48 protein-coding genes (2 of these 48 only partly in view) are annotated in these 57671 nt (G+C 43.2%); 21 read left to right on the top strand and 27 right to left on the bottom strand.

Translation table 11 applies throughout. The features are described 5' to 3' along the window. Positions 1-1870, bottom strand: the 5' portion of a protein-coding gene (locus ACTXGF_RS16805; RefSeq protein ID WP_443534436.1) for a TonB-dependent receptor domain-containing protein. The gene continues 212 nt to the left of window position 1, outside the view; the window shows 1870 of its 2082 coding nt (coding positions 1-1870); the start codon lies at positions 1868-1870; its stop codon lies beyond the left edge, outside the window. A gap of 502 nt (positions 1871-2372) precedes the next feature. Between ACTXGF_RS16805 and ACTXGF_RS16800 the strand changes: the two genes are divergently transcribed. From ACTXGF_RS16800 to ACTXGF_RS16780, 5 genes are all read left to right on the top strand, one after another. After that, the gene (locus ACTXGF_RS16800; protein ID WP_443534438.1) at positions 2373-2648 is read left to right on the top strand and encodes a Trp family transcriptional regulator; all 276 of its coding nucleotides are present in this window, start codon (positions 2373-2375) and stop codon (positions 2646-2648) included. A 100-nt stretch (positions 2649-2748) separates the two neighbouring features. Further along, entirely contained in the window at positions 2749-4167 is a 1419-nt protein-coding gene (locus ACTXGF_RS16795) for an anthranilate synthase component I family protein (protein ID WP_443534440.1), read from the top strand. A gap of 72 nt (positions 4168-4239) precedes the next feature. Then, positions 4240-4887, top strand: coding sequence for an anthranilate synthase component II (locus tag ACTXGF_RS16790; protein WP_394124925.1), 648 nt, complete (start codon positions 4240-4242; stop codon positions 4885-4887). A 6-nt stretch (positions 4888-4893) separates the two neighbouring features. After that, positions 4894-5640 (top strand): lysozyme inhibitor LprI family protein, encoded by a 747-nt coding sequence (locus ACTXGF_RS16785; RefSeq protein ID WP_443534442.1) that lies wholly within the window; start codon positions 4894-4896, stop codon positions 5638-5640. Between the two features lie 299 nt (positions 5641-5939). Beyond that, positions 5940-6893, top strand: a complete 954-nt coding sequence (locus ACTXGF_RS16780) for an EamA family transporter (RefSeq protein WP_443534444.1) — start codon at positions 5940-5942, stop codon at positions 6891-6893. 381 nt (positions 6894-7274) lie between these two features. Here the strand turns inward: ACTXGF_RS16780 and ACTXGF_RS16775 are convergent, their stop codons facing one another. From ACTXGF_RS16775 to ACTXGF_RS16760, 4 genes are all read right to left on the bottom strand, one after another. Further along, entirely contained in the window at positions 7275-8018 is a 744-nt protein-coding gene (locus tag ACTXGF_RS16775; protein ID WP_443534446.1) for an amino acid ABC transporter ATP-binding protein, read from the bottom strand. 59 nt (positions 8019-8077) lie between these two features. Further along, complete coding sequence (locus tag ACTXGF_RS16770) at positions 8078-8821, bottom strand: amino acid ABC transporter permease (protein WP_057762590.1); 744 nt, start codon at positions 8819-8821, stop codon at positions 8078-8080. A gap of 14 nt (positions 8822-8835) precedes the next feature. Then, on the bottom strand, positions 8836-9672 hold the full coding sequence (locus tag ACTXGF_RS16765) for an amino acid ABC transporter substrate-binding protein (RefSeq protein WP_057761253.1): 837 nt from the start codon (positions 9670-9672) through the stop codon (positions 8836-8838). A gap of 429 nt (positions 9673-10101) precedes the next feature. Then, positions 10102-10857, bottom strand: coding sequence for a UTRA domain-containing protein (locus tag ACTXGF_RS16760; RefSeq protein ID WP_443534449.1), 756 nt, complete (start codon positions 10855-10857; stop codon positions 10102-10104). Between the two features lie 343 nt (positions 10858-11200). On the opposite strand from ACTXGF_RS16760, the gene hutU reads away from it, so the two are divergent. The 5 genes from hutU (at position 11201) to hutI (ending at position 18764) form a co-directional block, all read left to right on the top strand. Beyond that, positions 11201-12910 (top strand): urocanate hydratase, encoded by a 1710-nt coding sequence (gene hutU / locus ACTXGF_RS16755; RefSeq protein WP_443534450.1) that lies wholly within the window; start codon positions 11201-11203, stop codon positions 12908-12910. A gap of 70 nt (positions 12911-12980) precedes the next feature. Further along, entirely contained in the window at positions 12981-14345 is a 1365-nt protein-coding gene (locus tag ACTXGF_RS16750; protein ID WP_443534452.1) for a YjiH family protein, read from the top strand. Positions 14346-14743: 398 nt separating this feature from the next. After that, a complete protein-coding gene (hutH, locus tag ACTXGF_RS16745; protein WP_443534454.1) occupies positions 14744-16306 on the top strand; it encodes a histidine ammonia-lyase in 1563 nt (520 codons plus the stop codon). 23 nt (positions 16307-16329) lie between these two features. Then, positions 16330-17388: a formimidoylglutamase gene (gene hutG, locus ACTXGF_RS16740; RefSeq protein ID WP_443534456.1), complete on the top strand. Its 1059-nt coding sequence runs from the start codon at positions 16330-16332 to the stop codon at positions 17386-17388. A gap of 62 nt (positions 17389-17450) precedes the next feature. Then, entirely contained in the window at positions 17451-18764 is a 1314-nt protein-coding gene (hutI, locus tag ACTXGF_RS16735) for an imidazolonepropionase (RefSeq protein ID WP_443534458.1), read from the top strand. 287 nt (positions 18765-19051) lie between these two features. Here hutI and gdhA read toward each other — a convergent pair whose 3' ends face one another. Continuing rightward, on the bottom strand, positions 19052-20398 hold the full coding sequence (gdhA, locus tag ACTXGF_RS16730; protein WP_443534459.1) for an NADP-specific glutamate dehydrogenase: 1347 nt from the start codon (positions 20396-20398) through the stop codon (positions 19052-19054). Positions 20399-21020: 622 nt separating this feature from the next. Here gdhA and ACTXGF_RS16725 point away from each other — a divergent pair. From ACTXGF_RS16725 to ACTXGF_RS16700, 6 genes are all read left to right on the top strand, one after another. Then, positions 21021-21383: a roadblock/LC7 domain-containing protein gene (locus ACTXGF_RS16725; protein WP_010201036.1), complete on the top strand. Its 363-nt coding sequence runs from the start codon at positions 21021-21023 to the stop codon at positions 21381-21383. Between the two features lie 176 nt (positions 21384-21559). Continuing rightward, positions 21560-22054: a PAS domain-containing protein gene (locus tag ACTXGF_RS16720; protein WP_101205202.1), complete on the top strand. Its 495-nt coding sequence runs from the start codon at positions 21560-21562 to the stop codon at positions 22052-22054. Between the two features lie 3 nt (positions 22055-22057). Next, positions 22058-22807: a PhnD/SsuA/transferrin family substrate-binding protein gene (locus ACTXGF_RS16715; RefSeq protein WP_443534461.1), complete on the top strand. Its 750-nt coding sequence runs from the start codon at positions 22058-22060 to the stop codon at positions 22805-22807. 124 nt (positions 22808-22931) lie between these two features. After that, positions 22932-23555, top strand: coding sequence for a hypothetical protein (locus ACTXGF_RS16710; RefSeq protein WP_443534463.1), 624 nt, complete (start codon positions 22932-22934; stop codon positions 23553-23555). Between the two features lie 140 nt (positions 23556-23695). Beyond that, on the top strand, positions 23696-24310 hold the full coding sequence (locus tag ACTXGF_RS16705) for a hypothetical protein (RefSeq protein ID WP_102090409.1): 615 nt from the start codon (positions 23696-23698) through the stop codon (positions 24308-24310). Positions 24311-24711: 401 nt separating this feature from the next. After that, on the top strand, positions 24712-25377 hold the full coding sequence (locus tag ACTXGF_RS16700; RefSeq protein WP_443534465.1) for a class I SAM-dependent methyltransferase: 666 nt from the start codon (positions 24712-24714) through the stop codon (positions 25375-25377). On the opposite strand, the gene ACTXGF_RS16695 is transcribed toward ACTXGF_RS16700, so the two are convergent. From ACTXGF_RS16695 to nfsB, 8 genes are all read right to left on the bottom strand, one after another. Beyond that, positions 25374-26471 carry a hypothetical protein gene (locus ACTXGF_RS16695; RefSeq protein WP_443534467.1) on the bottom strand — a complete coding sequence of 366 codons (1098 nt, stop codon included), beginning with the start codon at positions 26469-26471 and terminating at the stop codon, positions 25374-25376. The two genes, ACTXGF_RS16700 and ACTXGF_RS16695, sit on opposite strands and share 4 nt — an antisense overlap. A gap of 97 nt (positions 26472-26568) precedes the next feature. Continuing rightward, positions 26569-27102 carry a GNAT family N-acetyltransferase gene (locus ACTXGF_RS16690; protein WP_443534468.1) on the bottom strand — a complete coding sequence of 178 codons (534 nt, stop codon included), beginning with the start codon at positions 27100-27102 and terminating at the stop codon, positions 26569-26571. A 71-nt stretch (positions 27103-27173) separates the two neighbouring features. Then, complete coding sequence (locus tag ACTXGF_RS16685; protein WP_443534470.1) at positions 27174-27914, bottom strand: nucleotidyltransferase family protein; 741 nt, start codon at positions 27912-27914, stop codon at positions 27174-27176. After that, complete coding sequence (locus ACTXGF_RS16680) at positions 27911-29224, bottom strand: XdhC family protein (protein WP_443534471.1); 1314 nt, start codon at positions 29222-29224, stop codon at positions 27911-27913. The genes ACTXGF_RS16685 and ACTXGF_RS16680 overlap by 4 nt, the downstream gene beginning before the upstream one ends. Positions 29225-29335: 111 nt before the next feature. Next, positions 29336-31774, bottom strand: a complete 2439-nt coding sequence (locus ACTXGF_RS16675; protein WP_443534473.1) for a molybdopterin cofactor-binding domain-containing protein — start codon at positions 31772-31774, stop codon at positions 29336-29338. Between the two features lie 2 nt (positions 31775-31776). Further along, on the bottom strand, positions 31777-32769 hold the full coding sequence (locus ACTXGF_RS16670; protein WP_443534475.1) for an FAD binding domain-containing protein: 993 nt from the start codon (positions 32767-32769) through the stop codon (positions 31777-31779). After that, positions 32766-33437, bottom strand: a complete 672-nt coding sequence (locus ACTXGF_RS16665; protein ID WP_443534477.1) for a 2Fe-2S iron-sulfur cluster-binding protein — start codon at positions 33435-33437, stop codon at positions 32766-32768. Before ACTXGF_RS16665 ends, ACTXGF_RS16670 begins: the two co-directional genes overlap by 4 nt. Positions 33438-33771: 334 nt before the next feature. After that, on the bottom strand, positions 33772-34428 hold the full coding sequence (gene nfsB, locus ACTXGF_RS16660; protein ID WP_443534479.1) for an oxygen-insensitive NAD(P)H nitroreductase: 657 nt from the start codon (positions 34426-34428) through the stop codon (positions 33772-33774). Between the two features lie 370 nt (positions 34429-34798). Here nfsB and ACTXGF_RS16655 point away from each other — a divergent pair, with 370 nt between their 5' ends. Both ACTXGF_RS16655 and ACTXGF_RS16650 read left to right on the top strand, forming a co-directional pair. Continuing rightward, positions 34799-35452 (top strand): DsbA family oxidoreductase, encoded by a 654-nt coding sequence (locus ACTXGF_RS16655; protein ID WP_443534481.1) that lies wholly within the window; start codon positions 34799-34801, stop codon positions 35450-35452. Between the two features lie 44 nt (positions 35453-35496). After that, the gene (locus ACTXGF_RS16650; RefSeq protein ID WP_443534483.1) at positions 35497-36192 is read left to right on the top strand and encodes a haloacid dehalogenase type II; all 696 of its coding nucleotides are present in this window, start codon (positions 35497-35499) and stop codon (positions 36190-36192) included. 123 nt (positions 36193-36315) lie between these two features. Here the strand turns inward: ACTXGF_RS16650 and ACTXGF_RS16645 are convergent, their stop codons facing one another. Next, positions 36316-37446 (bottom strand): S-(hydroxymethyl)glutathione dehydrogenase/class III alcohol dehydrogenase, encoded by a 1131-nt coding sequence (locus tag ACTXGF_RS16645; RefSeq protein ID WP_057761290.1) that lies wholly within the window; start codon positions 37444-37446, stop codon positions 36316-36318. Between the two features lie 292 nt (positions 37447-37738). Between ACTXGF_RS16645 and ACTXGF_RS16640 the strand changes: the two genes are divergently transcribed. Both ACTXGF_RS16640 and ACTXGF_RS16635 read left to right on the top strand, forming a co-directional pair. Beyond that, complete coding sequence (locus ACTXGF_RS16640; protein ID WP_443534486.1) at positions 37739-38650, top strand: LysR family transcriptional regulator; 912 nt, start codon at positions 37739-37741, stop codon at positions 38648-38650. A 111-nt stretch (positions 38651-38761) separates the two neighbouring features. Next, complete coding sequence (locus tag ACTXGF_RS16635) at positions 38762-39280, top strand: DUF302 domain-containing protein (protein WP_443534488.1); 519 nt, start codon at positions 38762-38764, stop codon at positions 39278-39280. A gap of 91 nt (positions 39281-39371) precedes the next feature. Here the strand turns inward: ACTXGF_RS16635 and ACTXGF_RS16630 are convergent, their stop codons facing one another. The 8 genes from ACTXGF_RS16630 to epmB form a co-directional block, all read right to left on the bottom strand. Continuing rightward, on the bottom strand, positions 39372-39659 hold the full coding sequence (locus ACTXGF_RS16630; RefSeq protein WP_057761296.1) for a DUF4031 domain-containing protein: 288 nt from the start codon (positions 39657-39659) through the stop codon (positions 39372-39374). A 95-nt stretch (positions 39660-39754) separates the two neighbouring features. Further along, on the bottom strand, positions 39755-42019 hold the full coding sequence (locus tag ACTXGF_RS16625; protein ID WP_443534490.1) for a transglutaminase TgpA family protein: 2265 nt from the start codon (positions 42017-42019) through the stop codon (positions 39755-39757). Further along, positions 42016-43032 (bottom strand): hypothetical protein, encoded by a 1017-nt coding sequence (locus tag ACTXGF_RS16620; RefSeq protein ID WP_443534492.1) that lies wholly within the window; start codon positions 43030-43032, stop codon positions 42016-42018. Before ACTXGF_RS16620 ends, ACTXGF_RS16625 begins: the two co-directional genes overlap by 4 nt. 253 nt (positions 43033-43285) lie before the next feature. Beyond that, on the bottom strand, positions 43286-44311 hold the full coding sequence (locus ACTXGF_RS16615; protein WP_443534494.1) for an AAA family ATPase: 1026 nt from the start codon (positions 44309-44311) through the stop codon (positions 43286-43288). Positions 44312-44353: 42 nt separating this feature from the next. Beyond that, complete coding sequence (locus ACTXGF_RS16610; RefSeq protein ID WP_443569797.1) at positions 44354-44776, bottom strand: c-type cytochrome; 423 nt, start codon at positions 44774-44776, stop codon at positions 44354-44356. A gap of 100 nt (positions 44777-44876) precedes the next feature. Beyond that, on the bottom strand, positions 44877-46964 hold the full coding sequence (locus ACTXGF_RS16605) for an EAL domain-containing protein (protein ID WP_443534498.1): 2088 nt from the start codon (positions 46962-46964) through the stop codon (positions 44877-44879). Positions 46965-47286: 322 nt separating this feature from the next. Next, positions 47287-49044 (bottom strand): cyclic-di-GMP receptor FimW-related protein, encoded by a 1758-nt coding sequence (locus tag ACTXGF_RS16600; RefSeq protein WP_443534500.1) that lies wholly within the window; start codon positions 49042-49044, stop codon positions 47287-47289. Between the two features lie 368 nt (positions 49045-49412). Further along, a complete protein-coding gene (gene epmB / locus ACTXGF_RS16595) occupies positions 49413-50420 on the bottom strand; it encodes an EF-P beta-lysylation protein EpmB (RefSeq protein ID WP_443534502.1) in 1008 nt (335 codons plus the stop codon). Positions 50421-50580: 160 nt separating this feature from the next. On the opposite strand from epmB, the gene efp reads away from it, so the two are divergent. Continuing rightward, positions 50581-51153 carry an elongation factor P gene (gene efp / locus ACTXGF_RS16590; RefSeq protein WP_160022040.1) on the top strand — a complete coding sequence of 191 codons (573 nt, stop codon included), beginning with the start codon at positions 50581-50583 and terminating at the stop codon, positions 51151-51153. A gap of 158 nt (positions 51154-51311) precedes the next feature. On the opposite strand, the gene ACTXGF_RS16585 is transcribed toward efp, so the two are convergent. The 4 genes from ACTXGF_RS16585 to gspD form a co-directional block, all read right to left on the bottom strand. Further along, positions 51312-53114, bottom strand: a complete 1803-nt coding sequence (locus ACTXGF_RS16585; RefSeq protein WP_443534503.1) for a GAF domain-containing hybrid sensor histidine kinase/response regulator — start codon at positions 53112-53114, stop codon at positions 51312-51314. 30 nt (positions 53115-53144) lie between these two features. Further along, a complete protein-coding gene (locus tag ACTXGF_RS16580) occupies positions 53145-54005 on the bottom strand; it encodes a tRNA threonylcarbamoyladenosine dehydratase (protein WP_443534505.1) in 861 nt (286 codons plus the stop codon). A gap of 100 nt (positions 54006-54105) precedes the next feature. Then, positions 54106-55062, bottom strand: coding sequence for a TatD family hydrolase (locus ACTXGF_RS16575; protein ID WP_443534506.1), 957 nt, complete (start codon positions 55060-55062; stop codon positions 54106-54108). 518 nt (positions 55063-55580) lie between these two features. Beyond that, positions 55581-57671 carry the 3' portion of a type II secretion system secretin GspD gene (gene gspD, locus ACTXGF_RS16570; RefSeq protein ID WP_443534508.1) on the bottom strand. It continues 153 nt past the right edge of the window, so the window shows 2091 of its 2244 coding nt (coding positions 154-2244); its start codon lies beyond the right edge, outside the window — the gene reads right to left on this strand; its stop codon occupies positions 55581-55583.

The raw sequence follows: 57671 nt of genomic DNA, 5'->3' as shown, positions 1-57671 counted from the left end.
TATTATCTGTAATTGATGACACATAAGTACTGCGCCAACCTAGATCAACGATATCAGTTGGTGCATAATTTAAGTTTACCATGTAACGATCACCCGAGTCCGCACTACCGCCGCTGACTGATGGAATAATATCGCCTGTCTTATCACCTTCGCTACGAGCACGCGAATAACTTAGCCCCATACCAAAGTCACGAGTCGTATAATTGGCTGCTAGTTCGACCCCTTTGATTTCGTAGTCTTCATCGCTGTTAATTGTACCTTGGCAGTCTTGTAGGTTACCTTCAGAGCCACGTTCACCAGTAGTACAGTTTAGACCATATCGACCTTCTCGATTCCCTGTTCTAATAAATTGCTGATAGTTTTCAATATCAGTTACGAAATACTTACCACTCAATTGCAGAGCATCATCAGCAAGCGTTAAACCACGCAATGTCGTCGCAATACCAATTTCAGCATTAGAACCTTCTTCTGCTTTTAGATCATTATTAATATAAGTCCCTGCTCCATCATCATTAAAAACAGTTTGGCTTAAGTCTGGACCATTAAATAACTGCGTATAGCTTGCAAATAGTTGGGTGCGCGGTGCGATCTCATAACTAGCAGCTAGTGCACCTACGACATTGTCATACGTTTTTCCACCAGAGACAAACTCTGGAGACTCATAACGGTCATAACGGACGCCTGGCGTTAAGCTAAGCTTACCCATTTGCCATTGGTCTTCTAGATACACTGAAGTATTAGTTGCCTCATCACTGTTTGCCGCAGCGCCGTCACGAATCATTTCTGATTCTTTCTTATAATGTTCCACACCAGCGATTAACTTATGAACCCCTGGTACACCATTGATGATACTGCTATCGATGATACTAGTGTTTTGTACTTTACCGCCTGTAGTCTTTACTTGAGCATCAAAGTCAAAATTACCCACATTGTCAGAATCACGTAATATTTGTGTCTCTGTTTGATAGATGGTGGTATCAACATCTATCAGCTGATTTACAGGATTATAAGTATGATCGAGTGTATAAGTATCTCTGCTTATGTTTTGCGGTATTCGCTCATCGGACAGGCTAGGAAAGTCTGGGCGGAATGGAAAAATACCATCTTTTTCAGTACGACTAAAGCTTGCGCCAATGCGATGAGCATCAGCAATATTAGCACCTGCTTTCAATAGAATATTTTCGCTTTCGCTATCTTCGAAAAGCTCACGACCTTTACCATCTTCACCCGAACTAGTATCACGCTTACCATAGTAAGCAAGTAGATCAATATTATCAGTTGGGGCAGCGAATACTGTAGCTGAAGTCAATAGTTCGTCATTATTACTACCATAACCCACATTGACTTTAGCACCGATTTTTTGGTTAGGTTTAAGCAAATCTGCCGCGTCGACTGTCTCAAAAGCAACCGCACCGCCAAGAGCATCATTACCTAGCGTCACCGAGTTATTACCAACAGCGACTTCTGCTTGTTTTAGCAGATCTGGATCAATAGTGACGTCACCCATATGGTAGAACAACGCGCCTTCTTGACGTGCGCCATCAATCGTTACTTTTAGATTGGTATCATCAAGACCACGTACACGAATACGTTGGTTGACTGATGAGGTACCGCCCACGCTTACCCCTGGTACAACGTCCAGAAAATCATTCAAGTGGCTGGCTTGTGCAGCTGGGGTGTAGTCATCTATATAGACAGAGTCTTCTTGTACAGCGTCATGCACTGAGCTATTCGCTGTTACAGTGATAGTCTGTAATGTCGTGTTTGGCATATCTGCTGCCGTTGCGGCACTGGCAGCTTGCGTCCACAATACAGCGGCGACACCGATAGACAATACTGTCAATTGACTAGATAACTTTACTTCGCGCATAACACATTTACTCACTTTGTTTACTGTCAGAAATTAGAATGTTTAGAATTATTTTTAAAGGCTGTCGTCAAACAACCCTTAAAATAGTGCCTACCAGAAGATTAAATACCTTAAAAACACATAACTCATCATGCGAATAACATGATTAATGTTAATGATAATGATTAGCGTTTAAATAATGAGAGGCATAATAACGAAGTATTAACACTTTGGCAATAATTAATGTAATAAATTCTCTGTTTTAGCTCTTAATATACTGAGAGAGTGCAAAAATGCTTCTGCACTAGCCGTAGATATAGCATTCAATATAATTCTGGCTATGTATTAAGGCTATACGTAGTCAGGCGTAGGAACTGATCACGTTTATAGCAGTCTGTTATTAACTTAGTTCATCACTTGTTTTTTTTGTACTACTGTACTAGAATACTGAAACAAGATAGTTCTCAGCGAAAAATCGCTCAACAAGCGACCTATCTATTTTCTTTGGCTAAGATTATCTATTATGACTACCGATCCTTATCAGAGCTTAGTGAAACATTTGACCAACTGTACTGATAGCGCAGATATCGAAAAGCTGCTCAGTGCCCTGCTGACCGATAAAGAACAGCATGACATTGCCAATCGTATTCGCATTTTTGACTTGCTAGATCGTGGCATCACCCAACGTGATATCTCTGAGCAGCTAGGGGTTGGTATCGCCACTGTCTCTCGCGGTGCCAAGGCCAAGCAAAGCCATGATGTCAGCGCGTTACTGACCACTCATAGAGAGCACTCTTAGCCTCTAACGACCATACTATCTAGCTTTTCACTGACGAAACTTATACTTATTAATCGACACATATTAATCAACACATATTTGAACCATTCCGGACTTTGTTATGACCTCTAGTACTCGCACACAGACCAAGCCTACTCCTATCGATATCCCGAGCAAACCACAACGTATCAAACTGACGCAAGATATCGATTTTTTTGCATTATTCAAACGTATCGAAAGCGCGTTTGATACCTGCTATTTACTCGAATCATTAGGTGAAGACAGCCATATCTCGCGCCATCATGCGATTGGCTTTGACCCTGTGACGACTATCGCCGCATTAGATCGCAATACGCTTGCGATTACCGACAATAAAACCGCTGAGACAAGCCATTATCAAACCGACAACCCTTATCAACTGCTGCGTGACATAACGCCGCAGCATATCATCGCTCGTGATCAAAGCGGTGGTCTGGTCGGGTATTTGGGTTATGACTGCGTGAATTTCTTTGAACCTAGTCTCAATGCAAAAGCCAGTGAAGACTTTGAACCATTTAAGTTTGGCGTGTATTTAGATGGATTGACCCTAGATAAGATGACTGGGGAAATCTTTTATTTTTATTACCCAACTGCCCAACAAGAAAACCGCATCGAGCAAATCAAAGCCCTACTCGATGAGCCAACGCCTAGCTATGAAGCGCCTAAAGTTGAATTTTTAGGTGATGGTATGAGCCAAGAAGAGCATGCCAATGTCGTCATGCAAGTTAAAGAAGATATCATCGCTGGGCGTATTTTTCAGTGCGAAGTAGGCTTTAAATCTAAATATCGTATTGCCGGTGACAAGATGCCGATTTATGAAAAGTTGCGTGCCGTTAACCCATCGCCGCATATGTACTTTATGAAATTTGCGCAGCAGTGCATCATTGGTGCTTCTCCTGAGCTGCTATTCCGCTTGCGTCAGGGTGAAATGGAAACCTATCCGCTCGCAGGAACTGCCAAGCGCGGTGCGGACGTGATTGAAGACCGTAAGCTTGCCCGCGCCTTGCTCAACGATGACAAAGAGATTGCCGAGCACAATATGCTAGTCGATTTGCATCGCAATGATATTGGCCGTGTGGCACGATTTGGTACGGTAAAAGTACGTAGCTTGATGGATATCAAACGCTTCTCTCACGTGCAGCATATTTCTTCTGAGATCGTTGGTATCCTGCATCCTAACGAAGATATGTTTAGTGCCCTTGCTAGCAATTTCCCTGCTGGTACGCTATCAGGCGCACCTAAAGTAGAAGCCATTAAAGTGATTAATGAGCTAGAGCCGGATGGTCGCGGTGCTTACGGTGGTGCATTAGGCTCGTTCAATTTTAATGGTGATTGTATCTTTGCCATTCCAATTCGCAGCCTCTTTATCAATGGCGAGTCTGCCTACGCTCAAACTTGTGGTGGTAACGTTTACGACTCCAACCCAGCAGATGAATACTTAGAGATTCAGCGTAAACTGTCGGCGATGAAAGTCGTGTTAGATAGCTTTATGCAATCATAATTGAAGCCAAACATACCGCATAAATTGACCATATTTTACCTAGCACTATTTTTACAAAAGAGTTTATGACCCATGAATGTTTTAATTATCGATAACTACGACTCGTTTACCTTCAATCTCTACCAGTATGTGGGCGAGATTCTCCAAACCTTAGACAGTAATAAAGAAGCTAGCGTCATCGTTAAGCGCAATAACGAAATAACCTTAGCAGATGTAGAAGCGATGAATCTTGATAGAATTATCATTTCGCCTGGCCCTGGCTCCCCTGACGATCCGGCGTACTTTGGCATCTGTGCAGAGGTGATCGAGACACTGGGCAAAACTGTGCCGCTATTAGGCGTTTGCTTGGGTATGCAAGGCATTGCTCATGTATTTGGCGGTGACGTGGTACGCGCCAGTGTGCCGATGCATGGCAAAGTCTCATCAATTCGCCATGATAACTCAGGTATCTATCAAGGTTTACCACAAGAGCTTGAGATCATGCGCTATCACTCACTGGTGGTAAAAGCCGACACTATACCAAGCTGTCTGACAATTACCTCAGTAGTCGCTAATGACAGCCGTGCTGAATTGAGCTTTGCTGAGTCAGCATTGACTGGTGATGAGATTATGGGACTGGCGCACAAAGAGTACCCAATCCAAGGCGTACAGTTTCATCCTGAGTCGTTTGCCACTGAAGGCGCTAAGCGATTGCTGAGTAATTTTTTGCTGCAGGTATAAACCTATATGTCCGTCTCCATGTCTAGCTCAAGCCTAAATACATCCAACTTACTTAGACGTACTGCGTTGCTCTTGAGCCTAATGCTAGTGACCTCTATCAGTTCGGCTGTAGCACCTGTACAGGCAAACTTTACAATGGGTATGGACATCCAAGGTCAACGTCTTAACCTTTATGAGAGCTGTGCAGAAGGAAGTGTTACTTGCAACAATATGCTGCTAGTCGCTCCCGATTTAGGACGGCTATTGCAGACAACACAAGGACCTAGTAAGTCGCCCTATGCTGTCAAATACTACTCTGCGCAAACCAAGCATAGCTTATGTAAAGATGGCATGACCCCGTGTCGATTTCAGGGTTATATCTTTGAAGGCGAAGATTTTGAGGGGTTTATAGATACATCGAACCATGAGATATCTATAAGAAGTAAATGGACAGTCGATACCTATAGTGCCACCTACAAAGAAAACGCGACTTATCTGCCATTAGCATCACAAGCTGCTCTGATTGATCAGATATATAATACGTCTGATAAAGCATTGAATGAAAGCTACAGAGTAACGCGAAATGAAGTCAGACGCTTGTACGGTGAGGATATGGCGGCTGACCTTAAAAAAGAACAGACTCAGTGGATAAAACAGCGCTCACAAAATTGCGGAGCTGATACGGATCATCTACCAAGAACCCAAGTGGAAAAAGTGTGCTTTATTCAGCGAAATGCTCTCCAAGAGCAAACATTCTTTTTATGGATTGATTAACAGAGACTGTAGAAATAAAAAAGTGATGCGAACAAGAATATGATATGAGTTAATGATTCGATATTGTTTAGGTTATTTAGCAAACGCTAGCCATTTTTTAGCCGTTTAAATAACTATTGACTAAATTTAGCACATGCCCTAGTAGTCATTTATTATCTTTTAGTGATAGACTCAAAAGAACAAACAAAAGACAGCCTTTAATCAGGTTGTCTTTTCTTATTTCAGCATTGCTTGGAGAGGTTGTATCAATAGCAATCTTACAACATCTTGTGGCACTTAGATCGTAAGAAGAAAACAGTATGGCAAACATCGACAACGGAATGACGAACCATTCGCATCAATCATGGCTAGGCACCATTCAAATCATCACGGCTGCTATCTGCTGGGGTACGCTGGGTATATTCTCGACTTACCTAAACCAAATTGGATTTAGTGGTTGGCAGGTAACGATATTACGCATTGTCACGGCGGCCTTTATTATTTTAGCCATGCTACCAACACTGTGGCCCCACCTTATCAAGTTACAGCCAAAACAATGGCTTGGACTGGCGATGCAGTCGTTAATAGGTGTCCTTGGCATGTCGGTCTGCTATTTTTTTGCGGTCAGCTACGTTGGTGCCGGCCCTGCCGTTGCCTTACTCTATACCGCGCCCGTATTTAGCTTATTGTTCTCAAAACTCTTACTGAGCGAGTCTATTACTCGGAAATCAGTCTTGCTAGCATTGATGGCAGTATTTGGTGTGGGATTGACCATGTTAGGCGAGCAAGCAAAAGTTAACTGGGGTATTTTACTCGGCCTATCAGCGGGAATGTGTTATTCGTTATATGGCGTATTGGGCAAGCGCGCGATGCATTACGCTCACCCTGCCCCTCTGGTATTTTTCACTTCCATTATCATTAGTGCTGGCGTACTACTGCTCCTGCCTGAGACCTATAACACTTATGGTCAGCTACTAGATCTGCCCTTAATGACTTGGGGCTATGTTTTAGGATTGTCACTGCTGGGAACCGTCGTGCCATTTGGGCTATATATGAAGGCATTGGAAAAGCTGCCCGCCACTCGTGCATCGGTATTTACGATTTTCGAGCCATTGACTGCGATTGCGCTCGCGATGCTGTTACTGCATCAATCTTTGTCTTGGATTCAATATCTGGGCGTGGCGCTTATTTTGCTGGCGGCTTTATTAAATGCTGTGTTAAATGGTACCGCCACTCGCGTACCTCGCTGGTTAAAACAACGACAAAAAATATAGTATTACTGTCTATTCAGTTAGGGTCTGTTGAACATTCAAATATTAGGGCTGCTGATTGCTAAAATTGCACTAAATTAGGCGCAAGCCGACGATAATGTCGAGACCTTAACTAGGATTGCAACAACGTTTGGGGTGATTTTAGCATCAGCCTTTCAGGGCAGTACTATTTTCTGCCAATATATGGCGAAATTATTTAACCTAGAATGACTAGGTGTCAAAAATTTCACTGCATATTGTCTAAAAAATAGTGACTGCCAGCACCACATTTGAATGTTCAACAGACCCTAAAATACGTCCCATTTATTTCGATAAAAAAAGCCCCAACCATAGCATCATGATTGGGGCTTTTTTGTTTGATTACTTACGCAAAAACAAACGTTTTTACTGCTCAATACGTTGCAAAAATGCCTGCGTACGAGGATGCTTTGAGTCTTCAAATAGCTGCTTGGCACTGCCTTCTTCGACGACATGACCGTCTTCAATCAGTACAACATGATCAGCAACGTCACGAGCAAAGTTGATTTCGTGAGTCACTACGACCATCGTCCAACCTTCAGAGACGAGCTGTTTCATCGTCTCAAGCACATCCTGTACCAACTCTGGATCAAGCGCAGAGGTTGGCTCATCAAACAGTAAGAGCGATGGCTCAATAGCCAGCGCACGGGCAATACCAATACGCTGCTGCTGACCACCAGATAGCTGGAATGGATAGAGATCTGCTTTGTCCGACAGTCCAACTTTCTCAAGCAGTACCAATGCCTGCTCACGGGCTTGTGCTTTACTCTGCCCTTGTACCACTGTAGGCCCAAGCATCAAGTTTTCAATGGCTGTCTTATGGGGAAACAAGTTATAAGACTGAAACACCATACCTGACTTACGCTGTAAGGCTAGTAGCGTTTTTTTGCTTGGCTTAGTCGCAAAGTCGACGCTCAAGCTATCGTCATCAAAAGCAATCACACCTTGATCAGGAATCTCTAGCGCATTTAAACAACGCAAAAAGGTGGTTTTACCCGATCCTGAAGGTCCTAATATTACGACCACTTTGCCTTTGTTAATGGTCAAGTCGATGCCTTTTAACACCTGATTGCCACCAAAGGCTTTATGAATATTAGTGACTTTGATCATAAAAATTCCTGTTGTGCTAGGGCGTGTCTATTGAGCCATAATTTATTTTACTACGTAGCTTATTTTGCTACATAACGGTCTAGCCGAGTTTCAAGCTTGCCTTGGATAAAGGTCAAGAACAGACAAATACCCCAGTAGATAATCGCGGCTTCGGTATAGACCAACATAAACTCATAGTTACGAGCTGTGATAATCTGCGCTTGTTTGAACAGCTCAGTGACCAGTACCAGTGAAGCAAGTGAGGTATCTTTTACCAGACTAATAAAGGTATTGGATAACGGCGGCACCGACACTCGAAGTGCCTGCGGTAAAATCACATGACGAAAAGTCTGTAGATACGTCAAGCCAACCGTCGAGCCTGCTTCCCACTGCCCTTTTGGTATCGACAAAATCGAGGCACGCACTGTCTCCGATGCATAAGCACCGATGTTCAGTGAAAACGCAATAATCGCTGAGGGAAAAGGATCGAGCTTCACCCCGACACTTGGCAGACCATAAAAAATAATAAACAGCTGAACCAGCATCGGTGTACCGCGAATGGCGGACACATAGACACGAGCGAGCCGATAGATGATTTCATGGAACCAAGTGGCACGCGGAATGATACGAATCAATGCCACTGTCAGTGCAATGGCCATACCAATCGCAAATGAGATCAACGCCAGCGGTATCGAATAATAGATACCGCCTTTGAGCATTGGCCAAAACGACGAGATGACAATCTGCGCTCGATCAGGACTCATAAATGGCAGTACTGCCAATAAGTCCGCGAACCATGATGTAGACATTACAGAAGCTGACATGATAGAAACTGACATTATTTTTGTTGACTTATATCAGCACCAAAGAACTGTTCGCTAAGCTTAGTTAGCGTACCTTCAGCCGCCAATTCAGCCATTGCTTCATCCAGTTTTGCTACGACTTCATCATCACCTTTGATAAGCACTAGGCCTGAACCACGTAACTCACTAGCAGGTGCAGTCAGTTTAATCTCAAGATCAGAATCTGGGAATTTTTTGAGATAATCCAATACCGCCAGATTGTCATTCATCGTAAAATCAGCACGGTCCTGCTTCACTAATTGAATCGCTTGCGCCATACCGTCGACAGGAACGATCTCTGCACCATAACGCTCTGCCAACTCACCGTAGTTACTGCTAAGTGATTGCGCAGTACGTAGGCCTTTTAGACCTTCCCACGAGCTATAACGGTTGTCATCAGTAGGTGCCAATACGACCGCACCTGACCAGCTATAAGCCATTGCTTTGTCATACTTTGCTTTACGCTCAGGCGTGGTCAAACTGACTTGGTTAGCCACCATATCAAAGCGTTTTGAATCCAAACCAGCCAACATCGCATCCCATTGAGTTTCTTTAAACTCAACGTCTACGCCCAGTTTATCCGCGACTGCACGCGTTACTTCAACATCATAACCCGTTAGTTTGCCGCTCTCATCATGGTACGTGAACGGAGGATAAGTACCCTCTGTACCGACGTTGATGGTGCCGCCGTTGTTGATACGTTGTAGTAAATCAGAACCGCCTGTTGCAGCGCTGTCAGTTGCACTGGTATCGGCTTCGTTGGTAGTAGATTGACCACAAGCGGCAAGGAACATAGTGCTGGCGGCAAGGGCTAAAAGAGTACGACGTTTCATAAGACGTCCTTATAAGAGTGAATGAATAAAGTAAAAACACATAATGCTAATAAAATATATGGTACTAATAAATAGGACAAGCCGACACAGAAGAACAATATAAGCTCCTCTATGATATTCGGCTTTGGTTGCCCGATTTGAGGCTATTTGGGCTATTTTTCAATACTGTTTCTATATTATATTTTAATTTTTAACGGTTGTTCAAATATTCTGACGAGTTTAATTAGCGCCAATTGCTATCTTATTAAATAGCAGCTTATGGATATAGTATCTCACTTTGGACAAAAAAACGTACAAAATCAGTGAGCATACGTAAGGTATAGTCAGTTCAATATAATTTCGACACAAGGAAACCGAGTGCAAGTTATACATGAGTATGCTTAGCGAGGATGAGGATGTAGCAGATTGATATAGGCTTGACTATATCTGCTACAACTCGCCTGAGAACTGATAGCGATCACCCGCATGCCACATTTTTACAAAGGTAACGACTTGGCCAGCTGAATAGGTCTGCCGACGCAGCACAAGCGTTGGTGACTGCGGCGCAATTTGCAAAAATTCAGCTATTTCATCAGGGGCCGCCAATGCTCTGATAGTATAGCTGCCACTCTCTAGAGGACTTTTGGCAATTAAGTAATCACTGGTATTGACCACACTAAAGTCCTGATCGATAAACTTCGGCACTTTTTTGGCATCGACCCAGCGTTCTTCAAACTGTATGGGCTGACCATCGGCAAAGTGAATAATTTTTACTTCATACAGGACAGCTTCATCACTAGCATCTGTCTGAGCGCTTGTATTAGCAGGCACAGACTCTTCATTAATACCAAACTTACGACGCAATTCATTATCGAGCATATCAGCCGTAATAGCACGCTTACTCACGACCTGTGCCTCATAGTCGCGATTGGCCGACTTTAAATCCTCAGCGATGTTGCGTACCTCAACAAACGTATGATTGAACTGCTGCTGCGCGACAAACGTGCCCGACCCTTGTCGACGCTCTAACACCCGCTCCTCGCTCAGCTCTTTTAGCGCACGGTTGACCGTCATTCGTGACACACCAAACTCTTCAGCCAATGCCATTTCTGTCGAAATCGCGTTGCCTGCTTGCCACTTACCAGAATGAATATTGTCTAGTATGGCGTTTTTTATGCGTTGATACGCCGGAATCGTCTTTGTCATATCCGCCTTTGACCGTCAGTTTTGCTAATAGGAATAACCACATAATATCACGAGACCACTGTGCAAGCCTTAGTCAAAATGTCTGAGCGTTCAGTATTAACTAGGGCATTTTTCAACTCACTCGATAGTTATCTAAATCGGCTGAGTGAATGACAGAAACAATCAGCTCACGAAAAAAAAACCTTGCATGAAAAAAGTATCTTTGATAATTTGTATATACAACTTTACGATAGTATCGATAATCTAGCCACTTTAGCAAGCAGTTAAGTGCACTCTTAGACTGATCGTAAACCACTCACTTTAATTGCCCAATCGACTTAAAAGATTTCACAAGGATTTGACCATGACTACTGATAGCAATAGCAAAAAACCTACTCGACGCGATGAGAGCCGTAATATCGCTGCGCCTACTGGCTCTACGCTACATTGCAAAAGCTGGCTGACCGAAGCCCCTTATCGTATGCTGCAAAACAACCTGCATCCTGATGTGGCGGAAAACCCAAAAAGTCTAGTCGTCTATGGTGGTATCGGACGCGCAGCCCGTAACTGGGAAAGCTACGATCGAATCCTAGAGTCGCTAAAAGAATTAGAAGATGACGAGACATTATTGGTGCAGTCTGGCAAACCCGTCGGCGTGTTTCAAACGCATGAAAATGCCCCGCGCGTCTTAATCGCCAATTCAAACCTTGTGCCGCGCTGGGCAACGTGGGAGCACTTCAACGAGCTCGATCGCAAAGACTTAATGATGTATGGCCAAATGACCGCTGGTAGCTGGATTTATATCGGTACGCAAGGCATCGTCCAAGGTACTTATGAGACTTTTGTAGAAGCGGGTCGTCAGCACTATGATGGCAGCTGGGCGGGTCGTTGGATTTTGACCGCTGGTCTTGGCGGTATGGGCGGCGCGCAGCCATTAGCTGCTACCTTTGCAGGAGCAACTTCGTTAAACATCGAGTGTCAGCAGTCTAGTATTGATTTCCGTTTGCGTACGGGTTATGTCGATAAGCAAGCAGACGACCTTGACCATGCTTATGAGTTAATCAAACAACATACGGACGCTGGCGAAGCTGTCTCTATCGCCCTACTTGGTAATGCCGCAGACATCTTACCTGAAATGGTCAAGCGTGCTAATGCTGGTGGCATGAAGCCTGACTTAGTCACCGATCAAACCTCAGCGCATGACTTGATCAATGGCTATCTACCAAGCGGTTGGACGGTCGAAGAATGGAAAGCTGCTCAAGAAGATCCAGAGCAACATGCCGCCCTCACTAAAGCAGCCGCTCTGTCTTGTGCCGTACACGTCCAAGCGATTTTAGACTTGCAAGCAATGGACATTCCAGCGACTGATTACGGTAATAACATCCGTCAGGTCGCTTTTGATGAAGGGGTTAAAGATGCCTTTAACTTCCCAGGTTTTGTCCCTGCATATATTCGTCCGCTATTTTGCCAAGGTAAAGGCCCATTCCGCTGGGTAGCGTTATCAGGCGATCCAGAAGATATCTATAAGACTGATCAGAAAATTAAAGAGCTATTCCCTGAAAACAAACATATCCATCGCTGGTTAGATATGGCAAAGGAGCGTATTCAGTTCCAAGGCTTGCCTGCTCGTATCTGTTGGTTGGGGCTTGGTGAGCGTGACAAAGCAGGTTTGGCATTCAATGAAATGGTCAAAAACGGTGAACTAAAAGGCCCAATCGTTATTGGTCGTGATCACTTAGACACGGGTTCTGTCGCCAGTCCAAACCGTGAAACAGAGAGTATGAAAGACGGCTCAGACGCGGTATCTGATTGGGCACTATTGAACGGCATGCTGAACGTGGCAGGCGGCGCGACGTGGGTATCACTACATCATGGCGGCGGTGTTGGCATGGGCTACTCGCAGCACTCAGGTATGGTCATCGTCGCAGACGGTACGGACGCTGCAGCCAAACGCTTATCGCGAGTACTGGTCAATGACTGCGGCTCAGGCGTTATGCGCCATGCAGATGCAGGTTATGAGCTGGCGATTAAAACAGCGAAAGACTATGGTCTAAATCTGCCAATGATCAAATAGTTTGTTCCTTGTCTTTATACGCCGTAGCTGGGTATAAGGACATAATCGGCGTCTTATCAAGGAGGATAATATGATTGAGCAAAATACGACATCTAGTCTGAACGATGAAAGTATAACGACATCATCGAAAAAACTACTATCAACCCCTATTGCATTAATACAGCTGATCGTATTCAGTGCGATCGGTTTGGTGATGTTTTTTGTGCCATTTACCATTGGCGAGAAAAGCACGATTTTGTTCGATCATGGTGCGACCTATCTGGTGACTCAGCAGCATACTTTGTCCGTTACGCTATTGTTTTTACTCATGCTCTATGGCGTGAGTAAACCATTTATCGACGGCTCATGGCGCAAAAATATCACCCATATGATTATGACTACTTTTAAAATTATTGGTCTGATACTGGCAGTGATGTATGTGGCTGACGTAGCGCCTGCCTTTATGATGGAAAAGGACATGCTGCCTTTTCTGTTTGAAAAACTGGCCTTACCAGTCGGTATGATTGTACCGCTTGGGGCGTTGATATTAGCATTCTTGGTTGGTTTTGGCTTACTAGAAATGGTTGGTGTGCTCATGCAGCCGATTATGAAACCTGTTTGGAAAACCCCAGGTTCATCAGCGATTGATGCTGTTGCTTCCTTTGTCGGCAGCTACTCCATTGGCTTACTCATCACCAATCGTGTGTACTTGCAAAAGCAATATTCAGCGCGTGAAGCCATTATCATTGCGACTGGGTTTTCGACTGTATCAGCGGCGTTTATGGTTATTGTTGCCAAAACGCTTGGTCTGATAGAGTTCTGGAATATGTTCTTCTGGTCTACGCTAGTAATTACCTTTATTGTTACTGCGATTACTGCTCGTATTCCGCCTATCAGTCTCTTTGATGATCATGTCGAACGTCCCGCTTTAGATCATAAAGGTCGTACACGGCTAGCTGCAGCATTTGACTTGGGATTATCCACTTCGCGCCGTGCCACTGACCTCAAACAAATCTTGTGGTCTAACTTTCGTGATGGCCTGACGATGGCAGCCGCCATTGTGCCATCTATCATCGCGGTCGGCTTAACAGGATTACTATTAGCAAAATATACGCCCGTATTCGATGCGTTGGGCTTGCTTCTCTATCCCTTTACATGGCTTGGCGGCCTACCAGAACCGCTAGTCGCTGCCAAAGGCATGTCAGCGGGATTGGCTGAGATGTTCTTGCCAGCATTACTACTAAGTGAGGCAGATATTCTGACACGCTATGTCGCAGGGGTCATCTCCATCAGCAGCGTGCTGTTCTTCTCAGCCATGATTCCGTGTGTGCTTGCAACCGAGATTCCAGTCTCTGTTGGCAAAATGGTCATCATTTGGTTCGAGCGCGTGGTACTTAGTATTTTATTGGCTGCGGCTTTCGGACATCTGGCTATGTACTTCAACTGGATTGGCTAAAAAACTCAAACTCAATAATAGATATTTCGTTGATCAAAAACCTTTCAACAACTTCATTTTAATAAAGATACTAGGGCGTGTCCTCAATTCAAACGAGTGTCCTCTAAATGGGCTAAAAACAACTAAATTTTGCCAAAAATCGTCAAATAGTTGGTCAATATCTCGATATTATCTGCACTATTTTCCTTGTTTGACGGCAATTTATCTCATTTTTATCACCATTTTTAAAATGAGGACACGCCCTAAACAAAAATAATATAACCCATATAGTCGATTCAATTTAAAAGTAGTACAAGGCAACCGAGTGTAGATGTATATGTGATACTTCAAGCGAGGTTAACGCTGTAATACTTTTATAGTGGAATGACTATATGACTTACAATACTAGGACTACCTATATGAGCAATATCAAACAACTAACCCTACATCCTCGCCAGCTTAGCTTTGAAATGCTACGTGATATCTACGAGCAGCCTGTCATATTGACACTACCTGAGAGTGCTTATGAGGCGATAGATGCCTCGCACGAAGATGTGCGTACCATCATTGCACGAGACAAAAGCGCTTATGGTATCAATACTGGTTTTGGCCTACTTGCTAAGACACGTATCAGTGATGATCAGCTTGAGCTACTTCAGCGTAACCTGATCGTTTCTCACTCAGTGGGCACGGGTGAAGCTCTCCCTGCAGGCGTGGTACGACTGATTATGGTGATGAAAGTCGCCAGTCTGGCGCAAGGTGTCTCTGGTGTACGCCGCGAGGTGGTAGATAGTTTACTGGCCTTAATCAACAACCAAATCACACCCAATATCCCAGCCAAAGGATCAGTTGGTGCCTCTGGTGACTTAGCGCCATTATCACATATGACGCTTGCGATGATGGGTGAAGGTGATGTGTTTGTTGCTGGTAAAAAAGTGCTTGCTGCTGACGCCCTAGCACAGCATGGACTTGAGCCTATTACTCTTGCAGCCAAAGAAGGCCTTGCACTTATCAACGGTACACAAGTATCAACTGCACTGGCATTACGTGGTTATTTCTTAGCGCGTGATTTGCTTGAGACCGCTACCATCGTCGGCTCACTGTCAATTGATGCAGCAAAAGGCTCGGACTCACCATTTGATGCGCGTATTCACGAAGTACGTGGCCATCATGGTCAAATCGAAATCGCCAAAGCACACCGTCAGCTAATCAAAGGCAGTGCTATTCGTGCCTCACATGACGGTGAGCAAGACGATAGAGTTCAAGACCCTTACTGCCTACGCTGCCAACCGCAAGTCATGGGTGCCTGTCTTGATATCATCAACCAAGCAGGAAAAACGCTACTCATCGAATCCAATGCCGTAACTGACAACCCACTTATCTTTAATAACGAAGATGGGCCAGTTGCTATATCAGGTGGTAACTTCCATGCTGAGCCAGTCGCTTTTGCCGCTGATATTTTAGCCTTAGCAATCGCTGAGATTGGCTCTATGTCTGAGCGCCGTGTCGCTTTGCTAATCGATGCGACGCTATCAGGTGGCTTACCGCCATTCTTGGTTGATAATGCTGGGGTAAACTCAGGATTTATGATTGCTCATGTGACCGCGGCAGCACTGGCTTCAGAGAATAAATCTATCGCCCATCCAGGCAGTGTCGATAGTATCCCGACTTCTGCCAACCAAGAAGATCATGTATCTATGGCCACCTATTGCGCACGCCGCCTATACGAAATGGCACAAAACACTGCCACCATTATTGGTATTGAGCTATTAGCTGCTGGTCAAGGTATCGACTTTCATCTCGGACTAGACACCTCAGAGCCGTTGACAGTCGTGCATCAAAAACTACGTGAGCAAGTGACTTTCTATGATAAAGATCGCTACCTCGCCCCTGATATCGAAGCAGCCAAACAGCTAGTACTAGACGGTACGCTTGCTGAACATTGGCAGTCACTACGCAGCGATTGGTACGAGTCTAAATAAAGATCAATAAGCGGAGAGCAGCGATGAGCATAGCGAGAACAGCAGCACCGAATACCACACCCATTAGCCATACACCTGCTGATATGACCGAGTGGACAGGTCGTGCAGAGCCATTTGAGACTACGCGTGCCCGCTATTGGTATCAGCTTACTCAGCCTTATGAGGATCAAAATATTGGGCTAATTGGCTTTGCCTGTGATCAAGGCGTCAGACGTAATCAAGGCCGCGTAGGTGCTAGAGCTGCTCCACCATTGATTCGTCGAGCTTTTGCTACGCTGCCAGTCATCGCTGATTTGCAACAACGTTTTGATGGTCAATTATCAGCCTTATTGGGTGATGTTGGCGACGTTCATTGTGATGATAATGATGGCTTTGCCGAGAGCACCCTTGAGCAAGCTCAGATCAAATATGCTGATGAAGTGAGTACTATCATTAAGCAAGGTGGATTACCCATCGGGCTTGGTGGCGGTCATGCCATCGCTTATGGTAGCTTTTTGGGATTATGGCAGGCTTTAGAAAATACAAGCGAAGCAACTATCAGCACAAACACAGCGCCTACTATCGGAATTATTAATTTCGATGCTCATCTTGATATTCGTCAGTCTAATGTGGCGACCTCTGGCACACCATTTCGCCAGATTGCCGAGCATCTTGACGCACATGGTCAGCCCTTTCATTATTGCTGTATTGGCGTCAGTCGCTTTTCTAATACGGCAGCGCTCTTTGATCGTGCCGAGCAATTGGGCGTACAGGTTATCAGTGATGAAGACTGTCATTATCAGCCTTGGAATATACTTTCTGAGCGTGTCAAAAGCTTTGTAGATCAGGTCGATATAATATATCTAACCATCGACATGGACTGCTTACCTGCCAGTGTCGTTCCAGGTGTAAGCGCACCTGCCGCCTTTGGTATTGAGCTGGGTTTCGTTGAGCGTATGGTCAAAACCATCATGGCATCAGGCAAAGTAAAAATGGCAGACATTGCTGAGATTAACCCTACCTTTGATATTGACAGTCGTAGCTGCAAAGTCGCTGCTCGCTTACTGGCCACTATTGTAGAGCAGCACTTACTTAGCGCCTAGGTCTTACAAACAAAGATCTTAAGACAAAAGATCACTCGCCTCCCAATAATTAGGAGCCTATTATGAATGAATCAGAAAATTTTAAAGAGCAGACGCTCGACGAATCTACTATGACATCGTTTGATCAACTCATTATCAATGCCAACATTGCGACGTTTTCAGCGAACTATGGTTTCGATATTTACGATAATTCAGATGCTAATAATATCCCATACGGTCAGTTAGAGAACGCGGCTATTGGTATCAAAAGTGGCAAAATCGCTTGGATTGGGGCACATGACCAAATCGATACTCATCTGCCTAAATATCAAGATAGCCAAATCACAGATGTAGATGGTAAATGGATAACTCCAGGGCTTATCGACTGTCATACGCATATTGTCTATGGCGGCAACCGCAGCAATGAGTTCGAAGCGCGATTGCAGGGCGTTAGTTATCAAGATATTGCTGCACAAGGCGGCGGTATTGTCGCGACGGTCAGTGCTACCCGCGCCGCCAGTATTGAATCGCTATTTGCCCAAAGTGAAAAACGCTTAATCGCACTTATGAAAGAAGGTGTCACCAGTATCGAAATCAAGTCAGGTTATGGCTTGGACTTGGACACTGAACGCAAAATGCTCACGGTCGCTCGTCAGCTAGGAGAAAAATACGACATCCATGTAAGTACCACGTATTTGGCGGCTCATGCCTTGCTACCTGAGTATAAAAATCGTGCAGATGACTATATTGAGCAAGTCTGCGAGTGGCTACCCATTCTACACTCAGAAGGCTTAGTCGATGCGGTCGACGGTTTCTGTGAAAACATCGCCTTTAGCACAGAGCAAATCAGACGAGTGTTTGAAGTAGCTCGCTCATTAAATCTACCAGTCAAACTGCACTCTGAGCAGCTGTCTGATATAGGTGGTAGTGCCTTAGTTGCTGAATATAAAGGACTATCGAGCGATCATCTAGAGCACTTGTCAGAAGAAGACATCAAAAAAATGGCCGCTAGCAATACCGTTGCCGTGATATTGCCAGGGGCGTTTTATACGCTACGTGACACCAAGTTGCCGCCGATTGACGCACTACGCAAACATCAAGTTCCCATGGCAATTTCAACCGACTGTAATCCTGGCACCTCACCGTTAACATCGCTGTTGTTGGCGATGAATATGGGCTGTACGCTATTTTACTTAACCACTGAAGAGGTTTTGGCAGGAGTTACTGTTCACGCAGCACAAGCTTTAGGACTACCGAATAAAGGTAAAATAGAAGTGGGCTGTGATGCTGATTTGGCACTATGGGATATCGCCCGTCCTGCTGACTTGCCCTATCAGATGGGACTAAACCCTATCCAAGGCATTGTGGTTCAAGGTAAATGGCGCGACACAATATAATCAACCTACCTTTGTTTATCTCAATTAAAAAAGCCCCAATCATTCAGTGACTGGGGCTTTGCTATTTGTCCGTATGAACCAACTACTAGGGCGTGTCTTCAATTCACTCGATAGTCATCTAAATGGGCTAAAAATGGCTAAATCTTGCCAAACATCGTCAAACAGCTGGTTAATATCCCGATATTATCTGCGCTATTTTTCTTGTTTAACGGCAATTTATCTCATTTTTATCACCATTTTTGAAATGAAGACACGCCCTAGAGCATGTTTAACCCTTATAAGTAAGACTAGTTCAAAATACCAAAAGCGACCAACGCATCAGCTACACGTTTGAAACCAACCATATTGGCACCAGCCATATAGTCGATATAACCATTGTCAGTTTGACCATACTCTGCTGAAGCGTTCGCAGCACTGTCGTGGATATCTTTCATAATACCTTTTAGACGCTCATCGACTTGTTCAAAGGTTTGATACTGACGGACAGAGTTTTGCGACATTTCAAGCGCAGATACTGCTACCCCGCCCGCATTAGCAGCTTTACCAGGTGCATAATGAACACGGTGCAAACGGATACAATCAATTGCTTCCGCAGTGAGCGGCATATTAGCGCCCTCCACCACATACTTCACGCCATTTTCGACCAATAATTTGGCATCAGCTTCATTGACTTCATTTTGAGTAGCGCATGGAATCGCAATATCAGCTTCAAACTGCCACGGTTTCTGTTTGGCAAGCCACTCGCCACCATAAACATCAATATACTCTGCTAAAGGCTTGTTTTGCTGCTTTTGTTTTTTGAGCCAATCAATTTTTTCTTGATTGAGGCCATTTTCATCATGCAACGTCCCTTGTGAATCAGAGACAGTTATTGCCATACCACCTAGCGCATTCACTTTTTCGGCAGCATGCAATGACACATTACCCGCCCCTGATATCAGCACCCTTTTGCCTTGAAGCGTATCGTTCTGAGCGATGAGCATGTTTTCTAAGAAGTAGACTGCACCGTAGCCAGTCGCCTCTGTACGCATCAAGCTGCCACCAAAGCCCACGCCTTTGCCAGTGATAACCCCTGTTGATTCACGCGTCAAATTCTTATACATCGCAAACATATAGCTAACTTCTCGACCACCGACGCCGATGTCACCAGCAGGCACATCCATGTCTTTGCTCACGTAATGATGTAGCTCACGCATAAAGGCATAGCAAAAACGACGTATCTCGCTGTCTGTTTTACCTTTAGGATCGAAATCTGACCCACCTTTACCGCCGCCAATCGGTAAGCCAGTTAGGGCATTTTTAAAAATCTGCTCAAAGCCTAAGAACTTTAATACGGATTGATTGACGGTAGGATGGAATCTGAGACCGCCTTTATAAGGGCCTAGAGCATTGCAAAACTGCACACGCCAACCACGATTGACTTGTACCACGCCTTGATCATCTTCCCAATTGATACGAAAGCCAAATACCCGATCAGGCTCTACCAAACGCTCGAATACCTTTAACGTACTATATTCAGGATGCGCATCGTATAAAGGTTGAATCGTAATTGCCACCTCTTTTACTGCTTGAATGAATTCAGGCTGATGGGCATAACGTGCTTCGACTTTTTGGATGGCTTCACTGATGCTCATGTATTTCTTCCTTAGGATAAAACTGGTGATAGTAATTATTTACATCGACGCTACAACATATTGAGTAAACGAAAGGACTATAAACGTTGATGTAAAACTGAAATCGCCCCTATACAAGATTATGTATAGAGACTGATAGGATCAAAAAAGCTGACTCAATTTGTATTTTTATAATGTATTTAGAAGTGTCAACATTTATCCCCTCATGACTGTATATCATTTTTGAGACTTATAAGTCTAGTAAATATCTTCATCATAAGAATCTATAAGCGATTTTTGTTAGCTAAATTTCAGCGGCTCCGTTTGATAGCAATGGTGGACATTAATCTATAGTTACAAAGAATATTTCTATTCAAAAAAAATACCAAGGATCTTGCTAGGTCTTCAACCGCTCATCGACTAGGCATAATAAAAAACCACCGTTTTCCTCAAAAAATAAAGATAAAGGGTAATGATTTGATGACAAAAGGCACAAAAGTCCAAAAAATTTACTTTTAATTGGGCAAATGTATATCAATATTATTAGTAAGGATTTATAATACCCTTTTTTAAACAGGGTTATTTTTGACTAACTTCATTAGCTCATAAATAAAAAACCAATCACCAGTACAGAGAAAGCGATATGCGTACAGATTCATTTCAGCAGATATTGGAAGACTTAAACAGTTCATCAGCAGATGTTGAAGCATCTGCCCTAATCTCTAACGATGGTCTTATGATTGCTTCAGCTCTACCAACCGGCGTGGATGAAGATCGCGTGGGTGCTATGTCAGCAGCATTATTATCATTGGGTGATCGTGCAGGACGCGAGTTGGCACGCGGTAGTATTGATCGCATTATGATTCAAGGCGAAAAAGGCTATGTGATCATGACCTCATCAGGCGATGAAGCAGTACTCACCATCATGGCAAAACCCAATGCCAAGCTTGGCTTGATATTCCTAGATATTAAGCGCGCCTCAGAAGCGTTGGCAAAGCTCATTTGATTAGCGACTGCTTATCGAATTTATTAGCTTTTAATTACTATAAACATAGTTGGTTCAATATAATTTGAATATAAGAAAACCGAGTGAAAGTACTACAAGTAGTAGGCTAAGCAAGGCTGACACCGTATCCAATTTATAGAGGATTGACGATATAACGATCAACGAAGGAGATGACCATGGGTTCTCCAATCCCTGATGCACACAAACCCGATATGCCTGCTGAGCAAATCACGATGACTTATCATGATGGCACGTCACGGACTGTCTATGATACTGGTATAGAGCGCCCCTACCCAGACGGTAAGCTGATTGTCTCGCGTACCAATCTCGACGGTATCATCACTCACGTCAACGACGCCTTTGTCGAAATCAGTGGCTATCATGTAGATGAACTAATTGGCCAACAGCACTATATTTTGCGTCATCCTGATATGCCAAAAGCCGCCTATAAAGACTTATGGAGTACGGCTGAGTCTGGACAAAAATGGCATGGCTATGTCAAAAATTTATGCAAAGACGGAAGTCATTATTGGGTCTATGCCACTGTGGTGCCTAACGTGCGTCGCGGCGAAACCGTCGGCTACACCTCGGTACGACGCAAACCATCACGCAGCAAAATTGAAGCGGCGATGACTCAATATGCCCAAATGAAACAAGATGAGGAAGGCTAAGTCATGACGACACACAATATGTTAATCGCCCCTGATTTTTCGCCTGATCGCTTTGCAGGCTGGCACATGTTCAACACCTTGATTCAAAAACGTGCCAACTTAAACATGCATCTCAATATTCCTGCCTCTCACGCTGAGCAAGAGCAGGTCATTGATGCTGGTGACATTCAAATTATTTACGCCAACCCTTTTGATGCAGCCACTCTCATCCGAGAGCAAGGCTATCGAGCCATTGCGCGACCTATCGGTAAATCTGACGAGATGATCATTGCAGCCGCTGCCAATAGCACTATCAGCCGTTTGGAAGACATTCAAGCAGGGGCTAATGTCGCGATGGCTGACAACCGAGATGTCAAACTGATTGGTTTGCGATTGCTAGAAGCCGTCGATATAGACGCCTCTGATCTCAACTGGGATGTGACCGAGACCTATCAAGCGGCTGCCCGCAAAGTCATCAAAGGTGAAGCCCATGTCGCGTTCTTTTTGGCAGAGATTTTTCATAGCTTTTCACGCTTGACCAAGACTCAGCTATCGGTACTTATCGAAAGTGACTTGGCTGATATCAGTCATGTACTCCTTGTTAAAGAAGACTTTCCCGATGCGCAAATCTTTCTAGAAGCCATCCTCAATTTGCATAACGATGCAGATGGTAAAGAAGCATTGGCTGAGCTTGGCATGCCTCAAGGATTTGAGCCAATGAGCGAAGAAGATGCCGAGTTTATGATTGATTTGATGCAAACGTTATTGGACTAATCGCTCAATCATTGTATTGATATCAAGCGCTATTTTGCGAGATGAAGTCATCGTTTGTCGTATGACATCATTATCACTGAAGCAAGCACCGTCGTAATAATAGCGATGACAGGAGGGTATTATTATGTCTGATTCAGACCTGATCAAAGAAAATGAAAGAGTCGCGCACCGAGTATTTCGGTTTTACTCTCGTAAAGTATTTCTGGCACCCAATAACCGTCACTTTCATGAGCAGCGTATCAATGCAGCTTTGTTATTGACGGAGAAAGAGCCGCTACAGGGTGCAATGGCTGACTTTTTTTATGGGTGCTGGTTTGATATCCCATACGATGTAAACAATCTGTTTACTCGTATCAAAGATCGTTTGTATCCTCATGTCCAGCAAGGCTTTCGCGAGTGTATTGATAAAAAAAGATACATCCAGCGCAATAGTATGTTGGCCACTCGTTGGAGTGTGCTGATATCCCCTTCTCTCAATGAGCAAAAGCAACGACTACGTATCAGCAGCGACGATGCCCGAGAAATTGCTAAAGATATCACCACTGAGCTGATGCAAGCGCGTGAGGACAAAGACTGGGGTACGATCGAGCAAATCGAAAATGAGTTTTTTGCCCATTGTACTGCGCGCAATGATCGTCTCGCATTTTCGCTGGTATGGTTTCGCTTGGGTAGAAGTGATTGGCAGTTCGATGCACGTTGGGACAACTGCCAACAACATCTCGATCAAACTATAGTCAAATCCATATAAATCCGCTACATCGTCATCCTCGCTAAGCATATTAATGTATAACTTACGCTCGGTTTCCTTATATCGAAATTATTTGAACTCAACGATATGAAAGCCTAATTTGTCACCTATTAATCACTTTTATCATAATGGTAGTTACTATGTCCTCTTACTTAAATGCTGATAAAACCTATCTTACCCTGACGCCAGCTGGTATTTTTGAGGCGTTTTCACAGAACGAACCAACTGATGAGCAGTTGGCATTACAGGATTTGCTGTCTTATGATCAGACACTGCTCGCTGCTGACTGGCTTCAGCGTTATTCTGAACAATGGCTACAAGGCTTTATCGAACAAGGTTGGATTGAAAAGCTGTCGCTGTTTTTACCAGCGCCTAACTTACCATTGGACCAGTTTTTGCCTTATGTCGTGGCGAGCTTATCTGGTAAACGCCGTGCCGCGATCGGCTCTGATGAAGGGTTTTGTTTGGCACGAGTGGGCTATAGTCAAGAAGAAGCGGACATGCTCAGTGTCGCCGCCGCTGATTTTTCAGGCTTTATGCTTCGCCAAAAGCAACGTGGGTGGGCGGTAGAAAGCCAAGCCATCTCGTTTTTTCAGCAGGTCGACCTACTCATTCCTGAGACCAGCTTTGTATTTTTATGGATAGATAACGCAGGCTACGTCCTCATCATCGATGGTGAACCTCTGACCAACAGTCGTGCCTTTGTAGAGTTAGTATGGGCCCTTAAAACGTCTGGATTGAGATTTCTTAACTGATTTAATTAGCTTAGTTGATTCCACTGTATCGTCTGATTTGATGCTTAAGCTCAATCTTTTACGCGAGCATAAGCAGTGCGCTCAATTATAGCCAAGCACACTACTTATGCTTATATGAAATTTTTCGTACCATTTTTATCTGTATCACTCTTTGATATCGGCTAACTCTATGCAGCAATAACAATACTCTCAGAATTAACAATAACTTGTCAGAATTTAGGTCATACTCTTCTCATACACTTAGGTATTTTCTTGCCACAACTTAAGTTGCCACAAATCTCTAATCATTCAAACATCTATACAGCTTCCAACATTTTAATTATCTTTTTCAACGTTGTACCCTACCGAAATCGGCAACCCTTGCCAAACCTTGCATTCTTGCTTATTTTTTAGGACAGTTTATGACTTCGCTGACCACTGTGCGCGTGCGTTATCAAACGATTGAAATTGGCAATACCGACATTCATATTTGCACTTTGCGTGACAACCAACAATTTAGCGACCCTGATAACGAAGCGTTGAATCTGGGCATTTGCTCTGCTTCTTGGCCGATGTTTGGGGTGATATGGCCGTCAAGCTTGGTGCTGGCCAATCATATGCTCGATTACGATATTGCAGGCAAACGTATTTTGGAAGTTGGCTGCGGTATGGCGCTCTCTAGTCTGCTACTGAATCATAGACATGCGGACATTACAGCGACTGACTATCATCCAACGGTTGAGTATTTCCTTGATAGGAATACCACGCTGAATAATAACAAAGAGATTAATTTTGAGCGTTTAGATTGGGCAGAGGACAATAGCCATCTTGGTAAGTTTGATATGATTATCGGTAGTGACCTACTCTATGAAGACCAGCACATTGACATATTAGCCGAGTTCATTGACCGTCATGCTATGCCGACTTGCGAGGTCATCGTGGTCGATCCTGGTCGCGGTCGTAAAAACAAGCTAACCAATAAGATGACTGAGTTTGGCTTTAGTAGTAAGCATGTAAAACCTGAAAATACTACTTATCTAGATTTGCCATTTAAAGGGCATATTCTGACGTTTTCGCGAGGCAATTAATCTGGCTGTTTGTCTTTATCGTTTCCAAACTTTGAAATAAGTGCCATGATAACTTCTTGAGAGTTGATGGGATAAGATTCATTACTGATAGATTGAAAGTCTTTAGGAGCAAATATTCTTTGAGCAATTTCTGATTTTATTTTATGTTGCTCTTCATCGGGCAATGATGCTATATATGGATTAATAGCCTTCAAGTCTAATGATGTTTGAAGATGAGTGTATTGTTGCTGACGATGCTTAGTAGATTCACGTGCTAAGTAAGCAGCTGGAACAGATAATAAGAACACTAATGCCAATCGTAAAAGCGAATTAGATAGATCAAAGCTTTGTTGCATCGACTCTATGAAAGAATAGCCTGCTACAACAACGATGAGCACCATACAAAAAAGCGATCCTCCTCTCAACCAATCAGCAGCTATTTTTTCTTGATCTGCACTATCAGCATACTCAGTAACAATTACTCTGCTTGCGGCATTACCTAGAAGAATATCTAACTGATCGTTCTTATCATGAATAGCTTTTAGCTGCTCTTGATACTCTGTTGATATAGAACCAATTTTTTTATTATAAATATCTTCTAATGATTCGATATCTTGCTTTAAACTGACAGTCTTTTTTTCACTTTCAGTCAAAATATTTTTAATATGTTCGTAATGAGTGCTTTGATTCTGAGATACTTTTTTCATCTCCTTCTTTGACGATTGAAAATCTTGCATATCATTTGCAATATCTAGACGATCATTATCTGCTAAAGGGAAAGTCGATAAAGCTGAGTTTTCTATTAGTTTTTTAAGCTTTTTAGCATTTACTCCTAGCTCATTTCTAAGTGAGCTGATTTCTTGGTTTTCCGATGAAGAAACTGCATTGGCAAGTAACGTACTCCAAAGACAAATTGCTTGCGCAGCTTCAGCTACCTGGTTAGCACTATTTTCTTTTACAGCAGTCGTATAATTTTTATGAGAACTACTAAACATTTTTATAGCATGTCTAACATCACTAGACACTGGTTCGTTGCCAAGTGCATTTTGTACCTTATTGGCTAATGTAACTAAACTTGTTACACCGTCATCAATTTCTAGTATAATATTTTCCATAACGCTCTCAATCTGTATACATAAATCGATAATTATATATCAGTTTTGGCATATAAAATCCAGTTAGTTTGACTACGTAAATAACTACTTAAGCAAGCTACCACTGCTCTCGTGTGATTTTGTACAGCACATGCTCAGCGAGCCGATGATTAGACTCAAGCAAAGGGTGAAAAAAATCCTTCTGTGTATTGGTCATACCAAGGCGCTCCATAACCAGTTGTGAGCGCTTATTAATGACTGCTGTAAATGAAACTACTTCCTCAATCCCTAGCTCAACAAAGGCAAAATTCAGAGATGCTCGGGCAGCCTCTGTCGCATACCCTAATCCCCAATAATCATTATGCAATCGCCAAGCAATCTCGACAGCAGGAGAAAACGGCATATCGGCATGCGCATGATTTAACCCAACCATACCGATAAAAGTATCTGTCTCTTTTAGACTCACCGCCCAAAAACCCCAACCATTATCCTCAATCAGCGACTGGCATTTTTTGGCGATAGTATTACTCATCGAAGTAGTTAATAGCTTAGGAAAGTATTCCATTACTTTAGGGTTAGCATTCATCTCAGCGAATGGCGCAAAGTCGCTCGCTTGCCATTGTCTAAGGTACAGTCGTTCGGTTTCTATCATATTTATAATTTTATTCTCTCGCATTTCGTTGTTCAAAATGAATACTGTTCAAATAAATTAAATTAATCAGGTTAGCTATCAAGCCAGCCTTTTTGTTTGGCAAATGCTAGCTGCTCGGGCGTATCAATATCGTAGCTGAGTTGGTCATTATCGACCTCACCTACTTGATCAGTGGGCAACCCTCTAATGAGGTGACGAAGCCCTTTATCTCCTATCAATTCTGACTGCCACTGTCTAAGCAGTTTATAGTTAATTGCTAAAGGCAGACCTATGATATCAGTTACCGTTTCATCCAGATTTTGATGTTTTTTTAAACGTTGCCAACTGTGATAGCGACTGGCTACTACTGGCTGCTCGCCCGCTAGCAAAGCCGTTATATGTGGCTCATCTAATAATACTTGATCTACTCCCATGATGAGCACTCGATCGATTGAAGTCGATTCAAGAGCAGCAACTTTTCCAATACCCAAACGTAAACTGTGCGCCATACCAGTATCAGCTTGTGGATTCACCACTATTTGAACCGTTGGATATTGATTAGCCAACTCTGTCATCATACTAGCAATCAAACGATGATTATCAGGAATGACAATGACAATAACTTGCGGATTGGTCGTTATTGCCAATCGAGTCATATAAGTAACTAATGGCTCGCCATTCTTAACGAGTAGCTGCTTAGGTTGACCAAGACGCTGACTGAGGCCACTTGCTAAGATGATGACCGCATGGTTTTGGCTCTGCTGTTCCGTACCTTCTGTATGTTCAGTACCTTCTGTATGTTCAGTACCTTCTGTAAATACACGCTTACTCATATGCCACTCTGGACAATATTGGCATCTGTATCACTACTCACCGCTGTGATATTTGAGAGATTACTATGTGAACTATTTACTGGAGCGTCTTGATTGTACATGACCGCATTAATCTCTGCCATGATGCCAAGTGCAAGTGCTTCAGGTCCATCTCCACCCAGCTTATAACCAATCGGATAATGTAATTTATGAATACCAGCTTCTAACATAGCAGGATTGCTAAGATTCATGCTGATTTCATTAATCAAGCGTTCGGTACGATAGCGCGGCCCTAATTGTCCTAAGTATTTATAATTGTTTGAATGCTTGAGAAGTATTGCTAGGCGCGCGCGATCTTGACTCAAGCTGTGTGACATCAGAGCGATTGCTGCGTTGTTACTAAGCTTAAGCAAAGCCTCACTGTCATCTAAAGATAGCGACATCACAACGTCTGCTTGAGGAAACCTCATACGAGTTGCATATTGCGCGCGACTGTCTACGACCGTCACATGCCAATCTTGTAGTTTAGCCATGGTCACCAGTGGCATCACATCGTTACCTGCCCCGCAAATCAATAGACGCAACTGTGGTTGCAGGCGTTGTACAAGCCACTCTGTTGTTACCTTGCCGTTTTCCACCATCACATATTCGGCATTTTTATCAGACAGCTTATATTCTGCTAATTCTTCTACAGTATTGGCAACTATGCTTGGAAGAGCTGTTTTCCCTTGTGCAGAAACGCTTCCCAAACTGTGGTATTCATCTAAATTAATCCGCATCCCAGTTCGCAAATTATCACTGTTTTGCGATATAGAATCTTGGTGCTGATAATCGTTAGCACGAATTAAAGTCGCTACAGTAATCGGCTGCTGAGTACGTCGAACATTACGGATGGTCTCTAACAATGACGTTGCTGTCGTTAGTCGCTCAAATAATACATGCACTCGCCCATTACAGCCCAATCCGAAATTTAGCTCATCAAAGTCCGCTTCATTTAAACCATTATCCGATTCATCATATATATCAGACTTAGTTCGCTTCACGCCTGCTTGCGCTTGGCCATCGTCAGCATATTGAATGTCATCACCTGTCTGATAAACTTGCACATTGGCACCGTTACGAGTAAGCCAAAAGGCACGTTTGATAATATGCGGCTCCAAGCAGCCACCACTAATCATCCCAACTGAGCGACCATCCTCACAGATAAGCATCATCGCGCCAGCACGGCGATATGCTGAGCCTTCAGTACGTACAACCGTTGCCAATACAGCGTCAATACCTTGTTGCTTAGCTTTGATTGCCAGATTAAGAATGTCAGCGACCTGATTCATAACGCCTCTTATTTGGTAGTTATTTTCTTGATAATGACGAAATATACTGCTGATTGAGTTATAAAAACCCGCTCATTAAGCGGGTTACTGTCGTACATATGGCTTAAAAAATTACTCTGGCATCTCGTAAAGCAATTTGTCGAGAGTAATCGGAAAATCATAAACACGTACGCCGACGGCATTGTAGACAGCGTTAGCAATCGCAGCGGCAGCACCGGCAATAGCCGTCTCACCAATACCTTTGATATGCATCGGGTTGGTATAAGGATCATCCTCTTCGACCAATATCACATCTAACTGTGGTACATCAGCATTGACTGGCACATGATATTCAGCGAGGTCATGGTTACATAGGCGACCATCACGTTTATCGTGGATGACCTCTTCCATCAATGCTGAACCAATACCAAACACCATGCCACCATAGCATTGCGAAGTCGCTGTTTTATGGTTAAGAATACGACCTGCGGCAAATGCGCCTGTCATGCGTTTTACTCGGATCTCACCAGTGACTTTATGCACGGCTACTTCAGCAAAGTTCGCACCAAAAGAGGACTGACGATACTTCTTACCATTTTTACCTGGCTTTATCTGACCTTTGGCACTGACTTTTTGCTCCTCATAGCCTGCGACCACGTCAGCAAGCGCATATGATTTTGTATTGTCAAAATCATATTTTTCTGATGCTGTCTGTTCTTCTAATACATTCTCTGAAAATGAGACTCCTGTGGTTTCAGATATTTTATCAATAGTGCTATCAGCAAACGCTTGACCGTTCTCTTTGGCTGCCTCTACCGCTGTTAAATCGTGCTTGCCTACTTGCTTAATTTGACCATTATCTAGCTGAATCGTATCAGGATACAGGCCGACTTTTGCTGCTAGCATCTCACGGAGCTGCTCACAAGCGAGGTAGACACCACTACCTGCACTTGCTGCGCCCCAACTACCTCCTGAACCTGATGCAGGTGGTAAGGCACTATCACCTAGTTTCATCTCGATATGGTCGATAGGTAGTCCTAATAAATCTGCTGCTACCTGAGAAAACACTGTATAAGACCCTGTACCGATATCCGTCATATCTGTCTCGATAACTGCTTTGACACCAAGCGCTTTTGACTTATCGATTTGCAACGTTGCGCGCGCTTCAGAAGACTGTAACTGATTACCACGTGCGGCTGCAGCCATGCCCGTTCCTATCCACCAGTCGCCTTCTAATTGACTAGCAGGCTTTGCGTTGCGCTGACTCCACCCAAACTGCTCAGCACCTTGCTCCATACAGGCAATCAGCTGACGCGTCGAAAACGGAATGTCTTTACTAGGGTCTTTTTCGGGTTCATTACGGCGGCGCAGCTCTATAGGATCAAGGTCCAATTGCGCAGCCAATTCATCCATTGCACATTCAACAGCAATCATACCGACCGCTTCGCCAGGTGCGCGCATCGAGCCTGACAATACTTGGTTCATGTCGACCATTTCATAATTTACACGGCGGTTTTTACCACTGTATAGATAGTGCGTAGACAAGGCAGTTGGTTCAAAGAACGCTTCGTCTGGCAAATTGCTAGAAATGGTATCGTGAATCAACGTATCGATAACGCCATTTTTATCGCAGCCAATTGCAATGCGCTGACGAGTGTTTGAGCGTCTGACCGTTGCCTCCATCACCTGTGGACGGGTCATAGTAATCAATACTGGTCGACCAAGATCTTTTGACGCAATAGCAGCGGCAATAGATTCAGGCGCAATACCGAGCTTACTACCAAACCCACCACCAACATAGTGTGCAATTAGCTGAACTTGATCTTTGTTTAAGTTTAGCGCATCCATGACTTGCTGCTTACAAGACGCAAGCATTTGATTTGCCGTATAAAGAACGAGCTTATCCCCTTCCCAATGTGCCAATGTTGCATGTGGCTCCATCGCCGAGCTGTTTTGACTTGGCGTATGATAAAAGCGATCAAGTGTTACTTCAGCATCAGCCAATCCTTGCTCAGGATCGCCTTGGACATAATTTTTGTCAGAACCTTTTTTCTCATCAACTTCATGGGCGTTAGACAATTCTTTAGTAAAATTTAATGCCGCTTGGTCAGTCTCATCTTTATAAGTGACTTTAAGCGCATTTGCCCCTTCTGTTGCTGCTTCAAAGGTTTCAGCGATTACAACAGCGATAGGTTGACCATGATAAAAAATCTCAGTCGCTCCCTGCTTTGGCGCTTTTTTTAATCCACCTTGCTGAGAATTACGCAAGAAGTGCTTAGGATCTGTCACGACCTTGATAATATTAGGAATGCCGTCCAAAGAACTGCTATCGATATTTTCGACTTGTCCTTTGGCAATGGTCGCACCGACCAAGACACCGTACGCTTTATTATCCAAATGAATTTCGGCACTATAAGGCGCTTGACCACTAACTTTCAGCGAGCCGTCAACACGGTTAATTGGCTTACCGACCAGTTTGCTCGCTGTTGTGCTAAACAAAGACTCAACAGGCTCATCCATGGTCATTTTTTTGGTCGGTTCTGACTGAGTGATTGATTCAAATAATGACATGATTATGCTCCCTCGCCCGCTAGTGCGCGCTGAATGACTTGTTTTAGTAGGCGACGCGTCAACGGTATCTTAAAGTCGTTTTGACCATTACCTTTGGCATCATTCAATAACAGATCGGCAGCTTGCGTGATGACATCAGTATTGCCATCGGTATCTGTTAATAGCGCCTCAACTTCTTCATTACGCCATGGCTCAGTACCGATACCACCAAATGCCAATCGTACCGTCTTTAGATTACCGTTATCATCAGCGTCTATCACTGCGGCACAGGACACGAGCGCAAACGCATATGAGGCGCGATCTCGCACTTTGTCATAAGTATGCATACCTTTGACAGGTGCAGGTAATACAACGTGAGTAATCAGCTCACCTGCTTCCAATACGTTTTCGATATGCGGCGTATCTTTTGGTAAGCAATAAAAGTCTTTTACATTGATAGTACGAGTCGAGCCGTCCGCCTTAACTGTCTCGATAGTGGCATCCAACAAGCGCATTGCTACTGCCATGTCAGATGGATGCTGAGCGATACAGGCATCGCTCGTGCCTAAAATAGCTAGCGTACGGTTCTCGCCATTGATAGCTGGACAACCTGTGCCCGGTTCACGCTTGTTGCAGGCGCTGTCTGTCTGATAAAAATAATAACAACGTGTGCGCTGCAAGAAATTACCGCCAGTCGTTGCTTTATTACGCAACTGACCAGTCGCTCCTGCCAAAATCGCTCGGGATAATACTGGATAATTGGCAATAACCTCAGGATGCGCTGCCAAATCACTATTGGTCACAAGCGTACCGATACGCAAACCACCATCGGTAGTGGTTTCGACCTTTTCTAACTCTAGACGGGTAATATCGACCAGTTTAATTGGTGTCTCAATCTCCAATTTCATCAAGTCTAATAAGTTGGTACCACCTGCGATAAAAGACGCATCCTCAGTACTGGCAGATATCGCCGCTTGCTCTGGTGCATCAGCACGGCTATATTCAAAGCGTTTCATGAGCGGCCTCCTGTTGTAGCAGTTGCTGTCTTGTTATTCGATGAGGTCTTACCAAGTTGCGCCTCGCTCGGTGGCGGTGACCAGATGCCTGTCACGCTTGAGTTTTGCACTGTATTGTCTGTTGTTTGAGTACTAGACTCTAAAACCTGACTCTCTGAAATTTGATTTTCAAGCACTTGTGAAATGGCTTTGATAATATTTGGATAAGCTGAGCAGCGGCAGATGTTACCGCTCATGCGCTCAGCAATTTCTTGTACAAGGCGACCATCAGGATTTTTTAAGTCGGTGCTGACATGGCTTGGCCAATTTTGCTTTACTTCTTCTATCAATGCGGTCGCTGAGCAAATCTGACCTGGCGTGCAATACCCGCACTGAAAAGCATCATTGTCTTTAAACGCTTGCTGCAATGCCGATAGTGACTCTGGCATCCCAATGCCTTCGATCGTTGTGATGTCATCACCATCATGCATAACGGCGAGTGTCAGACAAGAGTTAACCCGTCGTCCATTGATGAGCATGGTACATGCCCCGCATTGACCGTGGTCGCAGCCTTTTTTGGGACCAGTAATTTGTAGGTGCTGACGACAGACATCGAGCAGTGTCGTACGAGCGTCAAGATTTTCAAGCTGATAATCTTGCTTATTGATTGTTAAGGTCAAAGTAGACATGCTGGCTTCTCGCTGGCAGATGAATATAATGGAATGGTGAAATACGCTTCAAAATGACAACGTTAATAAATTTATTATGACGTATGGAAACAGTTGTTTTGTTTTTACTTTGTAGGGGTTCCAGTGTAGTTTCTAATCTACGAGAGTATCGAAATGTTAGCGCTGCTAATAGATGGTATGTGATTTATCATCAGTTTTTAACGTTATTTCAAAGGAAATCCCTAAAAAAAAGCCTCGTAAACGGTCAGTTTATGAGGCTCTTAAATAGACTTTTTACGTATAGTATTTAGTAGATATGTCTATTAAATCCGTTCTTTTCTTAGCTAATAACTGGCTAGGCTTTCGTAATAATCGCTTCTTCATCAAAGCGTGATTTTGGCAGCTCAGCGTTAAAGTCATCTTTACTACGATAACCAAGTGATACGACTGCCACAGCGGTGTATCCCTTGCTACGTAAATCAAACTCTTCATCAAGTGCTTTCAAATCCGCCCCTTCCATCGGCACCGCATCAATACCCAAAGTTGCAGCCCCTAGTAGCAAAGCGCCCATATTGAGATACAATTGCTCTATCAACCAATGTGGCTCGTCTTTTTGCTCATAACGACGAATGTCCAAAAACATTTTACGCGTCTGATGCATTTGCTCTTTAAATTTTGGCTCTGCAAAACGACCATCTGCATCTTCTTTTTCTAATATGTCATCCAAAAATTCATCATCTGCATAGACACGGCTACAGAATACAATGACGTGCGAGGCACTTTTTACTTTGGCATCGTTGAACTCATACATGCCCTCAGTGCCTTTAGCAATTCGGGCTTTACCAGCTTCATCGTCAGCAATAACAAAATGCCAAGGCTGGATATTGGTACTCGAAGGACTGAGGCGCAAAATATCCTTTAGACTTTGGAAATCTTCTGCTGAGATTTTCTTATTGGTATCAAACTCTTTTGTGCTGTAGCGCCAGTTCATTGCTTCAGTGATATTTTTCATCTATGGCTCCATTATTGATATTAATTTTTTATTTTTGCTTAGAATTTTTCTTCTTCGATTATCATTTAACGAAGCCACTTTAAATAAAAAGCTATTTTATGACCATGCCTGCTTGGTTAAGTATTCGTAGGTTTTGTTATGACTGAGTCAGTGTGTTGCAAAAACGCCTACTTTCTTATTAGTAATGGTTACAATTACGCTACCGAATTGGCGACGCCGACTGCGCAGACTACATTGTAATCACTTAGTCATTCTCTTAGTATGAACTGACTTACTACCCAGTAACTAGGTATATCTGCTTGATTCCAACTGATATGCCACTATCTATACATCCCAAACAAAACATACATAATAATACCCGTGAGGAAATATGAGCACATCAGAAAAACCACTCCGAATAGATATCGTCTCAGATGTCGTCTGCCCTTGGTGCGTTATCGGTTATCGTCAATTGGCAGCAGCACTTGAGCAAACCAATACTGCCCACACTATCCACTGGCATCCGTTTGAGCTAAACCCAAACATGCCAAGCGAAGGGCAAAACCTACGCGAGCACATTATCGAGAAGTACGGCTCTACTAAACAAGAATCAGATGCTAGCCGAGTCAGAATGACTGAAGCTGGACAGGAAGTTGGCTTTGAGTTTAATTTCAATGATGACACACGTATGCATAACACCTTTAACTTGCATCAGTTGCTACATTTCGCTGATCAGCAAGGCCGCATGCATGAGCTAAAGCAAGCTTTGTTTGCTGCGCATTTCACCAATAACAGAGACATTTCCGATATCAACGTGCTTGCCGATATTGCAGCAGAAACTGGGCTTGATCGTAGTGAGTCATTGGCAGTGTTGGAAGGTCAATTCTTTGCGAAAGAAGTGCGAACAGAAGAGCAGCATTGGCAACAGCAAGGTATCCAAAGTGTACCAGCGATTATCTTTAATGAGCGTCATCTGGTCAGCGGTGCCCAAGGGGTCGAGAACTACATCAGTATTTTAGAGCAATTGGCCAACATGACTGAGTAAACCATACGACGTTATAAAAATGTCATTCTATAAAAGGATACTTTATGTCTTCTGAACGCTTTCCCTCGATTATTGTGTTCGACGTCAATGAAACATTGCTCGATATCGACACGCTAACGCCTTTATTCACCCGCGTCTTTGGCAAGCAAAGAGTGCTCAGAGAATGGTTCGCTCAGCTAGTACTGTACTCGCAAACTATGACGCTGTCCGGCCTCTATACGCCTTTTGGCGAGCTTGGGGTTGGTGCATTGCAAATGGTTGCTAACATCAGACAAGTCGCTTTGACAGACGCCGATATCAATGAGTTCAAAGAAAGAATGAATGCGTTACCTGCCCATCCTGATGCAGCGCCAGCACTGACTCGTTTGCGCGATGCAGGGTTTCGACTGGTCACACTGACCAATTCAGCAAGCAGTGCGTCTCCAACACCACTAGAAAAAGCGGGTCTCAGCCAGTTTTTTGAGCAGCACTTCAGTATTGAGACTGTTGGCAAGTTCAAGCCAGCGCCCAATACTTATCAATTGGTGGCTGATACACTAGCCGTTGACACATCAGATTTATGTCTTGTTGCCTGTCACCTCTGGGATACTATAGGTGCGCAGGCAGCAGGTTGTCGCGGTGCATTTTTGACCCGTCCCTATAATGCAATGCTGAACGCGCCTAATGTACTAGTTCCTGATTTGACGGCATCAGATTTATCGACATTAGCGGATCAAATCATTAGCAAAAAGAGTGCTTGAGACTTTTAGTTACTAAGCTATATGTACAAATAACATTAAAAAAGGCTGCCTCAATATTGAAGCAGCCTTTTTATTTTTAACAAAGCATTTCTAAGACAATAACGTCGTTGCTGGGCTTTTTGATTACTCTGAGAAGTGTACAACCGTACGGATACTTTCGCCTTTGTGCATCAAGTCAAACGCTTCGTTGACGTCTTCTATTGGCATCGTATGAGTGATAAAATCCTGTAAAGGAATCTCGCCCGCTAGATAACGCTCGACATAACCTGGTAGTTCTGTACGACCTTTTACACCGCCAAATGCGGAACCCTTCCAGACTCGACCAGTCACTAACTGGAATGGACGGGTTGAGATTTCTTGTCCAGCACCAGCGACACCGATGATGACTGACTCGCCCCACCCTTTGTGGCAGCACTCTAGCGCTGAACGCATAACATCGACATTACCGATACATTCAAACGAATAATCAACACCGCCATCGGTTAGCTCGACGATCACTTCTTGAATTGGTTTGTCATAATCTTTCGGGTTGATACAGTCAGTTGCCCCTAGCTTTTTGGCTAGCTCAAACTTGCTTTCATTGATATCAATCGCGATGATACGGCTGGCTTTTGCCATGGCAGCACCAATCACTGCTGACAGTCCGATACCGCCCAGTCCAAAAATAGCAACAGTCGCGCCCTCTTCGACTTTTGCCGTATTCATGACTGCGCCCATGCCAGTAGTCACGCCGCAACCAAGCAAACAAACTTCTTCTAATGGCGCTTCTTTATTGACTTTAGCCAAAGAAATCTCTGGTAAAACTGTGTACTCAGAGAAAGTTGAGCAACCCATATAATGGTAGATAGGCTCGCCGTCTTTATAAAAGCGTGTGGTGCCATCTGGCATCAAGCCTTTGCCTTGAGTCTCGCGTACTGCCGAGCAAAGATTGGTTTTACCTGAGCGGCACATTTTACAAACGCCGCATTCTGCCGTGTACAACGGAATGACATGATCGCCGACCTGAACGCTGGTCACGCCTTCGCCAACTTGTTCAACGATACCACCGCCTTCATGGCCCAAAATCGCAGGGAACACGCCTTCTGGGTCTTCACCAGATAAGGTAAAAGCATCTGTGTGACAGACACCACTGGCGACGATTTTTACCAATACTTCGCCTTTGCGCGGTAGCATGACGTCCACTTCTTCGATAGATAGCGGCTGCTTTGGACCCCACGCGATGGCGGCTTTTGATTTAATAAATTTATCTGACATAAAAATCTCTCTTTTTAATTGATTGTTATTTATGGGTGACGACATAACAGTTTTACGATAAGTGCAAGCCATTCTAGTCACTTGCTAAAGTATTTTATGGCTTCTGGCGTTTACTATATCTATAGTTAAAACAAATAAAGATAGACTGAGCTTATCTTGCCTGCCCACTATAGGCAAGCATCGATGACAGTAAAACACCATCTGTTTACATTGATACTAACCATTATATTTATTTCTGAGCGGATAACAATATGCTATATTTGCAAATATCTTTTACATATTGGTAATAATCATGCGCTGGGAAGGAATTAGTGAGTTTGTCTATGTCGCAGAATTCGAGAGCTTTACGCGTGGTGCAAAAGAGCTGGGTATCTCGACTGCACAAGTCAGCCGCCAGATCAGCGCGTTAGAGAAACGTTTAAACATAAAGCTGCTATATCGAACCACGCGCAAGGTCTCACTGACTGAAGAAGGACGTGTATTCTATCAGCATTGCCGCAGTGTACTCGACGGCTTGGATGCCGCTGAGCAAGCCGTAAGCAACTTACAATCAAAGCCTCAAGGCAGGATAAAACTAACAGCGCCCGTTACTTATGGTGAGCAGCAGTTATTACCACTTATCAATGATTTTATGATGCAGTATCACGATATCGAAGTGACTGCCTTTTTGAGTAATCAGAAAATCGACTTGATTGAAGGGGGTTATGATTTGGCCATTCGTATTGGCAAATTGCATGACTCGACGATGATGGCAAAGAAACTTAGCCTGCGCACTAACTTTGTCTGCGCTGCGCCCTCTTATCTAAAAAAACACGGTATACCATGCCATTTAAGTGATTTAAGTCAACATAATTGCCTACTAGGTACTCGTGATTATTGGCATTTTATAGATACCACTAAAACAAAAGAGAACAGCGATACTCATGGTAACCAACAGGCAAGTGTAGAAAGGAACCTGCGTGTCTCTGGTACAGTGCAATATAACAGCGGCTATAGTCTGGTCGATGCTGCGCTAAAAGGGCTAGGTATCGTGCAGCTTCCTGATTATTATGTACAAAAGTATTTAGCGTCCGGCGAGTTGGTCAGTTTACTTGATGACTATAGAGAGCCCGAAGAAAGTATTTGGGCCATTTATCCGCATAACCGTCATTTATCACCAAAGATTAGACTGCTCGTAGATTATTTGGCAGAACATTTGGTTTAACGTTCTGTTAAGACGTATTGCAATCACAAACCTGATTACGCACAATGAATATTCGATGTTGCTCATTATAGTTAGGACTGACCATACTACAGATAACTTAAAGGTGTAATTATGATTAAAATCGTCTCTACCGCTGCGCTAGCAGTGGCCGTTTCCTCTTGTGCCAGTATCGATACGCTATTGGATAAAACCAAGAGCACTGGTGCTATGACAGACACCACAACCTCTATCAATGCTGAAAAAGGCTTGGTAACTTTACAGAGCAATCACTCCGTCAAAGATACCGCAGACAAGCTGGTCTCAGTTATCGAAAGCAAGGGTATGAAAGTATTTGCACGAGTCGACCATCAGAAAAATGCACAGAGTGCCGACTTATCATTGAGACCAACGCAAGTCGTTATGTTTGGCAACCCTAAAGCGGGTACGCCATTAATGAACTGTGAGCAAACTGTTGCCATTGATTTGCCGCAAAAAATATTGATTAGCGAAGATGCTGATAAGAAAGTATGGCTGTCATACAACAACCCTGACTACCTCAAGACACGTCACAATATCAAAGGTTGCGATACTGAGATTGCTAATATTTCAAAAGCACTTAACGCTATCAGTACTGCAGCAACGGCAAAATAATGTGTTTGGTATAGTTGAATAAATATACATTCGAGTAAATAAGTGAAATGTGCTACGGAAGTATTACTTATTTACTTAAAAATCTCTCATATCAAGAATGACTAGATTGTTCTATCTGGTCATTCAACTCTACTTTTAATTTCTTTGCGCATTCGATAATCTTTTTTCTATCGGCAGGAATAGCACCTTGCGCTATAGCGATTTCACGCATTTGAACCGTGATATCATAGTGAGGATAGCTGGCATTACGATGAAATAGACGCGCATCCACATCAATAAATGCCGCAAAATCATGTAGCTCTTGCAAGCTATCCGCCAGCATATGGCACCACTTATGGCCTTTGAATTTTATCTGCACAAAATCTACATATATCGCCATATAACCGCCTTTCTTACCTATTCACTGGTTCGCTCATCCATCTTGTAGTCAGCTCAAAATAACTTAGCAACTCAATGATGTCATCATCAAAATTTCTATAACAATTCGTGCACATCTTTTTTGAGTTGTTTGAGTAATTTCTGATATTCACTATGACTGGCATCAAATGTACTCAGTCGTCCATAGCGTAACTGACGATAGTTTTGTCTAATTTCAATAAGCTTTGTCTGAATAACGATTGGGTCGCTACTATCTGTTAGCTGACTCGTAGCAGAGTGAGCATTGTTATCCTTACGGCTATCAATAGCTGATGCCAAACGTTCCAACCAAGCTAGCTGCCCTTCATTATCATTGCGAGCTAATAATTTATCATGTTTGGCAACACGTTTTGAGAGCTGAGCAAGAGGTAGGTCTGCTGGGTGCCAACGTTTGCGGCGGCGATACCAAATGACAAAAACTAAGACAACCATAACGGAAACCGCACTGGTGGCTAACCAAATAATTTGCTGCATGATTGAGCTGATATTGAACCATTTGAATAATGAGTCTGCCTGTTTGTCTTGGTCATAGCCGACTACGTCTTTTTGCCAGTAGTAGCTCGCTTGGTCTGATAATCGGCGTAGCGTTTGCAGCATTTGATACTGCTGATAGCTGATCTGTGCACTGGCACCATTGCCAAACATAGCTGCCCCTTGCTGCTCGGTCATCGTATTCATGCCTTGCTCTACTCGCTCAGGCGCTACAAAGGCTGTCGGATCCACACGTACCCAACCTTGACCCTCAAGCCAAACTTCAGTCCATGCATGCGCATCCATTTGCCGCACTTCCCATACGTTACCATTACGACTCGGCTCACCGCCTTGATAACCCGCTACTACTCGTGCAGGAATACCAGCGGCGCGTAGCATAAAGGTAAAGCTTGACGAATAATGCTCACAGAACCCTGCTTTGGTTTCAAATAAAAATTCGTCAATGCGATTGGTATTGAGCCGTGGTGGCGACAGCGTATAGCGAAACTCTGTTCGATTAATCCATTGCTCGATAGCCGCTATGTAGCGCACAGGGTCTGAACCTGACTGCTCAAATAACTGCTTAGCAAGCGCGCGCGATTGAGGGTTACCTTCGTTGGGCAAAGCAAGGTTCTCACGTCTTGATGCCTCTGTTAGAACCGGATCAATACGCATCTGTGCAAACTGCAATACATCATAGCGAAGCTGCTGCGTAACAGGTTGATCCTTTGATAAGGTAAATTCAGAGGTAGTATTGATATCTGACTGCTGGGAGAACGGATAATCAAGACCAAATAGCCAGTTTTGCTGAGTAGGTTCTAAGATAACCTTGTAATTGACAGGTGCCGCCCTTGATTCATCAGGTACAGTAGCAAAGGCATTCTGAATCCATGCAGGTGCTTGCAATCTCGACGACCATTGACCCTTTTGGGAAGCCGGACGCCATGTAACACCATCGAAATCACTAAATACCAAACCGCGCCAATACAACTGCTGTTGCGGCGGGCGCTCATCAGCAAACTCTACGCGAAAGGCTAGCTCAGTTGACTGCCCTAAATTGGCAAAATCACCAGGAGACATGCTATCAGACACACCTGTAACGGCTTGCTGACCGGAGAGCTGTACGGACCACAGCGGTGGCAGTCTCGGAAAAAACAAAAATAGTACCACCAATAATGGCAATGCACCAACCCCTAACACGCCCAATGTACGCAAGCGTCCATCACCGTTAGCATTGCTATCATCATTAAGCGCAATGAATGCTAGCAATACAATGACTGCGCCAACGATCACTTCTAAAGTAGTCAGTAAACCTTGGTCCATCAAAAACAATGCCGCAAGCACGAACAATGATAAATTCAACACCACATAGGCATCGCGGCACTTATACAGCTCCCATAGCTTACTAACTAGGCATAGCACCAAAAATGCCACACCCATATCGAGCCCAAATGCTGTATTGTAGGTCAGCCACAGACCTAATAGCCCCAGCAGAAAGCCTAGCATTTGTACACTTTGATAAATACGCTTTAGGTGCGATAGTTTTTTGAATTTAGCTTTGATATAAGGCAATTGAGCGGCGATACTGACGGCGGCAAATCCTATCAACCATAATGGTAAATGTGCGGCATGCGGTAACACAACGACGACTTGAGCAATTAATACCCAATAATAAGCTGGCAGTGCAAATAACTTACGATACCATTTAGCGTCATTTCGCTCAGGTCGAATTGAGACTTTTTGACCCAAAGCCAACTGCTCAAAGCTGGCCGTTTTTATAGCATCAACCGCAGAATACTCTGTGGACAGTGTATCAACATCAGCAGAAGATAAGCGTTTAGAATTGGTCATGGTGCTTTCGCAAGCCTTAGCAAGCATGCTTGCGCAAAGGATTCCCCGTTACCCATCTCCGCAGTAGCAGGAGTATCACTAGGTAAACGCATTTGAAACGGCACACCTAGCTGACCCAGCGTCAATGCTCCATAAGCCAATTGTGCAAGTTTTTGCTCGTGATGTGCAGCTGGCATATCTGCATAATCAAGCGTTTGCTCATGACCGACCGGATCAGCGAAGTGCTTGGTCAGCATACCTTGTCCTCGCGCCACATGCCCCCAAGAGACTCGGGCCAATGACTCACCCTCGATATAGTTGTCTAATCGCTCAAAGTCGTCCTGACCCTGTCTATACTGCCCACCTGTTGGTAAATCCTCTAAGCTTGCGATTGCATATTTTGCTTGCCAGTCAAAAACTTCAGGTTTTGGATATACCCAAGCCGTACGCGCAAAGTATACGTAAGACCATGCACGCATGATACCTAGAGGATAAACTGTTTTCATTTTTAACCGCGGTAGTTCAAGTTGACCACGGTTGTAAGTCTGGACAGGCAGTCGAACGACTTGCTCACCTTGTAATCGCGTGATAAGCACTGAACTTTGCGTGTTTGTGCCGTTTTTGGTTTTTTTATTGATTATCTGCTCAAATTCAAATAGCAACTGACGCCTTGGCTGGCGACTGTCACTATTCAATTGTAGCGTAACCCAAACAGGCGCACCTGCCTCTGTCATAGTGACTTCTAGTAAACGCACTTGCAGACCAGATATATGAGCAAAAGTAACATGAAAACTAATTAGCCAAATACTGACCAGATAAAAGCACAAACCAAGCACTAAGTTGTTGCCATAGTTAATACCCGCGATAAAGGTAATTACTAACAATACGGCGAATAGCATTCCTTCACGACTAAAGAAAATATAGACATTACGCAAATTAAGCGTAGCACTATCACTTTTAGGTGCGCGCGCGGCAAACCAGCGGCTCAGAGCTGATCTTATTGGTGCGGTTAAAGCCTTTGGCAATAAGCTCATGACTACCCTATTATTACCATCTGATTGACAATGCTGTTAGTACTTGTATTTATATCTAACTGACAAACAAACTCACGAATAGAACAATATAGTTGATTCAGGACAATTCGAATACAAGGAAAGCGGGTGAGAATACCGTAAATAGTGAACTGAGTGACTTTGATATTTTCTCTAAGTTATATAGCTTTGACTACGTGTAGAACTCTATTTCAGCGATGCAGTTAATCAATAGGGTCAAACAGTCTGCTAGCTGCTAAGCAACGACTGACACTTCTGCTAGGATACGTTGGGCGATGGTTTTTGTCGCTTGTCCACCAGTCACATGCGCGGGTACAAAGCGCTGACCGAGGCGATGATCAGTAACCGCAGCAAACACCGCTTGGATATCTTCAGGGGTCACTTCCATATATCCCGATACATAGGCATGCGCTTGGGCAGCACGTTGTAGTGACAACACGCCGCGAGGCGATAAGCCATGATACTCTTGGCTTGCACGAGTTTTTGCAACCAATCTCTGCAAATAATCCAGTACTGTATCTGCTACATAAACTTGCCTAACAGCGTGCTGAGCCAGTAGTACAGCTTCAGTATCAAGCATCGTATTCAAATCTTTGAGTAGCTCGCGACGGTCTTTACCTTTTAGCAGCTCACGCTCTGCGGCAGGCGATGGATAACCCAATGACAAACATAACAAGAATCTGTCTAACTGCGACTCTGGGAGCGGATAGACACCTGCTTGTTGCAATGGATTTTGAGTGGCAATGACAAAGAACGGTTGCGGCAAAGGATAAGTCTGGCCATCTTGTGTGACTTGGCGCTCCTCCATCGCTTCAAGTAGCGCACTCTGTGTTTTAGGACTGGAACGGTTGATTTCATCAGCAAGTAATAACTGAGTGAAGACAGGGCCCGGACGAAACTCAAATTGCTGTTTACTTTGGTCGTAGATGCTCATACCTAAAATATCAGCAGGCAACATATCATTGGTAAATTGCACTCGGCTAAAGCTCAAACCTAACAGCTGTGCCAAGCCCTGTGCCAAAGTCGTCTTACCCATACCAGGCAAGTCCTGTAACAACAAATGACCGCCCGCTAATATACAACTGAGCGCTAGCCTAACTGCTTGCGGCTTGTCTAATACAATCTGATTTAATTGTGCTAACAGCTGTGCAATTTTCTGCTGGTTGCGTTGAAAATCAGCCGTACTAGGTATGGACTGGCTGAGCGGATTCGCTGTTATATGAGAGGTAGATAATGATATATCGTTAGCTGCATGGGTCATAGTAGGTTATTGGCTCATTTTTTAGGTCATAACGATGATAAGTCAGTTTACATCATCTGTAACAGTCTGTGCAGCGGCGCGGAGCGTAGATAAATAAGCAATGATATCGGCACGCTCTTTCGCATCTGGCATCGGGTCAGACAGCATTTTGGAGTCTGGCATGGCTTTTTGGGCATCTGCAATATATGGATCGAGTGTCTCTGCATCCCATACCCAACCTGAATCTTCTAGCCCTTTGCTGTAGGTATAGTCTTTTAACTCGGCAGCCGGCGCACCGTATATATTCATTAATTGTGGGCCTTTTTTATTCAGACCCGCATTACGTTGGTGACATTGTCCACAAGCATCTTTATAAATTATCGAGCCGTTGTCTGCATCGCCGTCAGTATATAAGGGCAGAGTCACAGGAGCACGATGGTCAGGTGGTGTTTTCTCACAAGCTGTGAGCAACAGAACAGCAGCCAAAAGGCTGCTCATTTGATATCTACTGATAAGGGACATTTTTAGCAATCTTTGGTTGAGGAATATTATCGCCATGATATAAACGATATGATGTACTGGCCTTTTAACTCGCTACCTTTATCGTGCTACTAGGCTCTTCTAAATAATACCCTTGCAAATAGCGCGCACCCACACTCCAAGCGACTGACATCGTTGCTGCATCTTCGATATAAGGCATGAGCACATCGACCTTGATATCATTAGTACGTGTGATAAGAGACTTGACCGTCTCTAAATTCTCTGCTGCACCAATATCTTGGATATAGCTACGTGCTAAACGTACCATATCAGGCTGGACAAAATTGGCAATTTCAATAGATTTGACAGAAGAGCCAAAATTATTAATACCTATTTGACAGTTAACATCGTTAAGTGCGGAAAATTGAGATTTTGCGACGGTTAAGTGATCAGAGATATCTATTTCATTGAACTGGAGTGTCAATACACCAGCTGCGCCGCCTACCGCTTTTATCAATTGACTAGCAACAATCGGCAGTTTCTTATCAACCAGTGAAGCATTGGTTAATTGTACTAATAATTTGGCTTCAGGATGCACTTTACGTACGTCATTGATTTTCTTACAGGCATTGATAAGCACCCATCGGTCAATCTTTTCTAACAGTTGATGTTTTTTAGCCACCGCCATAAACTGATCAGGAGTCAATACCGTATTGTCAGCATCTGACAAAGGTAACCGCAGATACACTTCAAAGAAGTCGCTACGATCGTTGTTGATGTCGTATATTGGCTGAAATGATAGATCAAAGCGGTTATTAGTAATAGCATCCACTAATGACTCAGCAAGTGCATGATCGTCACTATTGGCATGTTCGCTTGGATCATATATACGGTACGATCCACCATTATTAGAAGTCTCCACCATGATTTGGCTGATAGCATCCATGGCGCGTTCTAATATGATGACAGGCTCTACCGTATTTTTTTCAATTTTGACAATAGCAATACTGACTGTTGTATTGGTTGTACGTTTATCAACTTCAATAAACATACCCTTTATAGACGAACCGATATGCGCAGCAAGTTCTTCAATATCACTCGTCGTCTTATTTTTTACTAATATCGTGAATGCGGTATCGCTGAAACGGCTCAAATGTCCATCAGGTACTAGCTCAGTTAATGTGTGGGCAACTTGTTTTACCGTTTCATCTATCCCTTGCAGACCCAAACTACTTCTTATTTTTCCTACATTATCAACCTGCACATACAGCAGGGCTGCTGTCATTAGTCCTTGGGTCGCCTGCTTATGTATTGCTATCATCTGCTCTTCAAAACCGCGACGATTATCTAGGCCAGTTAAATTATCTTTACGTTCAGCTTCCGCTAAACGCTTGGCAACCTCTGCACTATTGTTACTATTCTGCTGAATAATAATCTGAATAACTGGCTCGCCTTCTAACGTAGCTGATGCCAATTGTAGTTTCGCTTCAAAAGTACTACCATCTGTCCGTACACTTTCAAAATTAAACTCAACGTCTTGGCGACTGCCTTTGTCAAACTGACGTAAAAACTGTTTAAACCCTTGGACATTGTCTCTACCTGAAATCAGGTCAATAATAGGCACGCCTACCACTTCATTCATCGATTTAAAGCCGAATAGCTGAAGATAAGGGTCATTAGCAAATATATGGATACCTTCGTCTATATAAGCGACCGCGCTCTTAGAGTTCTTAATCAACACATTGGCACGTTGTTCTGCTTCAGAAAGCACTTGACGTAAGGTTTTTAGCTCACGGCGACTGCGCAAACTATTATGTTGCAGGCAGATGGCCATTACGACTGGCATTTCCTGATCCATTTTGAGCGCTTTGACCATCGTGCCACTAATCACAGCAGGGAGCCCCTCATCATTACAAGCAGTCGTCGCGATATCTTCATTCATCAGGCAAATCATCGGCAGATCGATATTTTGCTCTTGTACAAGGCTTACCACATCTGTAAAGCTCATATTATAAGCTTTGCCAAATACCAGTACATCCCACGGTTGGCGCAGAAGTTTCAATAGCTCTTCTTTATCGTCCAAAAACCCCAAATTTACACTATCATAATAAGGACTCAATAACTGCACAAGACGTTCAGCATAGAGCTGATCGTCATTGATCACCAATAAATTTAAAAGAGATTGAGAGCGCATAAGGAGCCTTTTAGTCGTACGTATTTTTATCTATTATTTTGTTACTTTACATCTTTCTCTAAAACTAACCTAGCACATAAAACATGCTAGCGTTAATATTCTATGAATCCTATCAGTATAGACTGAGTTTTCACTATGATAATTATTTTATAGTTAGAGATATCATAAAAGTCAGAGTAACAATATTTATCATTATAGACAATAATTAGACCAACTGCAGATTAACTTATACCCTTTGTCGCCTACTATATTACTGACGACAATCTGTATAAACTCTCCGTTATGGCCTGAAACTCCTGTCACATCTAAGTACCTCTAAGCGCTATAACTGCGCCACCTCATATTGACTAAACTTATCAGTCATCATCAGCCTGCGTCCTAATCGTAGGGAGGTTTGTTTATTGCCAATACGCATGACGACTCTATCATCGATTTGAAAATAAGAAGGTGGCACTATCAACGTGCCAGTAGTGTTCAGCTTTTCATCTTTTCCAAGGATAAATGCTGGTACAAAATGATGACTTCGCGTTTTACTGCCTTCCAAACGTAATCCACATGCCACAATTTTATGCCCGAGTATCTGCCATTCTACTTCTGGATTTTTAGTGTCGACATTGAACCAGCGTACCACCCCTATTGACCAATTAGGTTGGTCTGTATTTTCAGAGCCATAGACCAAAATCAGACTCATGATGTGTAAAGGCTGCGGTGCTGTTAAAGAAACGTCAGAGTCAGTTTGTTCTAAGTTAAGCCCTTCTTTATTGAGAATGTTTTTGTCGACAACATTCTCATTAGGCTTACCATCTTTTGGCAACAAATGCAGTGTGCGGTATGCTGAAGAACTGTCATAGTCGCCAAATGTCTCAATGTTTATAACGCTACTGCGGCTACGCTCACTATCAAATGTATCGTATAGAGGCCTGTCTTCTTCTCGTAAATGTTTGATAGCGATCAAATTGGCAAAAGTTTTTAAATGACCTACATGGTAGTGTATATCATTAAAATTGGTGATTAACTTTGCCTGCTGCTTGCTAGTATATTTGGTTGGCAAGGTAAGTAGCGGCTGCAAATAGCGGTAGCTGATGGTCATCGAAATAGCATTAATCAGACTATATTCTGCTATGCTACCTTCCTCGATAAAGTCTTTTTTACGTGACTCAAAATACTCAACTATCGGTGTCAGTTCTATAAATAGACAGTCATGACGATCTTCATATGGGTTGATATGAGAGTTGACTGTTAGATAGCTTGGCGGATTACTGCTATGAAGATCAACAAAAACTTTTGTCTCAGTGGCGGGCTCCATTGTCGCGACCATGTGTTTAGCCCATTCAGGCAATAGACGCTGTACGAGCAAGATATTCGGGCGCCTCATAGCACGCAAATTTAACAAGTGATGCAAACAGATTTGGCAATATAGCTGATGGATACTGTTTGTTTGGTTCGTGACAGTATGTAGACTTAAATCCATATCAGCTACTTTTTTCTGATGGGCCAGATAATATAACTGATTGACTCTAGACCACAGGTAATCTGATGGCTTTCGATAGCACAGTGTTTCTTCTGCTAATAGCTTTTGATATCTTAATAGTGATTGATAAATCGCAATAGCAAGCGTGCTATCAGGTTTAGTTTCAGCGCCGAAAAAACGCTGCCAACCTTTACCAGAAGAGTTATTTAAGGAGGCTTCTGACAACTGCGTCTCACGACGTATGACTTTGTCGTAAACCATGATAATTAAATAATGCAGCGACTGCATTTGAGCGATATAAGACATCTGATCCTGACTAAGCGCGCCTGTCTCATAAATGTAGTGCTGCCTAAAAGCTGCAATCAGTCGGTCTGAGGTATCAATGACTGTTGTCATTAATTTAAGACGCTGTTGTTCATCCATATTGGATTCACGTAAGACTGTCAGTAAACTCTCTAAATGCTCTGTTTGCTGCTCTTGGGTAAGCGTAGGTAGCGTTGCCAACATCTTTAACAAGTAACGCTCTTGACCATTTACTGAGCGATTAGATAGCGGAGGTAATAGCTCTGTAGAATCCAAATGCTCTTGAAACATTGATAACGTTATCATCAGTATCTTTACTCTCTCTTAGTCACTCTGAGGCAATCAGTAATATGCAACAGTACAAATACACGCATTGCATAAAAAATGTTTGTTAAGCTCGACTATAGAAAAGTGATGATATCTATTTATTGTGAGCCTGAATCTAGTAGTACGCTCTGACAATACCTGCACATTTTTAAAGTCTTGTATTTAACGTTATATGCTTTTTAGTTAGATTACATACTAACAGTTTATATTCTGTTCCAATCATATATCTATTTATACTTATAAAAAAGCATAAATCCTAGATTTTAGTTTCTAAAGATACTATCCGCATCTTTTTTAAAAGCCGCTCTTTGTTTACTAATTCTCCTAAATTGATATAGTGCCCTACATTAGCTATTGCTGTAAATATCAATAGGCACTTTAAAGGGCCTATTAGGCAATTCTCTGACCAACTTAGGAACGAGATAACCCGGCAATGATGCTAACAATGACCAATACAGCTCAATCGCTGCTTGCTCACTACTATCGAAATGCGCAGCACCAGCCACCTTGTCCAACACATGTAAATAATATGGTAGCACGCCAGAAGCAAACAAACGCTGACTGAGCTGCACTTGCGCGTCAAGAGTATCGTTGACACCTTTTAACAACACGGCTTGGTTTAATAGTGTAATTCCAGCTGCTCTCGCACGTTGCAAATACTCAGCGGTTGTTGCATCTAGCTCATTGGCATGATTACAGTGAATGACCAGTACAATATGGCAGCGGCTTTGAGATAGCCTTTCTAGCAATGCAGTGTCCAAGCGTGCAGGTATCACTAATGGCAAGCGCGTATGCAATCGAACCGTAGTAATCTGCGGAAGATACTCCAAAGTATCTAACCATGAAAACAAACGTCGATTAGTCACATTTAGTGGGTCACCACCACTCAAAATTACCTCATTGACCTCAGGATTTGCATTAATATAGTTGATGATATTTTCTTTAGCATCGGCAGTTGGCATGTTGGCACTATAGTCAAAATGCTGGCGAAAGCAGTAACGGCAATGAATAGCGCACGCACCCGTAATCGTTAACAACACTCTCGACTGATATTTATGGAGCAAGCCTTTCACAGGGTTTTGAGTGTTTTCGCTTAGCGGATCTGCTACGTAGCCTGTGACGTTGATGTGCTCTTGCTGATCTGGCAACACTTGTTTAAGCAAGGGATCATTACGGTCGCCAATAGCCATTTTTGCCACAAAGCCACGCGGCACACGCAGTACAAAATGCTTAGGTACGTAAACTTCTGCACGCATTGATTCAAGCTGTAGGACACTCAATAGCTCATCAACAGATGTAATAGCTTCCGATAATTGCGTTTGCCAGTTTTTTTGTGTGATTAAATGGTTTATCATGACAGCCTATTACCTGTGCCCAAAATCCGATATTATACGCCCTTAGTGTCTAGCCTATCAAAGTATCCTCGTTAATCCGTAAATACTTGGCATAACAGAAAATTTTGGTACAGTCAGCCCTATGTCTTACTATTATATTTACAACCCCTAGGAGTTTCTTGTGGCAAGTTTTTCTACTAATGAATTTAAAGCTGGTCTAAAAGTGATGCTTGATGGCAACCCTTGTGCCATTCTTGAAAACGAGTTTGTTAAGCCTGGTAAAGGTCAAGCCTTTAACCGTGTTAAGTTGCGCAATCTTCGTAGTGGCAAAGTACTGGAACAAACTTTCAAATCAGGTGACAGCTTAGAAGCTGCTGATGTGATGGATACTGAAATGAACTATCTATACAACGATGGCGAGTTTTGGCATTTTATGCATCCTGAGAGCTTTGAGCAGATTCAAGCGGACAAAAACGCAATGAGTGACTCAATCAAGTGGTTAAAAGAAAACAGCAATGCTCTATGTACCATTACGTTATTTAATGGCGCTCCTCTGTCAGTCACGCCGCCCAACTTCGTTGAGTTAGAAATTGTAGAAACAGATCCTGGCGTACGCGGCGATACTTCAGGCGGTGGCGGTAAACCTGCTAAATTGGAGACAGGTGCCGTTGTACGTGTACCATTATTTGTGCAACAAGGTGAAGTCGTACGTGTCGATACGCGTACTGGCGACTACCAAACTCGCGTAAACTAATATCGCTCTAAACATGACTGGTAGTTGATATTTACTAATACCTCTATCATCAAGAAAAAAGCTTAACCACCATATAGGCGGTTAAGCTTTTTTTATATTTATCAATCATAGTTTTATCGAAATGCTAATCAAGGGCGCTAATGCTAATATCTAGTAATTTACTCTTCTTCCAATGATTGCTTCTGTATCAGCCAATACTGTACCAAGGCATTTAACTGCTCTTGCTTAAAAGGTTTGGTGCAGTAGTCCTGCATACCAACTTTTAGGTATTTCTCACGCTCGCCGTCCATTGCATTGGCAGTCAGGGCAATAATAGGCGGCAACGCTTGAGGATCATATAATTCATGCAGTTTAATAGTTGCCTGTACACCGTCCATAATCGGCATATGATGATCCATCAATATCACATCATAACGGTCCGGGAATAAAGCGAAAGCCTCAATTGCTTGCTGGCCATCCGTAACATGAGTGACGGTATGACCACTGCTGGTTAATGATTTTTTGGCTATGATCGCATTGACAGCATCATCCTCGACCAACAAGATATGGCCAGACCGCTCATGCGTAGGTTCAATCATGGTCGTATCGTTAGAGTCTTGCCATGTCTCATACTTATCTTCATCAATAGTAGTCAACGGCAATAAAACACTAAATGTCGTACCAACCCCTACTTCACTATTTACATGAATGTAACCACCCATTAAGTCGACTAGAGACTTACAAACAGACAGTCCGAGTCCAGTACCACCATAAATACGATGAGTAAATTTATTCGCTTGGTCATAAGCGTCAAATATCGCCTCTAACGACTCTTCTTTGATACCAACACCCGTATCTTTCACTTCTATACACAAAGTCATATTCTGACCAGTTTCATCGCATTCTATTTTGCTTGCTTCTTTTTCTTGACTCGTACTCACGAATTTTTCGTCAATGTTATTTGGACAGTAGCAATTGTCCATATGTTTAACATCGATACTTACTTGACCACCTTCACGCGTGAACTTAATCGCGTTATTGACCAAGTTTGCAATAATCTGCTTCAGACGTACAGGATCGCCGTTTACATAAGGTGATAGTGTTTCAGTATAATGATACTCTAAGGTTACGCCTCTTTGACGTGCCTTAATCGCAAATAAACTGACGACCTCATTGCATAAACTAGATAAATTCAATGGAATAGAGTCAATCGTCATTTTTCCAGACTCAACCTTCGATAAGTCTAAAATCCCATTAATAATGACCATCAAATGTTCATTAGAGACTTTGATATTATCAACATAATCACGCTGTTCGCTACTGAGTTCGGTATCGCCTAACATCTCTACCATACCGATAATGCCATTCATCGGTGTACGAATCTCATGACTCATATTAGCCAAAAAGCTCGATTTCATCTCATTAGCACGCTTAGCATCGCGTTGTTTATCTTGTAATTTCAACGCATCTGCCGCCATCATTGCAAACTGCGCCAATATCTTTTCTTGTTGATTGCTAAAACTCTGATGTGGCTCAGTATCCATGAGACATAAGGTGCCTAGACGATACCTTTTGTTGTCTTCATTCAAGATAATAGGTGCACCAACATAAAATCGTAAATACGGAGCACCTGTGACCATCGGACTTTGGCTAAAACGACTATCCTTAAAAGTGTCTAGCACGATTAATACATCATCAGACAATATTGTATAGTTACAAAAAGCCGTGTTACGTGGCCCTTTGCTTACAGCCTCATCTTCACTATCGAATTGACAGGCTGGCTTTAAATATTGGGTTTCCTCATCCATAAAAGTAATGGTAACCACAGGCACATCAAAAAATAGCTTTACGAGTTCAACTAGCCGATCAAATGCAGGCTCCTCATCTTCATTGAGTACCTGATACTTTCTGAGCTTATTGATACGCTCTATTTCATCTACCGCGACAGGGTAGCTCTGCTGAGGTGAGTTAGATATAGACAAGGTAAACTCCGTTAAATAATATCAGACGTATTAGTTACGACTCGTCTGTCTTATTAATAATTGTAATGCTTCACTCACCATAATCATCGCCACCACTGACGTAACGACCACTGCTGAGCCATAACCACCGCACTGTAGACCACCTGTCTGACAGCTCTTATCTACAATTGGCGGCTCTGTCGAATAGACACATTTGATACCAAATTTTTCTTTTAAAGCACTATTAATGCCTTTCTCGTGGCGTAACTTGTTGCGTAACTTGGCAAGTAGTGGATCTTGATAACAGTCACGCAAATCACTTACTCTAATCTGACTTGGATCTATCTTACCACCTGCACCGCCCGCACAGACCAACTTTAGTTTATTAAAACGACAGTGTAAAGCGATTGCTAATTTAGCATTCATATCGTCTACACAGTCTAAAATAACAATCGGTTTACCCTGAGCATTGGCAAATTTGACTGCTTCACGACTTGGTAAGAGTGTGGCGACATTATCTACTGTCAAAAAATCATCGACTAAATTTAACGTTACTGTGGGATTAATTTCTCTAATACGAGTTGCCATTGCTTCAATTTTACTTTGACCAAATGTGCTGTCCAATGCAGGCAGTTGGCGATTGACATTAGAAGCAACCAATACATCCAAATCAATCAACGTAATCGTTCCCACCGCTGTCCGAGCCAACGCCTCTGCTGCCCAAGAGCCAACCCCTCCTACACCAATAATGTAGACATGAGCTGCCGAAAAAGTATCAACCGCAGAAGTACCATATAGTGTCCGTGTACCTTGAAAACGACGATCGTACTGCTCATCTTGTTGGCGCGATTCGTCTTGTCCAAGACTGTCTTCGACGGATTTTGGTTGTTCAAATTGTCGCGTGTCACTCATAACAGATCAAATTCTCTTTTCAAATATTTTGGTTGTCATTTATTTGGCTAGTACTTCTTAGCTTCTAATTACAGCTATGCTTTTCTTATAAATAGCACAGTTACATTGAATAAGCCCAGTCTACTTTCAGAGCATCACAGCTATTTTGCCATAATTGCTTAGCAAGTTTATCATGTGGTATTTCTAATAGCTCACTCAAGCTTGCTAATACCCACGGCAGGTTGGCTGGTATATTTCTATCATGTGAATGGGCGTCATCCGATACCTGACACATAATAGGTGTCATATCTGGACAATCCGTTTCAATGACCAAGCATTCGATGCCATGACTCTCAACTGCTACTTGAATAGCACGGCGCAGTTTTTTAGCATTCGGATTGGTTATCTGACCCGTAACACCAAGCTTAAACCCTAATTTCACAAAAGCCTTTGCCTCTTGCTCACCACCGCTAAAGCTATGGGCAATACCGCCTAATTTATGCGCATCGTATTTATGCGCTTTTAATATTGCAAGCGCTTCAGCATGTGCCTTACGAATATGCAGCATCACTGGCAGACTATGAGCCACGGCTATATCCAACTGCGCCGCAAAGAATCTTTTTTGTTGACCAAACACATCAGGCTGCTTCATTGCATCGGTAAAGGTATCTAATCCAATCTCACCAATGGCTAATGGACGACGCTTTATCACCATTTGCTCAAGTTGTATTAAATGGTCATCGGTATGCTGCTTAATATAAAAAGGATGCAAGCCAAGCGCGATATGGGCTTGAACATTGCACTTATCTTGGTTGTTTGCCTTCGTCGCAGACGATTGCGATAGTTCATTGATGAAGTCTTGAGTATCATACATTCGATCAAAATACTCATATAGATAACCTACTAGCACTAAGTGACGGATACCTTGACTATAAGCCTGCTCTACCTGTTGTCTGCGATCATTGTCGAATACTGGAGCATCAAAATGTGTATGCGTATCTATAAGAGGATAGACATTTTTTAAAACTTCTCTAGCGTTTGTTCTCTCAGCCGTGGTCGCTGATTTGTTGCCACACATCAATAAACTCCAAAACTGACTTTTCAGAACATAGAATTGAGTAATAAACACTAAGCAATTTTTACTATACAAGCATTTTTATATAAGAATATTGCTATAGACGCATTATTGAGCTTCTATTTTTCAATTACTAGCTTCTATTTACTAACTACATTCTCACGAGCATCATCAATATTATTACCCTTAGATACGGTATTATGATTATTTACTGTCTTCGTATTGTCCTTTCGACTACTGCGTCTAGGAATAAGCAATAGCGCAGTTGCAGCCACACTTAGTAAAAGCCATTTTTTCGTATTTTTATAGTTTGTCATTTTAGCTTCTGATTTACTGTGGTGGAAAGTAAGATGCGTAATTCATTATTCTATTAGTAACTAATATACTTAAATATAAAAGCGGCTATGTTTATCTGTGTTATGAATACGCAAGCTAATGTACGATGTAACTAGTATCTATTACATCGTACATTAATTTATGCCAGTTGAATTACATTAACCGTTATATATAGAGCTAATATTTTAACGATTAAGAGGATAGGTCGTGATACCGCTATTAGGACTATCTACTCTCGTAAAACCTTGCGAGGTAGATTTCGGCGCTTGATCACGTTTAGGGATAAGGGGATTTAGCGGCATGAGCTCGTAATCTGCACTGACATTACCATTCCAACCTTCAGTGCCGCTCAATGGTAATTGCTTAATCGTACCGTTTTTATCAATGACCAACTGCAACACTCGCATTTGATTGAATTTGCGTTCAGTCACACTCGCTACCGCACCGCCATCACGTAAAATAGTCGGCTGTAAAAAGATAATCAAATTACTCTTTTGGGTACTGTCGTTGTCAGAACGAAAGAGTCTACCGATAACAGGAACATTGCCCAGCCCAGGAACTTTCTGCTGACGTGTAGTAGTGTTGTCACGCATCAGTCCACCCAAGGCAATCGTCTGCTGATCATCCGCTAGGATGGTCGTGTTAATAAGGCTTTTATTGGTAATTAGCCCACTGGCATTACCCGTACTACCTGGTACCACTGACGAGACTTCTTGCGATACCTCTAATCGTACTGTGCCATTGTCACCAATATGAGGAATGACATTCAGATTAATACCAATGTCTTGACGATCAATTGTCTGAAATGGGTTGTTTGAATTATTGCCACTGGTGGTAAAAGAGCCCGTGACAAAGGGTACGTTTTGACCAACCAAGATACTGGCTTTTTCATTATCCAATGTCAAAATCGATGGCATGGACAATAGATTAGCGCTGGTAGATGAGTCAAGCGCCTGTAGAATAGCGCCATAAAACTCTGTATTGCCCTGACTGTCTTTGCGACTGTCTCCAATGCCTATCAGTGCACCAGCAATAGAGCTGGCTGCAGCGCTAATACCTGCCGTACTCGTCCCTGCTAAAGCAGCCGCCGCAAGTGTCGTAGCGCTGGCCCCCACATTGTTAAAGTTGACTACTCCATAGCCACTGTTGGCGTTACCTAGTGCCCACTGAACGCCTAGCTGAGTGGCATCATCGCCTGACACTTCAACAATAGCGGCTTGAATCAATACTTGTGCGCGGCGACTGTCTAATTGGTTGACCGCATCTTCAATCTCAAACATTAGCTCAGGTGCGGCATTGACGATAACGGCATTTTGAGTTTCGTCAGCGATAATACTAAACGGACGACCGCCCACTCCTGTGTTTGTTCCACTTGTGCTGCTAGTCGACACAGCGGCCGCACTGCTACCTAGGCTATCGCTGGCTGCATTATTAATTGCAGCGCCTGTGTTACTTGCATCATTTAGCGAAGCTGATTCTAGTGTCGAGGTCGCGCCAGCACTATTGATAGATTGATTAGCGAGCAAGCCGCGTAACATATCGGCGATATGACCAGCACTAGCATACTTTAAACGAAAGACACGGAGACCACTTAAACGTCTGGTCGGCGTAGTATCCAATTGATTGACCATTTCTTGGACTTTAGCAATCATTTCAGGACTGCCCTTGACCAACAGTCTATCGCTTGACGTATCAGCAATCACCTTTAACTGATTGTTGCCACCTTGTGCTTGTCCACTACCTGCACTTGAGACTAAAGCGCTAATCAACTCCATCATACGTTCGGCATCGACGTGGCGCAGTGGTATCACTTGCAAACTATCATTTACATTACTATCTAAATCACGGATAAGGGCCGTCAGTTGATTAAGGCTGTCTGCTCGATCGGACAATACTAGCGCATTGACACCAGGTACAGCGGCTGCGTGAGCCGACTGCGGCATCAATGGACGAATAACACCTAATACTTCTGCAGCTTGGGTATTAGTCAAATAAATAACTCGAGTGGCGAGCGATTCGCCAACACTATCACCGCGTAAATCAACCGCCACACCAGATTGCTTAGCGATATTATCTGGCACCAGTTTTGTCGTCGTTCCCGATTCAATCGCAGCAATACCATTCACCTGCATCACGCTCAGAAATAACTGATAAATCTCATCACGGGACAGGGCTTTGTTGGAAATAACTGTGACATTACCATTGATACGTGGATCAAGCACAAAGTTTTGATCTGTAATGGTCGCAACTTCATTGATAAAAGCTTTGATATCAGC

Source organism: Psychrobacter sp. 1Y6 (assembly GCF_052258385.2).
Classification (GTDB): domain Bacteria; phylum Pseudomonadota; class Gammaproteobacteria; order Pseudomonadales; family Moraxellaceae; genus Psychrobacter.
The sequence above is the reverse complement of the archived record's forward strand: the minus strand, read 5'-3'. Positions and strand labels throughout refer to the sequence as shown.

What these genes read in the sequence shown, in the direction of transcription:
- ACTXGF_RS16800 (WP_443534438.1), top strand. Translation starts at nt 2,373, where the DNA reads ATGACTACCGATCCTTATCAGAGCTTAGTGAAACATTTGACCAACTGT.
- ACTXGF_RS16795 (WP_443534440.1), top strand. Translation starts at nt 2,749, where the DNA reads ATGACCTCTAGTACTCGCACACAGACCAAGCCTACTCCTATCGATATC.
- ACTXGF_RS16790 (WP_394124925.1), top strand. Translation starts at nt 4,240, where the DNA reads ATGAATGTTTTAATTATCGATAACTACGACTCGTTTACCTTCAATCTC.
- ACTXGF_RS16785 (WP_443534442.1), top strand. Translation starts at nt 4,894, where the DNA reads ATGTCCGTCTCCATGTCTAGCTCAAGCCTAAATACATCCAACTTACTT.
- ACTXGF_RS16780 (WP_443534444.1), top strand. Translation starts at nt 5,940, where the DNA reads ATGGCAAACATCGACAACGGAATGACGAACCATTCGCATCAATCATGG.
- ACTXGF_RS16775 (WP_443534446.1), bottom strand. Translation starts at nt 8,018, where the DNA reads ATGATCAAAGTCACTAATATTCATAAAGCCTTTGGTGGCAATCAGGTG.
- ACTXGF_RS16770 (WP_057762590.1), bottom strand. Translation starts at nt 8,821, where the DNA reads ATGTCAGCTTCTGTAATGTCTACATCATGGTTCGCGGACTTATTGGCA.
- ACTXGF_RS16765 (WP_057761253.1), bottom strand. Translation starts at nt 9,672, where the DNA reads ATGAAACGTCGTACTCTTTTAGCCCTTGCCGCCAGCACTATGTTCCTT.
- ACTXGF_RS16760 (WP_443534449.1), bottom strand. Translation starts at nt 10,857, where the DNA reads ATGACAAAGACGATTCCGGCGTATCAACGCATAAAAAACGCCATACTA.
- hutU (WP_443534450.1), top strand. Translation starts at nt 11,201, where the DNA reads ATGACTACTGATAGCAATAGCAAAAAACCTACTCGACGCGATGAGAGC.
- ACTXGF_RS16750 (WP_443534452.1), top strand. Translation starts at nt 12,981, where the DNA reads ATGATTGAGCAAAATACGACATCTAGTCTGAACGATGAAAGTATAACG.
- hutH (WP_443534454.1), top strand. Translation starts at nt 14,744, where the DNA reads ATGAGCAATATCAAACAACTAACCCTACATCCTCGCCAGCTTAGCTTT.
- hutG (WP_443534456.1), top strand. Translation starts at nt 16,330, where the DNA reads ATGAGCATAGCGAGAACAGCAGCACCGAATACCACACCCATTAGCCAT.
- hutI (WP_443534458.1), top strand. Translation starts at nt 17,451, where the DNA reads ATGAATGAATCAGAAAATTTTAAAGAGCAGACGCTCGACGAATCTACT.
- gdhA (WP_443534459.1), bottom strand. Translation starts at nt 20,398, where the DNA reads ATGAGCATCAGTGAAGCCATCCAAAAAGTCGAAGCACGTTATGCCCAT.
- ACTXGF_RS16725 (WP_010201036.1), top strand. Translation starts at nt 21,021, where the DNA reads ATGCGTACAGATTCATTTCAGCAGATATTGGAAGACTTAAACAGTTCA.
- ACTXGF_RS16720 (WP_101205202.1), top strand. Translation starts at nt 21,560, where the DNA reads ATGGGTTCTCCAATCCCTGATGCACACAAACCCGATATGCCTGCTGAG.
- ACTXGF_RS16715 (WP_443534461.1), top strand. Translation starts at nt 22,058, where the DNA reads ATGACGACACACAATATGTTAATCGCCCCTGATTTTTCGCCTGATCGC.
- ACTXGF_RS16710 (WP_443534463.1), top strand. Translation starts at nt 22,932, where the DNA reads ATGTCTGATTCAGACCTGATCAAAGAAAATGAAAGAGTCGCGCACCGA.
- ACTXGF_RS16705 (WP_102090409.1), top strand. Translation starts at nt 23,696, where the DNA reads ATGTCCTCTTACTTAAATGCTGATAAAACCTATCTTACCCTGACGCCA.
- ACTXGF_RS16700 (WP_443534465.1), top strand. Translation starts at nt 24,712, where the DNA reads ATGACTTCGCTGACCACTGTGCGCGTGCGTTATCAAACGATTGAAATT.
- ACTXGF_RS16695 (WP_443534467.1), bottom strand. Translation starts at nt 26,471, where the DNA reads ATGGAAAATATTATACTAGAAATTGATGACGGTGTAACAAGTTTAGTT.
- ACTXGF_RS16690 (WP_443534468.1), bottom strand. Translation starts at nt 27,102, where the DNA reads ATGATAGAAACCGAACGACTGTACCTTAGACAATGGCAAGCGAGCGAC.
- ACTXGF_RS16685 (WP_443534470.1), bottom strand. Translation starts at nt 27,914, where the DNA reads ATGAGTAAGCGTGTATTTACAGAAGGTACTGAACATACAGAAGGTACT.
- ACTXGF_RS16680 (WP_443534471.1), bottom strand. Translation starts at nt 29,224, where the DNA reads ATGAATCAGGTCGCTGACATTCTTAATCTGGCAATCAAAGCTAAGCAA.
- ACTXGF_RS16675 (WP_443534473.1), bottom strand. Translation starts at nt 31,774, where the DNA reads ATGTCATTATTTGAATCAATCACTCAGTCAGAACCGACCAAAAAAATG.
- ACTXGF_RS16670 (WP_443534475.1), bottom strand. Translation starts at nt 32,769, where the DNA reads ATGAAACGCTTTGAATATAGCCGTGCTGATGCACCAGAGCAAGCGGCG.
- ACTXGF_RS16665 (WP_443534477.1), bottom strand. Translation starts at nt 33,437, where the DNA reads ATGTCTACTTTGACCTTAACAATCAATAAGCAAGATTATCAGCTTGAA.
- nfsB (WP_443534479.1), bottom strand. Translation starts at nt 34,428, where the DNA reads ATGAAAAATATCACTGAAGCAATGAACTGGCGCTACAGCACAAAAGAG.
- ACTXGF_RS16655 (WP_443534481.1), top strand. Translation starts at nt 34,799, where the DNA reads ATGAGCACATCAGAAAAACCACTCCGAATAGATATCGTCTCAGATGTC.
- ACTXGF_RS16650 (WP_443534483.1), top strand. Translation starts at nt 35,497, where the DNA reads ATGTCTTCTGAACGCTTTCCCTCGATTATTGTGTTCGACGTCAATGAA.
- ACTXGF_RS16645 (WP_057761290.1), bottom strand. Translation starts at nt 37,446, where the DNA reads ATGTCAGATAAATTTATTAAATCAAAAGCCGCCATCGCGTGGGGTCCA.
- ACTXGF_RS16640 (WP_443534486.1), top strand. Translation starts at nt 37,739, where the DNA reads ATGCGCTGGGAAGGAATTAGTGAGTTTGTCTATGTCGCAGAATTCGAG.
- ACTXGF_RS16635 (WP_443534488.1), top strand. Translation starts at nt 38,762, where the DNA reads ATGATTAAAATCGTCTCTACCGCTGCGCTAGCAGTGGCCGTTTCCTCT.
- ACTXGF_RS16630 (WP_057761296.1), bottom strand. Translation starts at nt 39,659, where the DNA reads ATGGCGATATATGTAGATTTTGTGCAGATAAAATTCAAAGGCCATAAG.
- ACTXGF_RS16625 (WP_443534490.1), bottom strand. Translation starts at nt 42,019, where the DNA reads ATGACCAATTCTAAACGCTTATCTTCTGCTGATGTTGATACACTGTCC.
- ACTXGF_RS16620 (WP_443534492.1), bottom strand. Translation starts at nt 43,032, where the DNA reads ATGAGCTTATTGCCAAAGGCTTTAACCGCACCAATAAGATCAGCTCTG.
- ACTXGF_RS16615 (WP_443534494.1), bottom strand. Translation starts at nt 44,311, where the DNA reads ATGACCCATGCAGCTAACGATATATCATTATCTACCTCTCATATAACA.
- ACTXGF_RS16605 (WP_443534498.1), bottom strand. Translation starts at nt 46,964, where the DNA reads ATGCGCTCTCAATCTCTTTTAAATTTATTGGTGATCAATGACGATCAG.
- ACTXGF_RS16600 (WP_443534500.1), bottom strand. Translation starts at nt 49,044, where the DNA reads ATGATAACGTTATCAATGTTTCAAGAGCATTTGGATTCTACAGAGCTA.
- epmB (WP_443534502.1), bottom strand. Translation starts at nt 50,420, where the DNA reads ATGATAAACCATTTAATCACACAAAAAAACTGGCAAACGCAATTATCG.
- ACTXGF_RS16580 (WP_443534505.1), bottom strand. Translation starts at nt 54,005, where the DNA reads ATGAGTGACACGCGACAATTTGAACAACCAAAATCCGTCGAAGACAGT.
- ACTXGF_RS16575 (WP_443534506.1), bottom strand. Translation starts at nt 55,062, where the DNA reads ATGTGTGGCAACAAATCAGCGACCACGGCTGAGAGAACAAACGCTAGA.